The sequence below is a fragment of the Bradyrhizobium sp. i1.15.2 genome (assembly GCF_040548425.1).
Taxonomy (GTDB): Bacteria; Pseudomonadota; Alphaproteobacteria; order Rhizobiales; family Xanthobacteraceae; genus Bradyrhizobium; species Bradyrhizobium canariense.
Genome location: NZ_JBEPRQ010000024.1, coordinates 1 through 55,975, shown reverse-complemented (window position 1 = coordinate 55,975; position 55,975 = coordinate 1). Strand labels below are relative to the sequence as shown.

Genomic DNA, 55,975 nt, shown 5'->3' with positions numbered 1-55,975 from the left:
GCGCATGATCAAAATACCGGAAAGAGGAGCTCGTCGAACTGTCACAGCTTTCTGCCCAAAAGCAAGCCCCCGAAGCTGTTCGACGAGGGCTCTTGCAAGGTTGGCGATCAAAGCGGCTTTCGCGGCGATCGGATTTGACGGGGAAATGCCTAGCGAAATAGCCTGTTCCGGGTTACTTGATCGGCCTTGATGACCGACCCCAGCGACACCGCCGCCGGCGCGCCAAATACGCACGCGATCAAGGCCGGGTTTGTGCGTCTCCTGTCCGGGCGGATTCGCGACATATCCGGCGACCCACGGCAGGTCCGGGAAATCGTATATGAGCTGGCTCGCATCAAGCTTCTGGAACAATTCACCCATGGCGACGCACGGGAATCCCGCGAGCTCCAGCAACTGCTCGAACGCGCCATTCGGGACGTTGAGCTATCATTTGAACGCAGCGAGCGCGACGCGCTGTCCACAGCGCCGGACTCGGCCCTAGACGTCGCTTCGCATCGGTCGCCACTCGATCCCCCGGCTCCTCAGCCCGTTCCGCCTTCGCCGCCCGTCCCGACGGCGGCGGAAACCAGGCGCGGTTCTGTCGCGCGGCCCAGACCGCTCGACCAATCTCAGCGAAGCGGCATCCTCAACTCCCTCATCCGATTAGCCGCCATCCTGGTCGTCATTGCCGGCGCCAGCGCGGCGGTTACTTATTGGCCGCGGTTGAGGACGCAATCCCTCGCATTGTGGCAGTCCGCGACGCTGTCCAGGCGCACCTCGACAAGCCCCGAGCCTCAGCCCACCGCGGCTGTGACTCCAGCGAGCGGTGAGAGCGTCGAACCGACACCGAAGGAGCCGACGCCGGCTGCTCAACCCTCGATGCCGTTGCCAACAGCGTTTGGCGTCTATGCCCTGAGCGAGGGCCAGCTCCAGGAGCTCAAGCCGGTCCCCGGGAAGATTCCAGACCGTCGTGTCGCGATCTCAGCGGCAATCACCACGCCCAGCGCGACGACCCTGACAAGCGGAGATGTCAGCTTCATTGTGTTCAGGCCCGACGGTGGCGTCGATGCAACCGGGACCGAGGTTCGGGTGGTCGCAAAAGTCTCCCGAGCGATGGGCGTCGATGCAACCGGCAAAGCGGCCATGGTCACTGCCGGCGACACCTGGGTCATCCGCAGCATGTCCTACCCTTACAAAGTCGGTCCGGTCGAGGATCAGCCGAGAATGCTATCGCTGCAGCCGGAGCAGGACGGCTTTACGCTTTCGCCGGGTCGCTACGTCGTGGTCGTCAAAGGTATGGGCTATGACTTCACGGTGGCCGGGACGCCGACTGATCCCAACCAATGCGTCGAACGCATCAATGCAACGAACGGCGCGTTCTACTCCCCCTGCCCGCCGCGACGCTAAAGTGGCGCGACGCGTTTCGTTTATTTTTTGGCCTTGGCATCTTTAGGCGCATCCGCCGGCGCATCGTCGACCTTGCCGTTGTTCGCGACGCATTTGCTCAAATAATCGCGCCGCTCCTTGACAGTCCCGGCGCTGCCCGCAGCGGGATTGCCCATTTGCTTTGGCGGAAAGGCCTTGGCCAAAGCTGCGTCGCATGCACGCGCGACTTCTACCGTGACGGCCGAAGCCGTGACTGGTGCGCCAATAGCCAAAACAAATGCCAATCCCATCGACCTTTGCAAATTTCTGGAGATCACGTGGCTCGCTCCTTCAATCCGTCCGAGAACAGGACGGGACCATATCAAAAAGGACAGAAGAGCCAAACGGCAAAGCGGCGCCGAAATGTCTGGTGGCAGAAGCTGCTCTGCGAGAGATGATGCTTCTCGGGCCGAGATATCCATCGCGCCCGGACCTGCTGCTTTTCACCAGACGGCAGATGCCGAGCCAAAGCCTCGATCCTAGCTATTGAGCTGCGGCGGCTTCAGGTTCGGAAAGCGCGTGAGCATCGCGGTCCTGATAAACCTCAAGTGAGTGATGGTGTTTGCCAATTCCTTGAGCCGCCGCTGGCCGTTGGAGATATCGGCGGCAAAGAGATCTTGATGATGGCTGTCGATCGGCTCCCGTTCGAGATATTCATCGGTGCCGTTGCCGAAGGTGACGGATGCACGCGCAAGCGCGTCATCAACGCGTCGTCCGAGGCCGACCTGCTCCCTCTCTGCATCGCGCAATGCCGCATCGATCGCGACCATGACGGCATCGATTCGAACGCGGTCCGTCTCCGCATCGCGCTCGACGGTACGGGCCTTGAAGCCCTTGTCCTCACGGCGGGAGCTGAGAAAATTGTGTGCGCGCGCTCTCAGGAACAGCTGAAACATTTGGGCCATCCCACGTTCGAGATTTGGACCGCTAACATCGGTCAGACATAGTTAACAAAGCTTGAATCTTGTGGCTGCTCCGCCTGGCTTTGTGCGATCCACGCCCGCCAGGCTCCTTCGTGTTTGGAATAAAGGTCAAGCCATCGAGCTTCGTGCGCCGCGGCGGCCCCATCGCCCGGACCGATTTGAACCATCTCTCCCGATGTGATGTCCAGCGCTTCGAACTCCGCTGTTTCCTGCAGGGACAGCCCTATCAGCACCCGTTTCCCTTGCGCATCAACGAAATACCTGCGGGGCGCGTTGTGCCTTGAATCAGTCATTCGAACGACCCTCCTCCATGATCCAAGGACCTGGAAGATCTTTCAGGTGTCGATCATAGGCGCGAACGAAAACCATCAACACAAGGATACAAATTATCGCGCTCAGCAACGCAATCAGATACGCCATTTACGCCTACTCTAACGCGGGCCCCGGAAAAATCGGGGCGACTAAACTTCGCTGTCAATCGATATGTTCTAGGTGACGTTGGCCAAGCTCTCAAGAGTTGCGACAAGTTAACCTAACCGCACATGGTTATTTCGATCACGCCGCGCAGATCGTCCGGCAAACAGGCCACGCGCGAGATTCCACCATTACGACGGCGACCGACTTCGTCCCGCCCCTGTTGCCTCGGGAGTATAGGGCGCGTAGAGACGATACCTTGCAGATCGCTTGCGCGAGCGCCACGCCCTCGCACCATAGCCGCAAGCAAAACCGCCAGCGAAGATCGAACTCAAAACCACAATTGCCAACATTTGAACGTCCCATTTTTCCGGCGCGTTCCTCCCATTGCATTTCATCTTGTCGTTGTGACGACTTCAAGATTGGCGCCGCTGAAAGTTTTGTCAGGCGATGATGAAATTTGTGCAAGGAGTTGATTGAAGTTTGGTCGTTGCCCAATAGCCGCGGGCCGGGGAATGACAAAACGTCTCACTGATTGAAGTTAGATCAGACCGGATGTTAATCCGGGTTCACGTCGACGGCCCCAGTCCATGCAGCCTTCAGAATCTCCGGTCGATAAGTTCGGCTTCGAACCACTCAAAACGCGGCGACGGCCACTGCTGATCCGCATTGAAATCTCCGTGATAATACGGAGCCACGAAGTCCGGATGAGGCGCGTTAAGGTTGAGCGGTTAGCTTAATCCGCGTTGTCTGTTGCGAAGTCTCACCGATCACTTATCCCATCGTCTCACCGGGCTTCCCCAAGCTCGGCCCCACCCAAGCAAAGCCGTCGAGCGACATGGGTCCGCTTGGCGGCTTTGTCTTTGTCTCGACGAGAGGATGATTTCGGTTATGGCGCGCAAGCCCTGGTCGTTCAAGGAAGACCGCCGGCTGATGGAGTTGGCCAAGTCTTCGGCTTCATTGGAGGAGGCGGCGAAACAGCTCGGACGATCGCCCGATGCGATCAAGCGCATGGCCTTGCGCCTTGGTCTTTCGTTGAAAACGAAGGCGAGAAAAAAGGTCTAGCGTGCGGCGGTGTTCCGCCAACGAGGTCATGATGGCCGCGGGCGCGCGATCACCGGTTCTGACGAAGAACGAATTCGACGTGTTGCTGATCGGACTGGAGCCAGACTCAAGCCAAGGTGAGACCCCCGTCCGCTCGAAAGCCTCGAATCCGGCTGCAGGAGATAAAAGCGCAGTAGCCCTGTTCGCCAGGGAACCGAACCAGCGCGCTCGCGTTGATCCCAACTTCATCGTGAGGTCTGGCTGTGGCACATCTTGCCATTTCCGTCATCCTGGTCTGGTTGGCTATCAATATCGCCTTCGTGGTCTTGCGCCTGCGAGCCACCCGGTCACAGCATGGTGGCAGCACTCGGCAGGCTCCCATCGCGCCCTACAATCCCGCACCCGCTTCCCTCCGCCATCGACTGGGCCGTTAGAGCTTGAGAGCGGAGGGGTAAGGTCTCCGCCCCACTGCCCTTCCTTCGATCCAACGAGTTGGTCGAGTCACGCTGCTTGGCGCAGAGCGCTAAATTTCCGACCGACGCGGTGCTGGTGGCCTGACTGGATTCAACCGTTACCCGAGACCGGCGAAACGCTCCATATCCATCTGGCCCCCGCTCAATCAGCCTTAACGATACTCTCATCTTTCAACGCGGCCTGGCTCCCATCCGGCTATGGTCGTCCAATGCGCCGAAACCATCTTATCGCAGCCGCAGGCGTCTGCTTCGCGCTCATCGTCTATGCTACGCTTGCGAGACTGGCGGGGAGACCCGTGCTTATCGGTCATCACGAGGCTTATTGGGTCGTCGTGATCGAGCGCTTCAGCGCCTATGGGTTGCTGGGATTTCTGTTGTCCTTCCTGTTGCCTGGTCGGCTCACCCTCGCATGCTCGCTTGTCGTGGCCGTCGCAATGGGGCTCGAAATCCTGCAAGCAATGACACCCGATCGTGATCCGGGTTTCTTAGACGTGCTGCAAAAAGCAGCAGGCGGGACCGTCGGGGTCCTCCTCGCTCAAACAATCCTGGCCTTCTTACCGAGACCGCCCGCCTGAGCAGCACGTCCGCATCGGAAGTTGCCGTCGTTGTTTCATCATTTATCCGCGTAGTTCACCGCCCGGGTTCGCGGCCGTATGAATGTTCGCCTGCCATCTCCCGGCCAGCAGATCCGCAGGCTGCCTCGGCCTTGCCTGTTCCAGGCGAGTTGGTCGGAGCATGCGGGGGCTAAGCCGACCGGCGCCGGCCCTGGAACTGGTTCGGCGACAGGAGTTCTGCCATCTGCCGATGGGTGGCCTGGAGCGCCTCGATGGCGCCGTCCAGATCAAAACCGGCGTCCCGGACAGACGCGAAAAATTTAGCCGTCAGCGCCAGATCGAGCTTAACGCGGGTTGCGCCATCGCGGCTTTTGCGGCGGTCAAGTGACAAATGGATGGCCCGCATTCTGGCCTCGGCAGGTGTGCATCCACTAAGCCCGGCGAGTTCGTCATAAGTCATCCAGATCTGTGCCATGTTTCAGTCACTCCTTTACTCGGCATCAGCTTATTTTTCGTGCTTAAAGCTTCGGTTGCCGCGATGCGCGCGCCGACCGTTTCGCAATGATAGGGTCAATGCGAGCTAAACGAAGAAGGACAATCGTGGCGAGCCCCCGGTGGGTTGCATACGGTGAAGATCAATCTATGCTCACCAGATCGATCAACCGTTGAGCTGAGGCAATCGCATTGGGACAGGTCACTTCGGAAGCCCTCTCCTTGAGTGATGTCGTGTCCCGTGGCGCCACCCGGCATGTCCCCGCCTTTGGCACCGACTTGGGCACCACTTTGGGCCGGCTTCGCCGCAAACGTCCTGCATTGCTGACGCTTGCGGTGCTCGTGCTGTGTGCCGATTTGGTGCTGGCCACGGGCGCATCGATGATCGTTGATTTCACCTCGAGGTAAGCTGACATGACCGACCGACCGACTGTCCTCGTTACGGGAGGCGCGGGCTATATCGGCTCGCATGCCTGTCGCGCCCTGACCGCCGCCGGTTATCAGCCCGTCGTTTATGACAATCTGTCGACAGGTCATCGCGGCTTCGTCGCCGGGCCGCTGGTAACAGGCGATCTGCTCGACGGCGCCACGCTGGCGCGCGCCTTCGCCGAGCACAAAATCACGGCGGTCATGCATTTCGCGGCGGCGAGCCTCGTCGGCGAGTCCATGACCGACCCGCAAAAGTACTACATCAACAATGTGCAGGGCACGCTGTCGCTATTGCAGGCGATGCGCAATGCGGGCTGCCATCGTATCGTGTTCTCCTCGACCGGCGCCGTCTACGGCAATGCCGATTCCAAGGAACTGCCGGAAGACTTCCCCTGCGCGCCGATCAACCCCTATGGCGCATCGAAGTGGATGATCGAGCGCATGCTCGCCGATTACCGCGCCGCTTACGGCTTCGGCGCGTTCTGCCTGCGCTATTTCAATGCCAGCGGCGCCGATCCTGCCGGCGGCATCGGCGAATTGCGTGACAATGAAACCCATCTCATTCCGCGCGCCATGATGGCGTTACAGGGCCATGTCGATTTTGCCGTGTTCGGTGAGGACTACGACACGCCCGATGGCACCGCGATCCGCGACTACATCCATGTCACCGATCTCGCCGCAGCGCATGTCGCGGCGCTGAAGCTGCTGGAACAAGGGCATGCCGGCGGGAGCTTCAATCTGGGCACCGGCTCCGGCTTTTCGGTGCGGGAAATTCTGACTGCCATCAGGCAGGAGACCGGGCGCGAGGTGCCCCACACCGTCAAACCGCGCCGCGCCGGCGATCCCACCTATCTGGTCGCCGATCCCTCCGCAGCGCGAAAAGTGCTGAATTTCGTGCCGCGACATTCGGATCTGCCGACCGTGATCCGCACCGCCTGGGCCTGGCACCAGAGGGCTCATCCGCTTAAGCAGCCCTGACGACATCGTCGAAGTCGATCAGGCGGGATGAGACGTGGCCTTATGGTCTATTCCGTTCTGAGCCGAGCGATCCCGGCGCAAACGGATGGCGCGATCGCGAGCGGCCGTCGAGCCCCTTGGGCAGCTTGTCTGCGTTGAGCTTCACGACCGCACCTCTGGCCTCAACGGCGGGCACCTCGTCCTGGCTGTAGATCAGCGTCGCCTCGAAGGTCACATCGGGCGCCTGCTCGGCCGTTCCGGAACAAGTCGCCATCGCGCCGCTGCACACGCCCGAGAGCTTGACCTCGACTTCGTCGAGCCCGAACACGGTCGGCGGCCCCTCGGCATGTCGCCGCGTGGTCAGAACCGCCGTGAAGCGCTGCTCGTCGATTCGGTAAGAGCCGCCATACGTGAAGAAGCTGTCGCTGCCGGAGATTCGTCCCTCCGCCAGATGCACGACGCCCGTGCCCTGACCGCGCGGGGTCCTGAACCAGGCCGCATATTTGCCGTCTCTCAGCATGAAAACATCCACCGTAAAACTCAAACGTATTTGCAACCAACTCTGGGGCGCGACAATGACCCGCGCGGGGAGCATTCCGCCACGGTTAACGCCCTGCAAAGCGAGCCAGTCAAATTGCTGCCGACGCGCAGCGACGCGGGCGGGCGCACGCTCCCCCGTGCAGCGGGCAAGAAAGATGGAGCTCGTTGCATACCGCGCTAAAAACGATCGGCGTGCCGACCTCGTTTGGCAGCACGCATATAACCGCTATCAACTCCAGCCAGCTCGTGACAGCTAGCCTTCCTGTCGCGCTGGGAGGAAGTGGTCGAGATCGCCGACGGTCAGCAGGCGACGCCGTATCAGAAGACCGAGGCCACGCTCGCGCCCATTATTGATATAGAGAGTGCAGCGGAGGGCTACCCGGTCGAGGCCGTCCCAGCCGAATGAAATTATCCATCCGGTCGCCGGTTTGAACCTCTTCCTGATAGAGTGCACCAATAGCTGAGAGTGATTCCGGTCACACTTACCTGGGCGTTTCGCTGCTAAGCATCGGGCCTGGACGGGGACCGGGCAAGTATCGGTCGAATTGGATGAGAATTCCCATGAAAAGCCTGATCGGCGCTGTTGTCGGCGCGTGCTGTCTTGCTGCCCCCGCTTTGGCGGAGACCCCGGCCGCCATCGTCGAGGAGGTGCAAGGCAAGGTCGACGGTGTCGCGTTCATGGATTATGTGGCGCCGGGCAAGATCATCAAGCTGGGGCCCAAGGCAACCATTACGCTCAGCTATCTCAAATCGTGCCAGCGCGAGACCATCAGCGAAGGCGTCGTCATGGTCGGCACCGAGCAGAGCACCGTGCAACTCGGCGAGGTCAAGCGTGAAAAGGTGCCCTGCGATACCAACGCGGCAAAACTATCGGAGCGCGAGGCGAACCAGAGTGCCGCGACGACCTTCCGCACCATGCGGTCGGACGCCAAGGGCAACGCTCCGGCCAAGCTGCCGACGCTCTACGGCGTCGCGCCGTTGGTGCAGGCCAAGAGCGGCAGCACCCTGGTGATCGAACGTACCGATGGCAAGGAGCCCACGATCAGCGTTCCCCTCAAGAGCGAGACGATGGTCGGAGGCAAGTTCTATGACTTCGCCAAGGCCGGGAAGTCGCTGACGCCGGGCGGCAGCTATCTCGCCATCCTCGGCACCAAGCGTTACGCCTTCCAGGTCGATCCCAGCGCCACGTCGTCGCCAACGCCGATCGTCGGGCGCCTGCTGCGGCTCGAATAGGCAGCTAGCGGCGGGGCGATGCGGCGGATCGGCAGACGGGACATCGTTGCAGCGATCCTGATTGCGCTTCTTGCAGGCGCCGTCGTGACGTCTCCACCGTTGCAGACGCTGCAGGGCCTGTCGCTCGATATCCTCACGGCACTGCGCAGCAAGTTCGTCGGCGACCAACGCGATCCCGCGACATCCCCGGTCGTCGTCGTGGCCATCGACGGCGAGACCTACGACACTCCGCCGTTCAAGGGATCGCCAACGCAGACCTGGACGCGCGAGATCGGCCGGGTTCTCGGCAGCATCGACGACGGCGGCGCCCGGGCGATCGGCTTCGACGTCATCTTCCCGAGCTCGATCGAGCAGTCTGAGATTCCCTTCGGCGACGCGTCGCTGGGCACGCGACTCAAGGGATTCGATCGGGACTATCTCATCGCCCTGCGGAAGCTTTCCGACAGCGGCAAGCTGGTGCTCGGCGAGATCCTGAGCAACGACCATCAGGAAAGGCCCGACCGCGCGCAGCAATTGGTGGTGAGAAACAATATCCGCGCCCTCAACGTCCATACCGACACCGACGACGTGATCCGGCGGATGCCGCTGAGCTTCTCGATCGACGGCAAGCCGGTCCCCGCGATGGCGGTCGAGCTCGCCGCGCGCGCGCTCGCTGTAAAGCCCGAGATTGCACCGTCCGGAGCGACCGAATTGTCCGGTTATGCAATTCCGAGTGCGGTACCGAATACACTGGCGCTCAATTTTCGAGGACTGGGCCGCGACATTCCGACTTTCTCCTTCGCCGATCTGCGAGCCTGCGTCGAAAAAGGCGACCGCGATTTCTTCCGTCGCGCCTTCGGCGGCAAAGTCGTGCTGCTCGGCACCGCCCTGAATTTCGATGATCGCAAGCTCACCTCGATGCGACTGTCCGGCGGATATGACGGAACGCCGGGTCCACGATGCGCCCAGCCTGCCCCGGCGAGCACCGTACAAAAGGCCCGCAGCGACATCGCCGGTGTCTTCGTTCATGCCAACGCGGTGCGAAATCTGATCGAACGCGATGCGGTGACCGAGCTCGGCTTTCCACTGCGGAGCATTCTCACCATCGTGTTCGCAGCGATCGTGGCCTGCGCGGCCTGCGTGCTCGCACCGGGTGCCGCACTGATCGCCTGGTTTGGCCTCACCGCCGTATACGCCGCTGTGGCCGTCGGTGCATTCGTCCATGCCTTGGCGCTGCCGCTGACCGAGCCGGCACTCGCAAGCCTTGCCGCACTCGCGATGATGATCGGCTACCGTTTCGTGCTGGCCGATCGTGACGAGCGTTTCCTGCGCAAGAGCTTTGCGTTCTATCTCGCCCCCGAAGTGATCGAGACGATGGTGGCCTCCGGCAAGATGCCGGCGCTCGGCGGCGAAATGCGCAACGTCACGATGTTCTTCTCCGACCTGAGCGGCTTCTCCTCCATCGCCGAGACGATGACGCCGGGCGAACTGGTGACGCTGATGAACGAATATCTGTCGGCCATGACCGACATCATCGAGAGCCATGGCGGCTATGTCGACAAATATATCGGCGATTCCATCGTCGCCATGTTCGGTGCGCCCGCCGACGATCCCGCGCATGCGCGCCACGCCGTCCATGCCGCGCTGAAATGTCACGCAAAGCTGGCGGAGCTTAATGCCGCCAGCGCCGCTTTCGCCGGCCGCGGCCTGTCGCACCGCATCGGGCTCAACAGCGGCGAGGCCGTGGTCGGCAATATCGGCTCCCGCCGCCGCTTCAACTACACCGTGATGAGCGACACCGTGAACGTCGCCTCGCGGCTCGAAGGCGCCAACAAATATTATGGCACCTCCATCATGGCCTCAGAAACGACTGTCGCGCAGACAGGCAATACTTTCACTTGGCGCGAGCTCGACGCCATCAAAGTGATAGGACGCGGCGAGGCGATCAAAGTGTTCGAGCCCCTCGCGGAGAAGGGCACGGAGAGTGCCGGGCAGGCGAAGATTGCCGCCGCGTATGCGGAAGGGCTGGCGTGCTGGCGGGCAAGGGAGTTTGCGAAGGCGGCTGATGCGTTCGGGCGAACGGCGGAAATGGATCCGGCGTCAGCGCTTTTTGACAAGCGCGCGACTGCGCTCGCTACAAATCCACCGGGGTCGGATTGGACTCCGGTGAACATCCTAGAAGGAAAGTAGCGCAGCGTCGCACCGCTTTCGGGTTCACTCCACGCTAGAACGGCAACCCCACATAATTCTCCGCCAGCAGACGCTGCGCCGTCTCGGACGACAGCAGATACTCCAGCTCCGTCTGCTGAAGCCTGTTTTCATACTCGGAACGGTCGGGGAAGCGATGCAGCAGCATCGTCATCCACCACGAGAAGCGTTGCGCCTTCCAGATCCGCGCCAGTGCGTTGGCGGAATAGCCCTGAAGCCCGGAATCATCGTCGTTCTGATAGTGCGCGAGCATGGCGTGGTAGAGATAATAGATGTCGGAGGCAGCGCTGTTCAGCCCGCGCGCGCCCGTCGGCGGCACGATGTGGGCGGCATCGCCGGCGAGAAACAGGCGGCCGTAGCTCATCGGCTCGGCGACGAAGCTGCGCAACGGCGCGATGCTCTTTTCGATGGACGGTCCCGTGATCAGGCGGCCGCCGACCTCGTCCGGCAGACGACGCTTCAGCTCGGCCCAGAACGCATCGTCGCTCCAGTCCTCCACCTTGTCGGTGAGCGGCACCTGGACGTAGTAGCGGCTCAGCACTTGCGACCGCAAGGAACACAACGCGAAGCCGCGCTCATGCTTCACATAGATCAGCTCCGGCGACACCGGTTTCGTACGCGACAGCACGCCGAGCCAGCCGAACGGATAGATCTTCTCGTATTCCCGCAGCACGTCCTTCGGGATCGACTTGCGACTGACGCCGTGAAAGCCGTCGGCGCCGACGATATAATCGCAATCGACTCGGACGGTCTCGCCATTCGAACGATAGGTCACGTAAGGCCGGTCGGAGGTCAGGTCATGCGGCGTCACGTCCTCGGCATTGTGCACGACGTTGCCGCCGAGGCGGTCGCGCGCCTCGTAGAGGTCGCGCGTCAGCTCGGTCTGGCCGTAGACCAGCACCGAATTGCCGTCGGAATGCTTGTGGAGGTCGATCTGGGAGAGCACCCCATCATGGGCGATCTCGAATCCCTTGTGGATCTCACCCTCGCGGTCCATCCGCTCGCCGCACTGAGCCTCGCGCATCAGCCTGGCGAAGCCGTGTTCGAGCACGCCGGCACGGATCCGGGCAAGCACGTGGTCGCGGCTGGATTTTTCCAGCACGACCGTGTCGATACCCTTGAGGTGCAGGAGCTGGGACAACAGCAGCCCGGACGGCCCGCCGCCGATGATACAGACCTGAACTTTCATTTTTGCGTCCTCCTCGGCACTTTCTTGCAGATTCAGCGCCGCTGACCGATGGAGGCTTTCGTCTTTGTCTTGTACTATTCGAACATGAGACGCGCAGCCCCCGCCCCGGCGATCCGGGTCTACAATTTGTTCGGCGAGTCCGGCGATCTGCCCGATGTCGTGCATTGCGAGACGATTGCCTCGCGCTCGGTGCTGCACGACTGGACGCTGGCCGTGCACCGCCATGCCCGGCTGCACCAGGTGCTGCTGATCGAGCGCGGCGGCGGCGAAGCCACGCTCGACGGGCGCGTGGTGCAGCTGAAGCCGATGCAGATCGTCAACGTGCCTGTCGGCCACGTCCATGGCTTCCGTTTCGTGCCTGATACCCAGGGCTGGGTGCTGACCATCGCCGCGGAAATATTGGACGAAGCGCTGCTCGCCTCTGAAGGCCTGCGAAGTGCCTTGTCGCGCTCGGCCGTGATACGCGGCACGCCGCAGATCCGGACCACCATGAAGCAGATCTTTGCCGAACACGCCGCGCGCGATTTCGGCCGAGCGCATGTGCTGCGTGCACTGTCGGCGGCGATGATCGGGCTGGTGGCCCGCGCGCTCACTGGCGAGAGCGGTGGCAACGGCACGGCTGAAAGCGGACTATTCCGCCGCTTTGAGGCGCTGCTGGAACAGCATCATCTGGAACGCTGGAGCGTCGCGGACTATGCGGGCGCGCTGTCGATCACGCCGACCCATCTCAACCGGGTGACGCGGGCCGCAACTGGCGACACCGCCTCGCACCTGATCCTCAACCGGCTGATCCGCGAGGCGCGGCGCAACCTCGTCTATACCAATTTGCCGGTCTCGACGATCGCCTATGCGCTTGGCTTCGAGGACCCCGCCTATTTCAGCCGGGTCTATGCCGCCGCCACGGGCGTGTCGCCGCGCGCCTTTCGCGCGCAGCTCCACGGCGAGGAAGGCTGACACATCGGCCGATCGATCAGGCGCGCCTGTGGTCGAAGGCCACGCTGGGAACCGCAATGGCCTTTGTTGCCAGCGCTGCCACTTAACCTTCGTATATGGGGCCCTATCCTTTGGATAGGCGCCCTTTACCTCAGTACAATTGAGTAGGGAATGCGCGCGCCTTAGCCTGGCTGCATTCGGCGCCCTGGCGCCGGTGGGCATTGTATCCTCCCTAACCTGGGCGCAAGACGGCCGCCCCTGTCCGGTCGTCTGCGCTGCTTTTTCGGCAAGCCATCGGTGGCTTCAATGTTTTTCCGGCCGACACACCGCCCCCGGCGGTTGGACCGGCCACCTTTCGCGTACAACCGGAGATTTGTGCATAATGTCTTCGATTGAGAAGATCGCACTCTTTATCGATGGCTCCAATCTCCATGCCACCTCCAAGGCGCTCGGCTTCGACATCGACTACAGGCGACTGCTCGGCGAATTCCAAAGCCGAGGTGCGCTGTTGCGGGCCTTCTACTACACGACCGTCGTCGAGGATCAGGAGTATTCGTCAATCCGTCCGTTGATCGATTGGCTCGACTATAACGGATACACCGTCGTCACGAAACTCACGAAGGAATTCGTCGACGCCATCACCGGCCGCCGCAAGGTGAAGGGCAGCATGGATGTCGACCTCGCCGTAAATGCGATGGAACTCGCCGAGCACGTCGATCAGATCGTGTTGTTCTCGGGCGATGGGAATTTTCGTTCGCTGGTGGAAGCCCTGCAACGCCTCGGTGTCCGCGTGACGGTCGTCTCCACACTCTCCACTCAGCCAGCCATGGTCGCCGACGAGCTGCGCCGACGGGCGGACATATTCATCGATTTGGCAGAACTGCAACCAAAAGTGGGGCGCGATCCGGCCAATCGGCCGGGATCGCGCGAGATGCGTCAGTCACCGCAATTCCGCGCGCGCGTAGCGATCGATCGCGGCGACCAGGTGGAGTGAACCTTCGGGCGGCGGCTCTCACACGTCGAAGAACACCGTCTCTTCCGGCCCCTGCAAATTGATCGTGAAGGCATACACGATCTTGCCGCCACGCTCGCTGCGCTTTGCGATCAGCGTCGAACGTCGCATCGGCTGTTCGATCAGGCTGAGCACGGGGTCGGCGGCGTTGGCGGCCTCTTCGTCCGAAAAATAGAGGCGCGTGTTGAGACCGATGTTGATACCGCGCGCGACGGTCCAGACATTGATGTGCGGCGCGCCTTTGCGGCCGGTCTTGTCGATGATCGCGCCCGGCTTGATGGTCTCGAAGGTGACGAGACCGCTCTCGAAGTCGGAGCCGGCGCGACCCCAGCCGCGAAATTCCTCGTCAAGCGGGCCGGTCGACCGATCGGCCGGATGGTTGTAGCGGCCGGCCGCGTTCGCCTGCCAGATCTCCAGCAGCACGTCACGCAGCGGCGTGCCGCTGCCGTCGATCACCTTGCCCTCCAGCGTGATGCGTTCGCCTTGCGTGTTCGGCGTCACCAGCACATTGGAGAAGTTCTTCTCGAAAATGTCGAATCCGGCCATGGCCGGGATCAACCCGATATGCACGTAGGGCCCGGCCGTCTGCGAGGCGGTTTCCTTGAGGTAGTTGAGCGGCTGCGGCATGGACCTAGTTCCCTGCGGTGCGATTTTCAAAGTAAGTGGAGCGCCGGCCGCGCAAGACGATGTCGAAGCGGTAGGCGAGCGAGTCGAACGGGGTCGATGCATTGAGGTCGAGCGGCGCGACCAGGCGCTCCAGCGCATCCTTGTCCGGGATCGTCGTCAGGATCGGGCAGGCCGGGATCAGGGGATCGCCCTCAAAGTACATCTGGGTGATCAGACGCTGTGCGAAGCCCGAGCCGAACACCGAGAAGTGGATGTGAGCGGGACGCCAGCTGTTGACGTAGTTGCGCCACGGATAGGGCCCCGGCTTCACCGTGCGGAAATAATAATAGCCGGTGTCGTCGGTCAGCGCGCGACCGCAACCGCCGAAATTCGGATCGATCGGCGCCAGATACGTGTCCTTCTTGTGCCGGTAGCGGCCGCCGGCATTGGCCTGCCAGAACTCGACCAGCGTGTCCGGCACGCCGCGGCCCGTCTCGTCCAGCACGCGGCCGTGGACGATGATGCGCTCGCCGACGGGATCGCCGTCCTTGGCGTAGTTGCGGATCAAATCATTGTCGAGCGGGCCGAGGTCGTTGTGACCGAATACCGGCCCCGTGATCTCCGAGACCGAGGTCTCAAGCGACAGCAGCGCCTGGCGCGGCGAGCGCAGCACCGAGGATTTGTAGCCTGGCGCGTGCGCCGGCGGATGCATGGAACGGTCGCGCTGGAAGAAGCCACCGTCACCGAGCGGAGGCGTGAACGGCTCGGGGCGGTTGAGGCGGGGATCCCGCAAGGCTGGCGCCTGGGCATGCATCGGCGTTGTCTCTCCCTCTGGCGCCCGTTGGGGCGCACGATTTATCGGGAGATGATGGCGCGAGCTATTCTCAAGATAAATAGATCGATTATAATGAATTCCATGAAAAAAATCGATCATTTGGCGCTCGATGGCCACGCGCTGGAGCTGTTCCTGGCGGTGCTGGAAGAGGGCTCGGTGACGGCGGCCGCAACGCGGCTCGGCCTGACGCAATCCGCGGTCAGCCACGCCCTCAACAAGCTGCGGCGGATCGTCGGCGATCCGCTGTTTGCCAAATCCGGCCGCGGCATTGTGGCCACGGCGCACGCCCAGGCGCTCGCGGCAAAGGCGCGAGCACTGATCGACGAGATGCGGAGCTTTGCCGGCGGCGTCACGTTCGAGCCGGCGAGCGCGCAGCTTTCGCTGACAATCGCCGCGAACGACTTCCAGCGCGACCTGCTGCTGCCGCGGTTCTTCGATCATGTCGCCGCGCAAGTGAGGAGCCTGAACCTGCGCGTGATCCCCTCGCAGTCGCCGTCGCCAGCGATGCTTCGGGAAAACCGCTGCGACCTGCTGATCACGCCGCTGCCGCCGTCCGGCATCGACATCGTGCAGAAGCGCCTGCTGCAAGACCATTACGTTTGTTACTACGACCCCAAAGCGCGTGCCGCGCCGGCTACGCGCGGCGCCTATCTCGCGGCGCGTCACATCACGGTGGTCTACACTGACAATGAGCGCCTCGACTTCGATCGTCGGCTTGCAGCCAACGGCTTCCACCGCGACATCGCGATCTCCGTGCCGAGCTTCTCCGGCGTGCCGTCCTTCCTGCGTGGCTCGCAAATGCTGGCGAGCATGCCGAGCCTGCTGGCGCCCGGCGTGATGCACGGCTTCGCGCAGGTGCGGATACCGCTGGCCTCGCGCACGCGAACCCTGGCCGAGCTGCCGATGTTCATGGTCTGGCACCAGCGCTATCAGAAAGATCCGGCCCACCGCTGGCTCAGGAACCAGCTCGAGATCATCGCGGCGACGGCCGCGGGCCGCTGAACGCGCCGGCTGTGACGCATAAGCCACACCCAAGTCCTGTGTGATTCCGCAAGGAAAACGCCGCCTTGCGCGCGAACCAGCAGTTGCACGAAGAAAATACGGGCTGAAATCGTAAAATTGAAGCACAGTGCAACCTACGGGTCGTCCTGGCGAAAGCCAGGGCCATACCGCGTGACCTTTCGATAAGAATCCCCCCGCGGTGACAGACTGGATTGCTTCGCTGCGCGCTGCGCTCGCAATGACGGAGCAAGGGCGAGCATCGCCTTCTCCAACTCGCATTTCAAATCGCATCCTCGCGGCGCATCCGCCCGAGCTATGCTCTCTCCATCACCTCCTTCAAACAAAGAGGGTGCAGGGAAGGCCGGGTACCGGCTTGGACCATCCGGTCTACCTTGCGAGCTTTTCGATCTGCTCCGCCGAGCGCGTTTCAGCCCCGCGCAAGAAGATCGAAATGACTTCGCCGAGCCTGTCAGGAGGACAGGCCCCCGCGAACACATCGTCCTTCACGCGACAATGAAAAAACTTCCGATGATCGCTTGATTGAGGCTCGGCAACTTCTTCGAAAGTCCGGCCGGACAAATATGTATCCCTTAGCTCCACCTTGAAATTCCAGCCGGGATTATCCAACGTCTCGATCGTTATACCGTAGGTATGCTCCCAATCTCCATTGCATTGAGCCGCATACCAGCGCTCCAGTCGTTCAAGCACGTCGCCTACGTCTTGCAGCTTGTAGGGTGGGTCAGCGTCAGCGTAGCCCACCTCCTTTGTCTCCGCGTCGAGAGGCGTGGTGGGTTACGCTTCGCTAACCCACCCTACAAGGTCACGCCACCGCCGCATCCGGCACGCGCGCGGCTTCCATCGGCTGCTTGCCGCGGATGAGGTCTGAGGCGCGGTCGGCGATCATCATGGTGGAGGCATTGAGGTTGGCCGAGATCATGCGCGGCATCACGGAGGCGTCGATGACGCGGAGACCTTGCACCCCGTGAACGCGGAGCTGGTCGTCGACCACCGCCCAGGTCGAATCCGCCGGGCCCATGCGGCAGGTGCAGCCGGGGTGGAAGGTGGTGGTGCCGCGCTCGGTGGCTGCGGCCAGGAATTCGTCGTCAGTGTTGATGTTGGGACCCGGGAAATCCTCGTAGGCGTAATAGGGCGACAGCGGCGCGCTCTTCAAAAGCCTGCGCGCAAGCTTCATGCCGCCGACGATGACGCGGCGGTCGAGCTCGGCGTCGAGATAGTTGGTTTGGATGATCGGCGGCGCGAACGGATCAGACGAACGGATGCGGACATATCCGCGGCTCTCGGGGCGCTGCTGCCAGGAGGCCACCGTCATGCCGGGCTCGTCCTCGAGCTGGCCCTGCACGCCTTCCTTGTAGCTCGCCGGTGTGAAGGTGAGCTGGAGATCGGACGAATCCGCACTCTCGCCGGAGTGCCAGAAGCAATAGACCATGGTCGGCGACAGCGACAGCAGGCCGCCGCGCGTGGTAGCCCATTTCAGCGCTTCGACCCAGAGCGACAGACCACGGCGGAGCTCGTTGATAGTCCTGATGTCTTTGACGCGCGCGACCGTGCGCGGCGCGTAGTGATCTTGCAGGCCCTCGCCGACCGGAAGCGCGTGACGCACGGCGATGCCGTGGGCCTGCAACAGATCCGGTGAGCCGATGCCGGACAACTGCAACAGCTGCGGTGAATTATAGGTGCCGCCGGACAGGATCACTTCCTTGTTGGCGCGGACCTCGACCGGCGTGCCGCCAGAGCCGCCCTTCATGTAGCGCACGCCGACGGCGCGCTTGCCTTCGAAGATGATCTCGGTCGCGTGCGCGTGGGTGTGGACGTGCACGTTCGGCCGCTTCATCGCGGGCTTGAGGAAGGCGGTGGCGCCGGAGACGCGCAAGCCCTTATCGATGGTGCGCTGGCAATAAGAGACGCCTTCCTGCTTCGCGCCGTTGTAGTCGGGGTTGCGTGGAATGCCGAGGCTCACCGCGCCTTCCATGAAGGCTTCGCAAAGCGGATCGCGCCAGTTCATGGTGGTAACGGTGAGATTGCCGTCGCGGCCGCGGTAAACGTCCTCGCCCTCGCCGACGCGCTTCTCCAGCCGCCGGAAGTAGGGCAGCACGTCGGCATAGCCCCAGCCGCGATTGCCCATCTGCGCCCAGGTGTCGAAATCCATGCGCTGGCCGCGATTGTAGATATGGCCGTTGATCGAGGACGAACCGCCGAGCGTCTTGCCGCGCGGCGCGTAGATGCTGCGCCCGCCGGTCCAGGGCCCGACCTCCTGCTGGTAGGCCCAGTTGATGCTCTTCATATGGAAGGTCTTGATGAAGCCTGCCGGCAGATGGATGTAGGGATGCCAGTCGCTCGGGCCCGCCTCGAGCACGCAGACGCTGGTGTTGGGGTCTTCGCTCAGCCGGCTGGTGAGCACGCAACCGGCGGAGCCCGCGCCGATAATCACATAATCAAATCTGTCCATGGTGCCTCGGCCGCTCTAGCGCGGCTTGTCGTTGAGTTGATAATTCAAATGCATTCGCACGGTCGGCCATTCGGCCGCGGTGATGCTGTAGACCACGGTGTCGCGCAGCGTGCCGTTGGGCGCGACCTGGTGGCTGCGCAGGATGCCGTCCTGCTTGGCGCCCAGGCGCTCGATGGCGCGGCGGCTCTGGTGATTGAAGAAGTGGGTGCGGAATTCCACCGCAATGCAGTCCAGGGTTTCGAAGGCGTGGGTGAGCAGCAGCAGCTTGCACTGCGTGTTGAGCGGGCCGCGCTGCGCGCTCTTGCCATACCAGGTCGAACCGATCTCAACGCGGCGGTTGGCGGCATCGATGTTCATGTAGGTCGTCATGCCCACGATCTTGCCGCTGCCATCTAACACGGTGAAGGGGAGCATCGAGCCCGCGGCCTGAAGACCGAGCCGGCGGTCGATTTCCTTGCCCATGTTGTCCGGCGTCGGAATCGCGGTGTACCAGATGGTGGAGAGCTCACCATCCTTCACGGCCTCGATCAGCCCCTCGCGGTGCTGATGCGACAGCGGCTCCAGACCGGCATGCTGTCCGCGCAGGGTGATGGGATCAGGCCAGGGCATTGCAGGTCTCTCTCTGTTGTCATTGCGAGCGAAGCGAACCAATCCAGGCTGTCAGCTCCTCATCCTGAGGAGCGCGGCACGCGCGTCTCGAAGGATGAAGGCCCTGCTGGTGGCCTCGCCCTTCGAGACGCGCGCGAAGGGCGCGCTCCTCAGGGTGAGGGTCTGCCGGATTGCTTCGCTCCTCGCAATGACGGCTTGGCTCACTTGTTCAGGAAATTCAACGGCAAACCGCCGCGCGGCCAGTCCATGGCGATCAGCTCGCCCTTGCCTGAGAGCGTGATGTAGGCGGTCTTCAGCTCGGGGCCGCCGAAGGCGATGTTGGTGGTGACGCGGTCGCCGGTCGGGACCTGCTCGACCAGGGTGCCATCGGGCGCGATCACCGAGATGCAGCCGGAGACGAGGGTGGCGACGCAGACATTGCCGTTCGCTTCGACCGCCAGCGAGTCGAACATCTGGTAGCCGCCGAGGCCGCAGATCGGTTTGCCCCGCTCGCCGCGATAGATCACGTCGCGTGGCTTCAGCGTGCCGGGCGCGGAGAGCTCGTAGGCCCAGAGCCGGCCCGTCGGCGTCTCCGCGATGTAGACGGTGGCCTCGTCCGGCGACAGGCCGATGCCGTTTGCCGGCAACACGCCGTGGACGATTTCGACAATCTCTTTCATGCCGGGCTTGAGATAGTACATGCCGCCGACGTCCATCTCGCGCGCGCGGCGCTTGCCGAGATCGGAGAACCAGAGGCCGCCCTGCTTGTCGAACACCAGATCGTTCGGCCCGCGCAGATCGTGCTCGCCGCAACGCGTCACGACGGTTTCGATCTGGCCCGATTGCAGATCGACACGCTGGATCGAGCCGCCGAGATAATCGTCGGGCTGCGGACCCGGCATGATCATGTTGCGGGTCGGGATCCAGGAAAAACCGCCATTGTTGCAGATGTAGATCTTGCCGTCGGGGCCTAGGGCTGCACCGTTCGGGCCGCCCGGAATCTTCGCGACGATCTCCTTGCGCCCGTCGGGATGGATGCGGGTCAGGCGCTGGCCGCGGATTTCCACCAGCACGACCGAGCCGTCCGGCATCACGACCGGCCCTTCGGGAAATTCGAGGTCGGTGGCGAGAACGCGGACGTTGGACATGTGGGACCCTCCCGGCTGCTTGTTATGACTTGCACGGGATGTCCGGCACGGGTCCCACACGCAAGATTGCCTGCGGTTATGACAAAGTCGCCGAGGCTTGCCAAGCAAGCGGGATGGTATGCCAGCGTTGCGCGCTAATCTCGCACGGGTATCCAAATCTCCAGGCCGCCATTGCCGGTGGCGGGATCGAAGTTCTCGTCGTAGCGCTCGAAATTCGGTGCATCGGCAGCCTTCAGGCCGGAGGCCGGCAGCCACTGATTCCAGATCGCGTTGACGGTACGCCTGATCGAGGCGACGTGGTCGGCGTGGGTGAACACCGCGTAGCGCTGCTCGGGGATACGGATACGGCCGAAGCGGCGCGGCAGCTCGGAGAAATCGGCGACCTCGACGCCGGCGATGTAGTCGAAATTGCCGGCATCGTCGCCGTTGCAGCAGACGCCATAGGCGACGGGTCCAACGCGCGCGGGAATGTCGGCGACCTCCTGGTGGAAGCGCTGCCACAGTCCAGGAATGGCCGCGCCGTTGTCGCAGGAGATGCGCTCGTTGATGCCTGCGACGAGGAAGGCCCTTGTGGTTTCGAAGCGCGGGGTGGCGAGTTTGTCTGCGATGGTTGAGTCCATGAGGATCGGCTCCTGAAGCTTGAGATGGCCGGTGCATTGCGCGGCCCGCACCGCTTCGGGCGTGGTGCCGAACTGGTCGCGGAACGCGCGGGTGAATGCTTCGTGCGAGCCGTAATCCGCCTCCAGCGCCAGCGACAGGATGTCCGGCGCGCCGTTCGCAAGACTGCGCGCCGCTTCGCTCAGCCGCCGCGCGCGCACGTACCGCATCACCGGCAGGCCGGTGGCTGCGGCAAACGCGCGCACGATGTGGAACCGCGACACGCCCGATATCGCAGCGATCTCGTCGAGCGTCATCGGCTCGGCCAGATGGCTCTCGACATACCAGAGCGCGCGCTGGGCTGGGTTCATGGCGTTTCTCTCGTTCGAAGCGCGACCATGATGCATGGAAGTCCGCGGGTTTCGCTTGATCGGCGTTGCGGTCCCGCAAGAGGATAACGCCGGACCAGCCTCTGGCAACGTCCGGGCGTTCATGGCTACACTCGGGTTGTTCTTGAAACCGCTCATAAGAAAGCAGGAGGAACCGTGTCATGAAGATCACCGATGTGCGGCCGCACCATATCCGCATCCCCTATGACGCCGGTGTCGCGAGCTTCCGTCAGGGCGCTTCCGCCATCACCGCCCTCGACATGGTGATCGTCGAGGTCACCACCGACGCCGGGCTGACAGGCTGGGGCGATGCCTTTGCTTATGTCTGCCCCCGCACCACGCGCAGTGCCGTCGAGGAAATGATCGCACCGCAGGCCCGCGGGCTGGAGGTTCCCGATGCCGCCGGCATTCCCGCGGTCATGGAGCAGATCCAGCGTAACCTGCATCTGTTCGGGCGTTACGGCATCACCATGTTCGCGATCTCCGGGCTCGACATCGCGCTGTGGGACCTCGCCGCCAAGATCAAGGACGTGCCGCTGCACCGCCTGCTCGGCGGCACCAGGCGCCCGGCCATTCCGGCCTATGCGAGCCTGTTGCGGATCGGCTCGCCCGACAATATCGCCGCCGAATGCAAGAAGGCGCTCGCGCTCGGCTACGGCGCCATCAAGCTGCACGAGACCACGGCGCCGGCGGTGTTTGCCGCCCGCGCGGCGATCGGGCCCGGCATTCCGCTGATGGTGGACATGAACTGCCCGCTATCAGGCGAAGAGGCGATCGCGTTCGCCAGCACATGCCGGGACGCGCAGCCGATGTTCCTGGAGGAGCCGGTCTGGCCGCCGGAGGATTTTGCGGCGCTCGCCGAAGTCCGCAGCAAGGGCGGGCTCGGTGTCGCCGCCGGCGAGAACGCCTGCACCGAATATCAATTTCGCCAGATGATGGATGCGGGCGCGGTCAGCCACGCCCAGCCGTCCGTGATCAAGGTCGGCGGCATCACGGAATTTCTCAAGGTTGCAGCGCTCGCAGATCGGGTCGGCGTCAAGGTCGTTCCGCACTCCCCGTATTTCGGCCCCGGCCTGCTGGCGACCTTGCATCTCCTGGCGGGGCGCGACGACGGGTTCGTCGAGATGTTTTACCTGAAGCGCGAGGCCTGCCTCTGGGGCGGCCGCGCCGATGTCGATGCCACCGGCCATGTCGCGGTGCCGACCGGACCTGGGCTCGGCCATGAGCCCGATCGCAGCGTGATGGAGCGATATCGCGTCGCCTGAGCGCGGCGGCTATTTCGCCGCATCCTTTGGCGGCGGCGCATCCTGTTTCTTCTTCACATCCTCGGCGGTCTTCGCCTGCGCGGCCTGGAGATCGCCGAGCGTCTTCTGCAAACCGGCCACGGTCGTCTTCAACGCATCGATCTGGCGAGCCGCGGCGTCCAGCTTCTGCTGGTGATCGAGGTTCAGCTTGGTGATCGTCTTCTGGAGGAAGTCGACATTGCTCTGGAGGCAGCTGGTGCGGCGCTCCATGGTCTTCTCGACGGTGCAGATCTCGATGCCGGGCACGTCCTGCGCGCGGACCGACACAATCGCCAGCGTGGCGAGTACCATCGCGAAACAAGCGCCGGTGCTTCGAAGCAGCATGCAGGTTCCTCGTCAAATCAATCACGGCAATGTGCGCTTTTTGCACGCAGCCTGTCGAGGCTACCACACTCGCACCGCATTCTCGCGTTGAGCTTGCGGCTGTTCCCTCGGACGGGGAGCGATGATCTGCACGCGGAGGAAATGGGCGCTCCTTTCGCGGCTTTGTTTAGGGGAGTTTTTGATGGCAACGCGCGACAGACGACTGGCGGAATTCGACGGCGCCGGAGAACCGCCGCCTGGCCTTGCAGTCGAAGTGCTGTGCGAGGACCACAGCGGGACTTATCAGCTGCCGTTCGCCTGCCGCTATGTCGAGGGACGCTGGCAGAACCACACGGCTGGTGTCGCAGTCGAAGCTACCGTTATCGGCTGGCGCGTCCCGCGCATGAAGCATTCGGGCGTGGCCTGAGCACTGATTTCTGTCTCAAAATGCAACGGGGCCGCGTCCCGTCTTAACCTTCGGAACGCGGCCCGAACGAATCACGTCCGAATCAGCCGCAGGGCCCCGTACGCGCCTGTTCACGGCTAGATGTCGCAACTGGCCACCAGGCGCACACAATATCTGCGCAGCGCCTGAGCAGGGCCAGCCGGCCACCGGCGTCAAAAGTTAACGGCTTCAATGACATGACGGCTGGGTGCGGCGGTTGGATGCTCGCTCCCAAAACAGGCAGATGGCAGCCGGCCTGCCTAATATTCGACCTCGAGCTCCTCGATCTCGGCCGGCTCATCCCTTGCCGCCGCGATCCATTCCTTCATCTCCGGCATGGCCATGATGGTATCGGCATAGGCCTGCAGTTGCGGCTCGAGCTTGACGTTATAGGTCACGAAGCGCGTCACTACCGGTGCGTACATCGCGTCAGCCATGGTGCGGGTCTCGCCAAACAAGAAGGGCCCGCCCGATTTGTCCAGGCAGTCGCGCCAGATCGCCCAGACGCGATCGATGTCGGCCTGCGCGCGCGACCAGATCTTGAAGCCGGGGAAGTGCCCCTTCAAATTGACCGGCAGCGAGGCGCGCAAGGTGGTGAAGCCGGAATGGATTTCGCCGCAGATCGAGCGGCAATGCGCGCGCTGGACGCGATCCGCGGGCAACAGCCCTGCATTCGGCATCGCCTCGTTGAGATATTCGCCGATCGCCAGCGTATCCCAGACGACCGCGCCGTCGTGCCGCAGGCACGGCACCAGGATCGACGACGACAACAGCAGGATTTCGGCGCGCGCCGACGCGTCGTCCGGCGCGGTGACGATCTCCTCGAAATCGAGCCCGGAAAATTTCGTCAGCAGCCAGCCACGCAGCGACCAGGACGAATAGTTCTTGCTGCTGATGGTCAGTGTCGCCTTCGCCATGTGGCCTTCCCTCACGCCTGTGACTCACGCCTAAGACATGCACCCCGCCCGGACTGCGGGAGTGCGCAGTGCCTGTGCTTCCCGCAAAAAGAGCAGCAAGCGACGTGCCAATCTTGAGGGCGGCCCATCCCGGGTTTGGCTCCGATATTGCATAGCAGCACGGGACAGGTGGGCGTTTCAGTATGATGTCGATGTATTATCAGGCCTTTCAGAACCAAATGGACCTGACGGCGCCGTGGCGGTCGGGCGCTTCGTCCGCGCTCAAATTCCTCAATCTGGTGCCGCAGGGCTTGTCGGATCAGGTCGTCGGCCGGCTGTCGGCCGCGCTGGAGCTGATCTCCCGCTCCACCCTCACCTATCACCGCCCCGCCTACGGCATCGACAGCGTCATGGTCGGCAATCGCGAGGTCGCCGTGACCGAGGAGATCGCTTACGCGACCCCGTTCGGCTCGCTGCTGCGTTTCAAGAAGGAGGGCGTGGGCGAGCAGCCACGCATGCTGCTGGTGGCGCCGATGTCCGGCCATTTCGCGACGCTGCTGCGCGGCACCGTGAAGACGCTGCTCCAGGACCACGACGTCTACATCACCGACTGGCACAATCCGCGCGACATTCCCCGCAGCGAGGGCCGTTTCGGGCTCGACGACTATACCGAGCATCTCATCGACTTCCTCGGCCAATTGGGCCCGCGCCCGCATATGGTCGCGATCTGCCAGCCCTCGGTCTCGGCGCTCGCGGCCGCAGCGATCATGTGCGAGGGCAACCATCCTTCGCGGCCGGCGACGTTGACGCTGATGGCCGGCCCGATCGACACGCGCATCCAGCCGACCAGGGTCAACGAATTCGCCAAGAGCAGGCCAATCGACTGGTTCGAGCAGAACCTGATCAACTACGTGCCGATGCAGTGCCGCGGTGCCTTGCGGAAAGTCTATCCCGGCTTCGTGCAGCTCACCGCCTTCGTCTCGATGAATCTCGAGCGCCACATCAAGCAGCACATCGATCTCGCCGATCACATCGCCAAGGGCGAGAAGGAGAAGGCGGCCAGCATCAAGACCTTCTACGACGAATATTTCGCCGTGATGGACCTGCCTGCCGAGTTCTACATCGAGACCGTGCGCGACGTGTTCCAGGAGCATCTTCTGCCCCAGGGCAAGCTGATGCATCGGGGACGTCCGGTGGACACCAAGGCCGTCAGCCGCATGGGGCTGATGACGGTCGAGGGCGAGAAGGACGACATCTGCTCGATCGGCCAGACGCTGGCCGCGCAAGACCTCTGCACCGGCGTGCGCGCCTACCGCCGCGTCCACCACATGCAGGCTGGCGTCGGCCATTACGGCGTGTTCTCGGGCAAGCGCTGGAACAACGAGATCTACCCGCTGCTGCGGGATTTCGTGCACGTGAATTCGTAACCCGTCAGCCCCTGGCCCGTACGTCACGAGCGAACTTCAACGCGCATTGCAGTGAGGCGACCGGAGACAGGATCTCGACGCCTTTCCTGACCAAACGGCCAGCTAGAGAAACCGCACGTGCCTAATGCACTTGCTTGAGCAGCTCTCTGGCTTCAACGACTTCGGGAAGATTGCGCTCCGCATCGAATTCAGCGAGCACGGGAGCGAGCACCTCGGATACCGCGCCCGCTCGGCCATTTGTCTTGTGCAGGCGTGCAAGTCCAAGGGCGCTGCGCAGCTCGAAAGTCTTCACCTGTTGGTGCCGTGCGATTTCCAGCGCTCGGTTTAGCGCATTTTCGGCACTGGCTAGGTCCGAAGGATCATGACGCAACAAAAGCTCCCCGTAGACGCGATGCAGCTCGGCATCAAGCCAATGCTGACCGGATTGCCCCGCCCATGCGATCAATCCGCTCAAGATTTCCAGCCCGTTTTCGAGTCGGCCCGACTCTGCATCCGCCATCGCGACATGCATCCCCCAAAACGGCTCACAGAGGTAGCAGTCATTCTCGTGCAGCAAGGTCCAGCCGCGACGCATTTCCGTTAGCCCGGCCATTCCGTCGCCGGCACGCCACTTGGCCAGGCCATTCAGGTAGGTGCCGGCGGCCACATACAGCGGCATCGTGTGGTCGCGAGCGAGACCGAGCGCCAGGATCGTCTCTGTTTGCTGCAACATGCCCCCGCATAGTCCGTCGAACACAGCTCGATGAACAAGCGCATTGGCCTGAGAAAGCGCCCGTTTTTCTCCGGAAGCACTTATCGCTTCCACGGCGAGGCGACGTGCGCGAGCGATCCTGCCAAGCGGCCAAAGCACCAGGGCAAGAAACCTCATGATCACGAATGGGAGATCCAGTGCCGAGCCCCTAAACGTCGCGGGATCCGGCTCGTCACCATAGATCTCTAGTGCCTTCTCAAGATGTACTCTCGCGTTCAAGTAGTCGCCCCCGAACCAGCAGGTAACCCCGCCCGTCCAATGTGCAACGACGGCGGCCACCGGTGAGTCCGGTCGCCGTTCAGCGGCGTTCACGATAGCATCCACCAGCGCCCGCATCGGCGCGAGTTCGCCGTGTGTCAGGCAGGCATTGAAGAGACCCGAATGGACTGGCGCAAGTTCAACCGGATCATTGATGTCGGCTGCGAACTGTCGGGCGCGCGTCCATGCGGCTACCGTTTCGGGAGCGCTGTGCCCGAGGCTGCCCCGTAATGCACGGCCATATGCGATTTGAAGATGTAGCCTACTCATCATCCGGTCAAGCTCATCGGGCAGCTCATCGGCGACGGCAATCGCCTTGCCGAGATGTGCAATCGCCTCGGAATAGGCGGAGCGTTTCAGCGCCTGCAGGCCCGCCTTGCGCCACCATTCGAGGGCGACCTCGTTCAGCCCCGCCTCAGTGAAGTGGTGTGCCAGAACTTCCGGCTCAGTCTCGGCGACGACTGGAAACTTCTCGCGCAGGACATCGCCGATGCGCTTGTGAAGCACCTGCCGTTTGCTCTTGAGCAGGCTCTCGTAGGCCGCTTCCTGAACGAGAGCGTGCTTGAAACTATAGTTTGCTTCGGGCGGAGCCCCGCGACGCACCAGCAGTTCGGCCTCTTCGAGTTGCGCTAGCGCAGCGCTCAGCGTCAGATCATCGCGTCCCGCCACATATCTCAGCAGCGCGTATGAGAAGTCGCGACCGATGGCGGCGCCTATCTGCGCCAACTCCTTGACCGGGGCCAGCCGGTCAAGCCGCGCCATCAGCGAATCCTGCAGCGTCGCGGGAATAGCGAGCGGCGGGAGCGGATTATCGAGGCGATAGCGCCCGGCATCTTCGACGAGTAGCCCGGACTCCAGCACCATCTTGGTCAATTCCTCGACGAATAGTGGGATGCCATCCGTCCTATCGATGATCTGCTTCATCATCTCGCGTGGCAGCTGACGACCAACGGCTACCTGTTCGACCAGCGCGCGCGAGTCCTGCCGATCGAGTCGGTCGAGCCGCAACAGACTAACGTTGGCAAGGCCCGACCAGGAGGGCTCGAACTCTGGCCGGGATGTCATGAGCACGAGTATCGGCAGGCCTCTGATCCGATCGACCGCGAGATCGAACAGTTCAAGTGTCGTGGCATCGGCCCAATGCATATCCTCGCAGATAATCAGCAGGGGTTGCTCTCGCGCCAACCCCTCAAGCTGATCCAGAAGGGCGGCAAATGTCTGTCGCCGCTGCTGCGCCGGGCTCAAACTCAGCGGCGGACAATGGTCGTCGGTGGGAATCGAAAGGAGAGCCGCAATGAGCGGTGTCGCTTGGGCGACCTGCTGTGTTCCAAGCGCCAGCATTGCCTCGAGCTTGTCGAGCTTTTGCCCAGGCGTGTCGTGCGACCTGATGCCGGCGGCGCGCTCGAGCTGCGCGACAAAGGGATGGAGCGCACTGTTGATATGGTAGGGCGAACACTGATATCGCACCCGGCGGTGAGCCCCCAACGAGGGGCTTTCGGACAGCGTTGCGACAATGCGCGACTTGCCGATGCCCGCTTCGCCAGAAATCAATACCATCTGCCCCTGCCCCTGCCATGCCAGCCGCTGGCGCGAGAGAGTGAACTCGATCTCGTCCCTGCGGCCGACAAAACCGATCGAGCGTACCGCGCGGACCGCCTCGAAGCGACTCTCGGATGCGATCGCTCCCTCCACCGCCCAGACTGCGATGGGTTCGGCTATGCCCTTGACCTCACGGCGGCCGAGATTGCGAAACGTGAAGAGATCACCAAGCAGCCGGCGCGTCGACGAAGCAACGACGACCGCGCCCGGTTCCGCCAGGCTCTGGAGCCGAGCGGCAAGGTTTGGTGTGTCGCCGACGGTTGCCTGTTCCTCTGACGCATCTCCGCTGATGAGGTCACCGACCACCACAAGCCCTGTCGCAATTGCGATGCGCAGTTCAACCCGTTCGTCGGCGCCTGTTTTGAGCTGCCCAATTGCGGAGATAGTGTCGAGACCCGCTCGCACTGCGCGCTCCGCATCATCCTCGTGGGCGCGAGGATAGCCGAAATAGACGAGTATTCCGTCGCCGACGAACCTGGCTATCCTGCCGTCATAAGCCGCAACGACGCTCGCGCAGGCGGCGCGGTAGGCCCGGATCACTTCCCACATATCCTCGGGATCGAGACGCGCCGAGAGCGCGGTCGAGCCGACCAGATCGCAAAACATAACGGTGAGGTGGCGCCGCTCGGCGTCCTGAGGAGGCGTCGGCGATGCGATCAACGCGGCTGGATCGAGGTCGGCAATAGCACGCAGCATTTTGCGGCGATGGCCTAGCAGGACTCCGAGCTTATCAAAGTCCTCGTCCATCAGTTCGGGGAGGATGCCCACGTCGATTGCATTCTGGGCAAAACGCTCTGCGTATTGCCCAAGCCCCAGTTTGTCGAGCCACTCCGCAATCTGCATTGGCTCCACCGATCGTGTGGTTGGCGGTTAGCAGGATTTTGGACCACGGCGCGGGGACGATATCCCAACATCGCCATGATGGCACGTCTTGTTTGTTGTGCGATAATTTAGGTTACTCAGTACCGACACGGCTTCCAAGCCGGGTCGCCGCCCGGTGCGAAAGACTGCGCTACCCAACATCGTCTTCACGCAGCGTTGCACGACAGAGGTTGCGATGAGTGATCACGACTCACTCGGGACCTGAAGCCGAATCCAGCGCTGCGGCTTGTGCTCTCGTCATGACGCCAAGCAGACGTTATTGGGTGAGCACAATTCCTTCATTGCTTGTCCATGCGTGCTTCGTAGTTGCGAGCCATCGTGCCCGCCGCGACTTGGAGCGAAGAACCAACCACCCAACAGCCGGCAACAAAGGCTATCAGCCCATTGGCTGGGTTATGATCAAGGACAAGGATGCTGACGGACAGAGTTGCGGCAATCGCGGCGCCGAACGTTCCGGCCGCACTCATAATCTCAGCCGGCTCGGAACCATTCCACTCTTCCGAGGTGCTCGAAATCGACTTCCGCGCGACACTGCGAGACAAATCAATTCCGACGTAATAGCTAAGAGCTCCGTAGAGCATCGTTATCAGCACGATCCAGCCGCTTTCAAACAGTCCGCCTTTCTCACGCAACAGGGCCGCACCCACATAGAGGCCGCAAGAGGCCCCAACGGCTGCGAGCCCTATTCTTTCAAGAAGATGGGCCGACCTGATCAGACCGGAACGAGCGATCCGAAGATTGCCGGAGCCCCTCGTTAGGGAAAATGCGCTGGAAATTGCATCACTAATTTTCATTGGGGGTCTCCTTCTTAGGTAAGTAGCGACCTACCGGCCGACCCCGAATAGAGGCAGCCTCGTGGACGCGTTTTGCGATTGCCTTGATTCCAACTTCTGAAAAATCTGTGCTGAGTGATGGGGCTGGCTTGCTCGTGAGCAAGACGAGAGCCAATCCAAAGCTGCGAGCACGCGGCTACGCAGGCATTGCATCTCACCCGTGCCTGTCAGTTAAGTCCGGGTGCGGCAATTTCTTGCGGGAGTGATAGCTCGAAAAGAGAGTGGTGAAATATGAGACGGTTCACATAACGCGGTTCCCCGTTGCTCTATCCGATCACAATTTCCGGAGGACAAGTCTGCATCGTCGCGAGACCCGGGAGCGCGGGAGCTGAAAGAGCCATCAGTAAACAAGTTGTCCCGCGTCTCGCCGACATCAGATCTATCCACTCATACCATGTTTTGCCCACGTGAATTCCCGAAGCGCGAGCAAGCAATCAGCAGGATCGGACAAGGCAGCGCGGCTTTGGGAAAGACGCCGGCGCTGCACCAGACCTAAAACCTGGCCATGCCGCTCGCGCCGGAGGCCAAGCCATGTCCGAACTTCCCACCCCCGCTGCAACACCCGCCGCGGTCGTCGATGCATTGAAGGCGGTCGCAGGCAATCCGCCGAAGGTGCGCGCGAGCTTCGCCAAGGGTCGATGTGTGCGCGGGACCTATGCCCCGTCCGATCGCGCGGCAGAGATCACGCGATCGCTGAGCTTCACCAAGCCGTCGCGGGTGCTCGCGCGCTTCTCCGTTGGCGGCGGCAATCCCGGGGTGACCGACACCAACAATCTCGTCCTGCGCGGCTTCAGCTTCAGGCTTGGCGACGACGCGCATCGCTCGGACATCCTGACGGAAACCGCTCCGGTGCATTTTGCACGGACGCTCGACCAGATGCTCGCCTTCCTCGAGGCGCGCATCCCAGGCGCGGACGGCAAGCCTGACATCGAGAAGGTCCGGGCCTTTTCCGCGGCCAATCCTGAAACACTGAACCAGGCGAATTACGTCGCGGCACGCCGGCTGCCCGGCAGCTTTGCCGCCACGACTTATTGGGGCGTGCACGCCTTTCCCGCGACGAACGCCAAGGGTGAAACCCGCTTCATCAAGTTCAAGGTCGCGCCTGTGGGCGGTGACGTCACCTTGAGCGAGGACGAAGCGAGGGCGAAGTCGGCTGATTTCCTGCATGACGATCTCGCGCGGAGGATCGCAGCCGGCGATGTCCGCTTCAACGTGATGGCCTTGCTCGACCGTCCCGGCGATCCCACCATGGACGTGACCCTGCGATGGCCGGACGAGGACAACCGTGAGCAGGTGCGGCTAGGGACGATCGTCATCACCAGCCTCGAGACCAACGAGGCCTGCGACGGATCCATCTTCAATCCCGTCAATCTTGCCGACGGCATCGGCCATCCGCCGGACGAGATCTTTGCGGCGCGCCGCACGGCCTACACGATCTCGCTGGCGAAGCGCCGGTAAATTCAAGTCTTGTCCCGTCCGCCATCCGTTTCGCGGCGCCATGCGCCCGGACTGACGCCGACGATGGACGAGAACACCCGCGTGAAATGGCTCTGATTGGCAAATCCGGCCGATATGGCAATCTCGGACAACGGCAGGTCGCGAACTGTCATAAGTTGCTTGGCCGCCTTGACGCGCTGCTGAAGCAGCCATTGATGCGGCGGCAGTCCGGTGGAGATCCGGAACGCGCGTGAGAAGTGGCTGACTGACAGACCAAGCTCGGTCGCGATCAGCTGCAGCGCGATCTTGCCCGAGAGATCGGAATCGAGCCGGTCACACGCACGTTTCACCTGCCATGGCGCGAGACCGCCGCGGCTCGGTTCTGCGGCTGGCTTCAGCCCACCATAGGTCTGGGCGACATGGGCGGTGAGCGCAAGCATCATGTGATCGACGAAAAGCTGGTTGGTCTCGTCGGGCCGGCACAGTCCTTGCCGCAAGGAGGCACCGACATGTCGAACGACCTCGTCGTCATGACCGACACCTGGCTCGTAGCTGAGCTCGCCAACGCGCGGCCCGCCCGGTTGCCTGGCAATGCCGTTGAGCGCCGAGCGCGGCAAATAGAAGAAGAGCGAGTGAAACGGCTTGTCGATCACATAGCGCGGGTCGCGCTTGAGGTCGTACAGATAGGTCGCACCTGCGCGAACATCCGCCTTGGTGACACAGCGGCCCTCCTCCCAGCATTCGCAATCCGGATAGTCGCGGAGTTTCAGGCTGAGGAGATAGGCATCTTCCGCAGCCAGGGAACCGGAAATATCCGGCGTCGGATCGTCGTTGCGAACCTCGGTGACCGCGAGCTCGGCGCTGTGCAGCGAACGCGTGATCAGGACCGGTGCTTGCTCGGAGCGAAGGCCCTGCCCGAGCCTCTGCCCGTAGACGCCTGCTTGTGTCATTCTAGTAAATCCATCCGTAAAGGCACGCCTTCGCCGGCCTTCCCGAGATCCGCGCATTATCGGAGATCGACGGCCAACGGTCCAGCTGCAGCGCATAGCACGAAGCTGGCGCGGCCGGCCGTCGCACCGGGTCGCGACGCGATGATTTCATTGTGATTTCAGCGTGATGTAACAGGCCCGGCAGGGCGAAGGACACAACCGTTGACCTGCCCGGCAGATCGCTGCGCGACCTCATCGTGCATTTTGGAAAGGATTTGCGGCCTGCGCACGTCAGTTGGACCATTCCTCGCCCCAGACCTGGACGACGTGGCCCGGCGACACCTCGCGATATTGGCGCACGGGCGGCTGGTAATCGGGCGAGCGCACCGGGCTTCTGATCTCGTCGTTCGCTACCTGGCGCCTGGTGCCGCGGCGCGCTGGATCGGGCACCGGCACGGCCGCCATCAGCTTCTTCGTATAGGGATGCTGCGGATTGCCGAACAGGGCCGCGCGCGGGCCGGTCTCGACGATCTCGCCGAGATACATCACCGCGACGCGATGGCTCATGCGCTCGACCACAGCGATATCATGGGAAATGAAGAGATAGGCAAGTCCCATGCTGGCCTGAAGATCGAGCATCAGATTGACGACCTGCGCCTTGACCGAAACATCGAGTGCCGAAACCGCTTCGTCCGCGACGATCAGCTTCGGTCCGAGCGCGAGCGCGCGGGCAATGCAGATGCGCTGGCGCTGGCCACCGGAGAATTCGTGCGGAAAGCGTGGGGCCATGTCGGCGGTGAGACCAACGCGAACGAGCAGGTCGGCGACCTTCTCCCGCGCCTGCGACGCCGTGGCGAGCCCGTTGGCGAGCAATGGGGCCGCAATCGCCGTTCCCACCGACATGCGCGGGTTGAGACTCGCGAACGGATCCTGGAACACGATCTGCATCTGCTTGCGAAAGTCACGCAAGGTGCGGGCATTCATCGCCAGCACATCCTGCCCGTCGACCAGAACGGTGCCGCTGTCGGGCTCCGTCAGCTTGAGAATGGAGCGGCCCGTCGTCGACTTGCCGCAGCCGGATTCGCCGACCAGCGCCAGCGTCTCCCCGGCGCGCAAGGAGAAGGAGATGTTCTCGACCGCATGGACGCGGCCCGAGACCTTGCCGAACAGGCCCGAGCGGATTGGAAAGCGCGTCGTGAGGTTGGAGACCTCGAGCAGCGGTCGCTCGGCAATCGAGACCGTATCGGGCGTCTCCGCCGGCTCGTCCGAGGTTCCCGCTTGCTTGTCCACGATCGGAAAACGCATCGGCCGCGTCCGCCCATCCATCGAGCCGAGGCGCGGCACGGACGCGAGCAGTGACCTCGTATAGGGATGCGAAGGGGCTGCGAAGATGCGCGAGGTATGGTCGGTTTCCACCGCCTGGCCGCCATACATCACCACGGTGCGGTCCGCGATCTCGGCAACCACGCCCATGTCGTGGGTGATGAAGAGGATCGACATCTCCTCTTCCTGCTGAAGCTCCTTCAGAAGCTCCAGGATCTGGGCCTGGATCGTGACGTCGAGCGCCGTGGTCGGCTCATCCGCGATCAGCAGCCTCGGCTTGCAGGCCAGCGCCATCGCGATCATCACGCGCTGGCGCATGCCGCCGGAGAAGCGATGCGGATGCTCGTGGAAGCGCGATTTCGCCGCGGGGATGCGAACACGATCGAGCAGGCGGATGGTCTCGACCTCCGCCGCCGCACGCGACAGACCGCGGTGCTGGATCAGCGCTTCCGCAATCTGGAAGCCGATGGTCAGCACCGGATTGAGGCTCGTCATCGGCTCCTGGAAGATCATGGCGACTTCGTTGCCGCGAACGTCCTTCATGCTCGCTTCGGCCAGCGTCAGCAGGTCGCGGCCGGCAAGCCGGACGCTGCCTTCGACGCGGCCGTTCTCCTTCGGAATGAGCCGCATGATCGAGAGCGCGGTGACGCTCTTGCCCGAACCGGACTCGCCGACGATCGCCACGGTTTCCCGCGAGGCAATATCGAACGACACGTCGCGGACGACGGGACTCCATTGCCGTTCGCGCATGAAGGACGTCGTCAGGCCGGAGACCGACAGCACCGGCGACGTCGCGTTGGCAGCGACGTGGTCAGGTATCCTTGCGCCGCTGCTCATGCCAGTGTCCTAATAGCCGCGACTACGATCGACACGCCCCGGCAATTCTTCACCGCGGCGGTGGCGCGCGATCACATCCAGCACGAAATCGACCGCCGTATCCGGCGTGGTCATGCTGGCATTGTGCGGCGTGACCAGGATGCGCGGATGGCTCCAGAAAGGGTGACCCGCAGGCAGCGGCTCCGGCTCGGCGACATCGAGGACGGCACCCGACAACGCGCCGCTGTCGAGCGCCGCGAGAAAGTCGGCTTCGACCAGATGCGGGCCACGCCCGACGTTGACGAGCGACGCGCCGCGCGGCAGGCGCGCGAACAGATCCGCGTTCAGGATGCCGCGGGTCTCATCGGTCAAAGGCAACAGGCAGACGAGAATGTCGGTCTGCACAAGGAAATCCGGCAACGTCTCCATGCCTGCGCAACAGGCGACGCCCTCGATCTCGCGCGGCGAGCGATTCCAGCCGAGAAGTGGAAAATCGAAAGCTCTGAGCCGTTCGAGCACGGCCTGGCCGAGTTGGCCGAGGCCCATCACGCCGACGCGCCGACGTTTGGCCGGCGTGATCCGGATCTCGCGCCAGACCTGTTCCTTCTGCTGGGCAATGAAGGGCAGGAGGTCGCGATGCAGCGCGAGCACCGCCATGGTGACGTATTCGACCATCGTCTCGGCAATGCCCGGCTCCAGCATGCGCACCAGCGGAATGTGCGGCGGAACTTTTGACGCGTCGAACTGGTCGACGCCCGCACCGACCGAGAAGACGAGCTCGAGATTTGGGAAAGTCGTCGCGATGTCGTCCGGCGGCACCCACGCCACGAGATAGCGGACGTTGGCGGGATCGCCGATGTCGGGCCAGAGCCGGAACGGCACATCGGGCGCGCGCTCGGCGAAGAAGCCCGCCCATTCAGCGCCGCGAACCATGTTGGCCTTGTAGAGAACCGTCATGCCGCAAGGCCCTCAGAACGGGCTGACCGGCGCGAGCCGGCGGCCGTCGATCAGGCGCTTGTGGCTGTAGGCCGCGGGATCGACCAGCGGCGTCGCGCCCGTCACGATGTCGGCGGCGAGCTTGCCGGCCGCAGGACCGATGCCAAAGCCGTGGCCGGAGAAGCCGGTAGCGAGGAAGAAGCCGGGCATGGCGTCGACCGGCGAGATGACCGGGATGGTATCCGGCGTGCAGTCGATCGTGCCGCCCCAGGCTTCCGCGATCTCGATGTCCTTCAATTCAGGATTCGACTTGATCAGCGAAGCCAGCGCGGCATTGACCAGCGACATGTCAGGCGCGGGATCGCGCACGCGCTCGGTCTCGAACGGCGACGGCTTGTCCAAGCTCCAACTGGTGCCCCGCGTGAGCTGGTCGAAGAAGGATTTGCCGAATGACAGTTTCAACCCGTTCTTGCGATGCAGATAGGTCGGCCAGAAGGTTCGCGCGTAGCGGAACAGATCGGGCGACAGTTCGACCGTGCCGCGGTTGCGCAGCGCCAGCGTAAAGCCGCCGTCGAGGCGGCGGCGGATGCAATAGAAATCGGTGCCGAGCGCACCGGAGGTAATCTCCGGCCCGGGCGTGGTCCGGCACGCGGTCGCATTGACAAGGCCGATCGGCAGCTCGATGCCATGGCGGCGGCAGAACAGCGACGACCACGCTCCGCCGGACAGCAGCACTGATTGCGTGCGAATGGAGCCCTTCTCGGTGACCACGGCGCTCACCCGGCCGCCTTGCGTCTCCAACCCACGCGCGGCGCAGCCCTGATGAATGGTGACGCCGTGTTTTCGTGCGGCGGTCGCAAGCGCAGGCACGGCCATCGAGGGCTCCGCGCGCCCGTCGCTCGGCGTGTGCAGGCCGCCAACCCATGTCTCGGAATTGCCGGGCAGACGCTCGGCGACTTCCGCCGGCGTCAGGACGGTCGAGTGAACCTGCATCTCGCGCGCCGTTGCCGCCCATCGTTCCCAGCTGGCGAGCTCGTCCTTGCTCTTTGTCAGGAACAGCACGCCCGTGCGGCGGAAGCCGGCATCGACGCCGGCATCGTTCTGCATGTCTTCCCACAGGCGCAGCGCCTCGCGGGCCAGCGGGATCTCCTCACGCGCGCGACCCTGCTGGCGGCACCAGCCCCAATTGCGGCTCGATTGCTCGCCGCCGACATGGCCCTTCTCGACCAGGGCGACGGTGAGCCCCTTCTTGGCGAGATGATAGGCCGCAGAGACGCCGATCACGCCGCCGCCGATGACGACGACGTCCACCTGCGCCGGCAGGCGTTCATCGCTGTTTATACGGGTGAGCGGCGGGGACATGGGGCACTCCAGATATTCAGTTCGATCGGAGCAAGCTTGCTTATCGCTAGTTTGCAGATCATGGGATGTTCATTCGCGGATCGAGCGCATCGCGCAGGCCGTCGCCGAGGAAGTTGAAGCTCGTCACCGCCAGCGTGATGGCGAGGCCGGGCGCAATCGCGAGCCAGGGCGCGCTGGTGAGATAGATCTGTGCGTTGTTGAGCATGTTGCCCAAGCTCGCCGCCGGCGGCTGGATGCCGTAACCGAGATAGCTGAGATAGGACTCCAGCAGGATCGCCTTGGCGACGTTCAGCGTCGCCGCCACCACGATCGGCGCGACCGCGTTGGGCACCAGCTCGCGGAACATGATCCGCAGGTTCGACGAGCCGAACGCGAGTGCAGCAACCGCAAACTCGCGTTCCCGCAGGGAGCGCACCTGGGCCTCGACGACGCGGGCCACCCACATCCAGGCAGTTGCCGCGATCAGCACGGTGGTGGTGACGAAGCCGGGCTCGATGAGCGCCGCGAGCGCAAGCAGCAGGAAGATGGTCGGAAAGCAGAGCATGGCATCGACCAGCCGCATCAGCACCGCGCCGACCACGCCGCCAAAGAAGCCGGCGAAAGCGCCGACGACGATGCCCACCGCCATCGCCACCACCATCGCGACGAAGCCGATCGACAGCGAGACGCGCGCGCCCATCATCAGCCGCGCCAGCACGTCGCGACCGAGCTCGTCGGTGCCGAGGATGTGCGCGCCGGAGAACGGCGGCGCGAACCGCTTCATGATATCGATATAGGTGTCATCGAACGGCAGCAGATAGGGACCAAAGGCCGAGCCGAGGACGAGCACCAGAATGATCACGGCGCCCGCGAGCGCGAGCCGGTGCCGGCGGAAGCGCCGCCAGGCGGCATGGCCCGGCGCGAGCTGAACGGTCGAGAGGGCTGCGCTCGTCATCGCCTAGCCCACCCGTATCCTGGGATCGACGACGGCATAGAGGATGTCGGCGAGCAGCGACCCGATCAGCACCATGATCGCCGAGAACATCAAAATGCCCATCACCACGGGGTAGTCGCGATAGCCGATGGAATCGAGAAACAGGCGCCCCATGCCCGGCCAGGTGAACACGGTTTCGGCGACCAGCGCGCCGCCGAGCAGCGTCGGGAACTGAAGGCCGGCAACGGTGATCATCGGCAGCAGGGCGTTGCGCAGCGCGTGCACGGTGAGAATGCGCCATTCCGGCATGCCCTTGGCGCGCGCGGTGCGAATGTAGTCCTGGTTGATGACCTCGAGCATCGAGGAACGCATGAAGCGGCCCCACATCGCGGTCTCGACCAGCGCCAGCACCAGCGCCGGCGCGATCAGATGATGCAGAAGGTCGAGGAAGGAGCCGTCGCCGACGGTCTCGCGGTTGCCGGCCGGCAACCAGCCGAGCTTCACGGAGAAGATGTAAATCGTGACGAGTCCGAACCAGAAGGTCGGGATCGACAATGCGATCATGGCGCCGACGGTCGCGAGCGAATCGAACAGCGAATAGCGGCGCAGCGCACCGAGCACACCGATCCAGCCGCCGAGCAGCACCGCGATGATGGTCGCCGTCGACATCAGCTCCAGCGTGGCGCCGAGGTGCGACGAGATCACCGACAGCACCGCCTCGCCGTCGCGATACGAGTGGCCCCAATCCCCCCTCAGCATCCGGCCGAACCAGTCGAGATACTGGATCGGCAGCGAACGATCGAGGCCAAGCTGCCTGGTGACGCGATCGAGATCCTCCTGCGTCATCTGCGCGGAGGCCGCGAATTGCGAGAGCGGACCGCCGGGCGCCAGATGCAGAATGGCGAAGCCGATCGCGGACACGATCACCAGCAACATGATCGCCTGCGCCAGGCGATTGGCGACGTAACGGGCCATCTCAGGCGATCTCGCGCACCTGAACCATCAGGCCCAATACCATTCGCGGATGTTCCAGCAGTTGATCGACATGTTGATGTTGGGGCGGAAACCTTGCAGCCCTTCCTTCACGCCTTCGGCGATGAAGCCCTGGAATAGCGGCAGGATCGCGAGGTCGTCGCGGATGAGCTTCTGCAGAGTGCCATAGGTCGTCTTGCGCTGCGCCAGATCGAACTGCTTGGCACCTTCTGCGAGAAGCCGATCCGCCTCCGGGTTGCGATACTGATAGGTGTTGTAGCCGCGGCCACCCTTGGCAGGAATGGCGCCGGAGCCGAAGCGGGGCGTCACGTCGGGGTCGCTGCCGAGCATGAAATTCACCCCCACGATCACCGAATTGAATTTCGATTGCTGCCAGAAGTCGCCCCAGATCACCGCGGCCGGCATGTTGTTCACGCGCATCGCGGCACCGATCGCGCGCCAGTCCTGGATCAGCAATTGCTGAGTCTGCTCGCGCACCGCATTGCCCGACGTCGTTGAATTGGTGAATTCGAGCTTGACGCCGCCCTTCTCGCGCACCCCGCCAGAGCCACGCACCCAGCCGGCCGCATCGAGCAGCGTGTTGGCCTTGGCCGGATCATATTTGTGCTGCGGCAGCCCCTGCTGGAATGACCAGGCCTGCTGCGGCACGAAGCTTTCAGTCTGCGTCGGCAAGCCGTAGTTCAGCGCGTCGATGATCGCTTGCTTATTAATCGCGAGATAAAGCGCCTCGCGCACGGTGCGGTCCGCCAACGCGCCGAACTCCAGATTGGGAGCGATGTGCTCCACCGACGACGTCGAGGAGACGAAGATCTTGCGCCCCTTCAGCGTCTTCGCCTCCTGCACGAAGTTCGGCAAAATGCCTTGCAGGCCGGTGTAGTCGACCTGCCCGGTGCGGAACTGGGTGTAGAGCACGGTCAGGTCGGGAATATACTTGAACACTACGCGCTCAACGTAAGGTCCCTTGCCGTGATAGCCGGTATGGGCATTCAGCTGAATGTGGTCGCCGGGCACGCGCTCGCCCCAGCGAAACGGTCCGGTACCGACGGGCGCATTGTGGAACGGCGAGGCGTTCGGATCTGTCACCTTCTCCAGGATGTGCTTGGGCACGATGAAGGTCAGCGATCCCAGGATCGACATGTAGGGCGAATAGGGAGCTTCCATGCGCCAGTGAACCTCGTCGGGCGCGACGACCTTGATGTCCTTCACGAGACTATGGCCGACGCGGCTGCGCGCGCGGAAATCGGGATTGTTGATCAGCTCGAGCGAGAACTTCACGTCCTCGGCCGTGAACGCCGTGCCGTCGTGCCATTTCACGTCGCTGCGGAGCTTGATCTTCCAGGTCAGGCCGTCGGCCGACAGGCCGCCATTCTCGATGGTCGGGACTTCGCGGGCGAGGTCGGGAACGAACTTGCCGTCGGGATCGATGAACCAGAGCGGCGAGAACACCTGCCACCAGATGCCCTGATCGACTTCGATGCCCGGCATCAGGGGATGAAAGACCGTCGGCTCCTGCGACAGCGCCGCGATCACCTGCCCGCGCGGCTTGTCCGGCGGATTGGTCGGGCGTTCGGTCTGCGCAAACGCGTGGCCCGAAAGCGTCCATCCCGCCGCGGCGCCCGCGCCGAGCTGAAAGATCTGACGGCGGTTCGGATTGCCGAGATGCAGTGCCCCAACGCCGAACTTCCCGGTGTCGTCCGCCATGACCACTCTCCGTTTTCGCACGCGGCACCGTCTCCCGCGCCCCCGAGATCCCCGGCAAAAGGACAGGAGTGGGCTTTAGTGCTTCTAAATTTTTCTATCAAAAGTTCATCACGACTAAATACAGCTGTCAATCGGATTGGTAGGATGCGCGACCTTTTCACTCCGACTGAAGCTCCAGACCGCCATTGTCTGGGGCTGAGATGATGTATGGGAGAGCGACATGGATGGTCGCGGCGAGATCAACGATCCGAAGGATGCACCGGCGATCGAGGCCGACGATGCGGTCGACCAGCGCCTCGGCGAGACCGTGCGGCTGCTGCGCCAGCGTGCGGGCCTGTCGATCCAGGACGTCGCCAACAAGACCGGCCTCTCCAACGGCATGATCAGCCAGCTCGAACGCGCGCGTGCCATGCCGTCGATCCGCACGTTGCGCCTGCTCAGCATCGCGCTCGACGTTCCGATCTCCTATTTCTTCGAGACAACCGATCCCGCCGACGTGCAGCGCTACATCGTGCGCAAGAACAGCCGGCGCCTGCTGCGGCTCACCGCCAGCGGCGTCGTCAAGGAAGCGTTGACGCCGGCAGACAAAGGCCAGCTCGAACTCTACGAGCTCACCCTCAATCCCGGCGCCTCGTCCGGCACCGACTTCCTGCAGCACACCGGCGAGAAGGCGGGCTATATCCTCTCGGGCAGCCTGCGGCTGTGGCTCGACAACCAGGCCCATCTGCTCGAGGCCGGCGACAGCTTTCGCTTTCCGAGCATCGTGCCGCACATGTTCGACAACCCGACCCAGCAGACGGCACGCGTGATCTGGGTGACGACGCTGCGCCAGACCGATTCGCCGGCAGGTTGAAGCGCCGGCCTACCCGGTACCACCGCAAATTGCCCCTCGACGCCGCCGCGCGGAATCTGTAGCTCACATCTGTAGCTCAGGTGGAGCCGGTCATTGACAGGGCGGACACGAGGGTCTGCGACTGACGCGTTGGTGTGAGACCATGAAACTCAGGGGGCTTCTGACACTCGCGATGGCAGCGCAGGTCATCGTGACCGCGGCGGCTCTCCTCGTCTCCTATGCCGCGATCGGCACCGGGTTCGGCATTGCCCAGATCGTCGCGCTGCTCGCAAGCGGCGCCATTGCGGCCCTGCTGGCTCGTCTGTGCACGCGCGCGATCGAAACGGCGCAGGACAAACGCGCCGCCGCGCAACTGACCGAGCAGGCGCGGGCCAGCGCACAGCTGACGCAAGCCGTCATCAAGACCGCGCTCGATGCCTTCGTCCAGACCGACCAGAACGGCATCGTGCTGGAATGGAGCATTCAGGCCGAGGCCCTGACCGGATGGACGCGCAAGGAGGCGCTCGGCACCGACGTCGTCAACCTCCTCATCGCCGAGCCGCTGCGCGACGGCTTCAGGCAACGCATGATGCGGCTGCTGCCGGAATTGTCGGATACGCCGATCGGCATCCGGTTCGAAGCGACCCTGCTGCACCGAAACGGCGATGACATCCTGATCGAGGCGTCCAGCACGGCGCTCCACCTCGGGGGACGCACCCTCATCAACAATTTCGTCAAGGACGTCACGCGGAAGCGCGCCGCCGAGGAGCAGCTGATCCAGGCCCAGAAGATGGAGGCTGTCGGCCAGCTCACCGGCGGCATCGCGCACGAATTCAACAACATGCTCACCGTGATCACGGGCACGATCGAGATCCTCGCCGACGCAGTGAAGGACAATCCGCCGCTCGCCACCATCACCAAGCTGATCAGCGACGCCGCCGACCGCGGCGCCGCGCTGACGTCGAGCCTGTTGTCCTTTGCCCGCAAGCAGGCGCTCAAGCCGGCCGAGAGCGACATCAACGAACTGCTCGAAGAGCTCGCAAAGCTGCTGCTGGCAACCTTCGACAAGAAGATCGAGATCGTGACCCGGCTCGACGGCAACGTCTGGCTCGCCCTGGTCGATCGCGGCCAATTGAGCTCGGCGCTTCTCAACCTCGCAATCAACGCCCGCGACGCGATGCTGGATGGCGGCAGACTGACGTTGACGACGCGCAACGTCGTGTTCGGCGTCCGCGAGGCGGTGGCGGTCGGGGCCGGCTATGCCGGCGACTATGTCGAGATCGAGATCGCCGACACCGGCACCGGCATTCCGCCGGCCATTCTGGAGCGAATCTTCGATCCCTTCTTCTCGACCAAGGACGTCGGCAAGGGCACGGGGCTCGGGCTCAGCATGGTGTTCGGATTCATCAAGCAGTCCGGCGGCGGCATCAAGGTCGCTTCCGAGGAAGGACGCGGCACGACTTTCACGATCTACCTGCCGAAGGCGGAGGCGAGCACGCTTCGCCCCACCGGCTATGACGAGCGCAAGGTCGTGGGTGGGACGGAAACCATTCTTTGTGTCGAGGACGACCGCGACGTCCGCCAGTACGTCACGGTCCAGCTCGAAAGCCTCGGCTACAAGGTCATCCCGGCCGCCAATGCGGCCGAGGCGCTCGCCATCGCCGCCGAAGGAACGCCCTTCGACCTGCTTTTCACCGACATCGTGATGGCCGGCAGCTTGAATGGACGAGAGCTCGCCGACGAGATGGTGGCTGCGCGCCCCTCGCTGCGGGTGCTATTCACGTCGGGCTACGCCTACGACGCCCCGCATGCGCAGGGACGCGCCACCAAGGGCGCGCCGCTTCTGACAAAGCCCTACCGCAAGGCCGAGCTCGCGCGCATGCTGCGCCGCTCTCTCGACACCGCCGTCGACGACGCGGGCGATCCGATCCCGACGCCCTATTCCGTGCAGGCCGATCTCGAAGGCTTTCTGCGCAGGCAGGCCGCTGAACGCGACAGGCGGTAGGGCGCGTCTTGCGCATGGACAGCGCATGGCTGCTGCGCAACACTCCGTCTCGGTTACAATCCCATTGGAGGCGAGCCATGACTGCACTCGAAAAGGGCATCACCGCGAACGGTACGGGCTATGGCGGCAAGACCTGGAACATCCTCGGCCAGGTCTACTTCCCGAAGGCCGTCACCGAGTCTACTTTCGCGTTCGAGACCAACAGCGATCCTGGCCAGTTCGTGCCGGTGCACATCCATCCGACCCAGGACGAATTCATCCTGGTGCAGGAAGGCACGCTCGACCTCAAGCTCGACGGCAAATGGGTCAAGGCCCATGCCGGCGATCTCGTGCGCCTGCCGCGCGGCATCCCGCACGGCTATTTCAACAAATCCGACAAACCGGCCCGCGCGTTGTTCTGGGTCTCGCCGATGCAGAAGCTGGAGGCGCTGTTCAACCAGCTCCATGACCTGACCGACCCGGCCGAGGTCGTGCGCATCTCGGCGCTGCACGAGGTCGACTTCCTGCCGCCCGAAGCCAACGACTAGGCTACGATCCCCCGACCGACGAATCGTTGGGGGAACCGGCCATGACTGCACGACGTCAACTCCTCGCCATCATCGCGGCGCTTGGACTGCTCCTTACGACGTTCGTTCCGAGCCAGGCGCAAACGCTCACGGCCAGGCAAGCGGAAACGGTTGCGACCTACGAGCGTGCGCTCGGCGATTTCAAGGCAATCCTGGCCGAGCGGCGGCGCCAGATCGAGGCGAAGCAGCCGCTGCCGAACCTGCCGGGCCAAGCGCTGTATCTGGCACGCGTCGCCGTGATCAGTGCTTACAAGGATCTCACCGACGCCATGCCGTCCCGGATCGGCAGGCCCAACAAATTCGAAATTCCTCCAGCTTATTTCGACGCCGATATCGAACCGTTGATCGACGAATACTCAATACTGTTCGACATCATGGAAGCGCCGCCGGCGGGCGCGCAGAACTCGGCGACGCCGTTCAAGGACGTGGTCGATCTCGCGGTCGCGATCGCACGCGCGAAGGGGCTGGCGCCTGACCACGCCGAGGCCGCGGGCCGGATCAGCCTCGGGCTGTTCTTCGCCGAAACCAACGGCAAGCAGAACGTCCGCAACGGACGCTCGAACACCTATATGGGCAGCTTCCAGACCGGCCCGTCCGAGGACCGCAACGGCCGCAGGAAGTGGGAAGCCATCAAGGGCGAGATCGCGGCGGCCGATCCCGGGTTGAGTGCGCGCGACGACAAGGAGGAGGCGCGGGCCAGCGGTACCGATCATCGCTTCAATCACTGGACCAACGTACGCGATGGCCTGATGAACGCGCATGCGGATGTTTTCCGGGAGATCCCAGGAATCGTGAAGACGCTGCCCGACCGGATCGAGCAGATGAAGCTGTTCGAGCTGATCCAGATCATTCCTACGCCGACACGGTCGGCGCTCAAGTCCGGCGATCTCCTGAACTACAGGGTGTCCAGTCCGACGATCATGAAGCACCTGCGCAACAACAGCATCTTCGCATTCGGACAGGCCGACCGGGCGCGCACCTCGGCAAGCTTCCGCGAGATCCTTGGCGCAATGTGGCTGTTCAAGCGGAAATTCGAGAAGGCGATGGCGAAGTATGCGGAGATCAAGCCGCGCTGAGGATTACACCCCTACTGGATGCGCACTAGTCCTCCGGCTTGTAGCCGTCCGTCAGCATCTTCAGGAAGGTGATGATGTCGGCTTCGTCCGTTGCACCTGATAGCGTGCCATCGCAACCATCGCCTCCGCGATCACGAGCCGCTGACTATCAGCGCAACCGCCCTGAAGGCGCGCATTTTGGCGGAGGGCTGTCAAAGCCGCTTGGTGAAATGATAGCGACGAATGCCACCACCCACGGTCTTGTTGCTGGCGGCATCGGCAATCTCTTCGCGCTCGCTTCGGTATCCAGAGTTTCGATACAGCGCCAGCGCGTCCTGCTGAAGCTCCGACGTACTGAGTTGCAGTTGCTGCCGATTTCGCCGACGGCATTCATCCTCCGCGAACGCCAGCATCTTTCGCGCAATTCCCTGGCGGCGCAGGCCGGGAGCGACGTACATGCGCCGCAGCTCCATCGCATGCTCGCCTGAGGCCTCCAGACCGAACATGCCGACGATCTCGTCGTCGGCAACGGCGACCCAGAAACCGCTGTTCCGGCTTGCATAGTAATCCGCGAGCCGATCGATCTCTTCGGCGAGAGAGTGGACGATATAGCGTTCAAACGCCTCCGCCATATGCGCTGGTGCCAATAGACGATTCACCCGGACGAACAGCTCGCGCACGGCAGCAGCATCAGGCGGTGCAAAGGCGCGAATCTCAATCTCTCTTGTCATGGAGGCGCTGCCGCCGCTACTCTGTCCTTATCGGCGTGTCCTTCAGGCCATTGCTGTCATACGCCTTGCGCAAGGTGCCGTTCGTCACCGCCTCGTTCATGAACTTGGCGGCGAAGGTCAGCGCTTGGGGATGGCCGAGCGGGACGGCGACCGCGGTGACGGTCTTCTTGAAGGTCTCGTCGAGCACTCGCGTGCCCGGAATCTTCTGCGCCATCTTGTTGAGCTGGTCGCGCGACAGCGCGAAGGCGTCGATCTCGCCGCTCTTCAGGAGGCCGAAGATTTCGTCATAGGTCTGGTAGCCCGTGACCTTCGCATTCTTCAGATGGGCAACCGCGCCGCGCATGGTGGTGGTGGCGTTGACGGCCGCGACCTTGATGCCCACCTGGTCGAGCGTGGCGAAATTGGTGACGTTCGAGCCTGATTTGACGATGTAGGTGGCATCCGCGACCTCGTAGATCGGACCGAACGTCATCCTGCTCTCGCGCTCGGGATCCTTGGGGAGCCAGGTGACGTCCCAAGCACCTTTTTCAAGAGTGCCTTTCGATGCGGCATCGGTGATCTGGCCGGAATTCTGGTGCACGACATATTCGACGGGCACGCGGAGCTGGGCGGCCATCTCCTTGCCGAGATCGACCGGAACGCCGGCATAGCCGGCTTCGGTTTTGGTGGACCAGAACGCGCCGCCCGCCGGGCTGATCGCGATCGCGACCCGCAGCCTGCTGGTCGGCGCGATCTCGTCCTTCAGGCCATCGGCTAGCGCGGGCATGGCAACCGCCGCGGCGAGAACGAGGCCGGCAAGGACCGATTTAAGCACCGACTGGAGAGGCGTGGGCATGTCATGATCTCCCGACCTTTTCTTCTTTTATTCTTCTCTTTTTTGTCCCGACCGCTTCGCGCGCCGTCGCTCAGCCTGTGACATAATTCTGGTCGATCGTGCGCGCGATGAAAAGCGGTTTGTGACGGCAAAGCTGCCAAAGGCCACAGCGCAGTCTGCGGTGCAAGGCCGACGACTGCCATGGCTATGGTGTTCCACGTCCGGGCATTTGTTGATAGCCTCCCGCCCCGACAGACAGCAACCGGGGGCCACCGAATGACCTGCGCGAATCCCGCATCTCCCGCACGAAGCAACGGAGCGTGGAGACATGTCGGGCGGGCACTGGCCGCCGCGATGGCCGTGGCCGCACTCACCGGCTGCGAGGACAAGAACAGTTTCGTCGCCCCGCCCCCGCCCAAGGTGGACGTGGCTACGCCCGTACAGCGCCCGGTGACGCGGTATGTCGAGGCCACCGGCAACACCGCGCCGGTCAAGAATGTCGATCTCGTCGCACGCGTGCAGGGATTCCTGCAATCGATCGACTACCAGGACGGCGCCTTCGTCAAGCAGGGAGCCCAGCTGTTCACGATCGAGCCCGAAACCTACAAGCTCAAGCTCGACCAGGCGCAGGCGGCCGAGGCCGGCGCGCAGGCCTCGCTCCGGCAGGCGGAAGCCGACTTCAAGCGGCAGAGCGATCTCGTGCAGCGGCAAGCGGTCTCGCAAGCGACTTTGGACAGCTCGACTTCGAACCGCGACAACGCACAGGCCAACCTCCAGCAGGCCCAGGCCAACACCCGCCTCGCCGAAGTCAACTACGGCTACACCAAGGTGAGCGCACCATTCGACGGCGTCGTCAGCGCGCATATGGTCTCGATCGGCGAGCTCGTCGGGGTCTCCTCCCCGACTCAACTCGCCTCCATCGTCGCGATGGACCCGATCTATGTGAATTTCACCGTCAACGAGCAGGACGTGCTGCGCATCCGTGCCGAGGCCTCCCGCCGGGGGCTCACCGCCGCCGACATGAAGCAATTTCCGATTCAAGTCGGCCTGCAGACCGAGGCCGGCTATCCGCATGAGGGCAAGCTCGACTATGTCGCCCCGACCCTCACCCAGTCGACGGGCACGCTCGCGGTGCGCGGTCTCGTCCCCAACGACAAGCGGGTGCTGCTGCCCGGCTATTTCGTCCGCGTCCGCGTGCCCTTCACCCAGGAGAAGGACGCCCTGCTCGTGCCCGACACCGCGCTCGGCAGCGACCAGGGCGGCCGCTATCTCCTCGTCGTCAACGGCGACAACGTCGTCGAGCAGCGCAAGGTGCAGATCGGTCCCGTCGACAACGGCCTGCGCGTGATCGAAAGCGGCTTGAAGCCGGAGGACCGCGTGGTGATCGCAGGGCTGCTGCGGGTGATTCCGGGCCAGAAGATCGATCCGCAGGTGACGAAGATCGAGCAGCCGCAGGCGTCTGCCAAGTAAGTAGGAGCGCCTGCCATGATCTCAAAATTCTTCATCGAGCGGCCGGTCCTCTCGAACGTCATCGCGCTGCTGATGATCCTGATCGGCGGCGTCGCGCTGTTCAACCTCGCGATCGCGCAATATCCCGACGTGGTGCCGCCGACGGTGCAGGTCACGACCCGCTATCCCGGCGCCAGCGCCAAGACCGTGATCGACACGGTTGCCTTGCCGATCGAACAGCAGGTCAACGGCGTCGAGGATATGCTCTACATGCAGTCCTACAGCGGCTCTGACGGCACCTATACGCTGACCGTGACCTTCAAGATCGGCACCGACCTCAACTTCGCGCAGGTGCTGGTGCAGAACCGCGTCTCCAGCGCACTGTCGCAACTGCCCCAGTCGGTGCAGAACCAGGGCGTCACCGTCCAGAAGCGGTCGACGTCGATCCTGCTATTCGTGACGCTGACCTCGCCCGACAAGACGTTCGACAGCCTGTATCTGAGCAACTACGCCACCATCAACCTCCGCGACGAACTCTCGCGCCTGCCCGGCGTCGGCAACGTCACCGTGTTCGGCGCCGGTCAGTATTCGATGCGGGTGTGGCTAGATCCGAACAAGCTGCAGGTCCGTGGCCTGGTGCCGCAGGACGTCATCCAGGCGATCCAGCAGCAGAGCCAGCAGGTCTCGGCCGGCCAAGTCGGCGCGCCGCCGACGCCGCCGGGCCAGGCGTTTCAGTACACCCTCAACGTCAACGGCCGGCTCGACGACACCACCGAGTTCGAGAACATCATCGTCAAATCGGGCACCAGCGGCGACGTCACGCGGGTGCGCGACGTCGGCTGGGTTGAGCTCGGCGCGCAGACCTACAGCCAGATCTTTTCGCTAAACAAGCAGCCGGCCACCGGCATCGGCGTGTTCCAGTCGCCCGGCGCCAATGCACTCCAGGTCGAGCAGGCCGTCGAGAAGAAGATGGCGGAGCTTGCGAAGGCGTTCCCGCAAGGCATGAAGTACGATACGCCGTTCGACACCACAAAGTTCGTGCAGGCCTCGGTGCACGAGGTCTACATGACGCTAATCGAGGCCGGCCTGCTGGTGCTGGTCGTGATCCTGGTGTTCCTGCAGGACTGGCGCGCGATGCTGGTGCCGGCCACCACGGTGCCGGTGACCATCATCGGCGCCTTCGCCGCCATGGCGGCGCTCGGCTTCACCATCAACATGTCGACGCTGTTCGCGATCGTCCTCGCGATCGGCATCGTCGTCGACGACGCCATCGTCGTGGTGGAAGGCGCGGCCCACAACATCGAGCAGGGCATGAACGGCCACGACGCCGCGATCAAAGCAATGGACCAGTTGTTCGCGCCGATCGTCGGCATCACGCTGGTGTTGATCTCGGTGTTTTTGCCGGCGTCGTTCCTCGCCGGGCTCACCGGCCGCATCTATTCGCAATTCGCGCTGGTGATCGCCGCGACCGCGCTTCTGTCCGCCATCAACGCGGCGACGCTGAAGCCGACGCAATGTGCGCTCTGGCTACGGCCGACAGTGCCGCCGGAGCAGCGCAACTTCTTTTATCGCGGCTTCAACGCGGTCTACAACCGCGTCGAGCGCGGCTACATCCGTCTGATCGGCGTGCTGTGCAGGAACAGCACGATCTCGGTCGCGATCGCACTGGTGCTGATCGTGATCGGCGGCTACGGGTTGTCGCGGGTGCCGACCGGCTTCCTGCCGATCGAGGACCAGGGCTATCTGATCGCCGCCGTGCAACTGCCCGACGGCGCAGCGCTGGAGCGGACCCAGAAGGTGCTCGACAGAGCGAGCGAGCTGATCAAGGACACGCCTGGAGTCCAGCAAGTCATCACCATCGCCGGCATCTCCGCGCTCGACAACAGCGCCAGCCTTGCCAATGCCGGCGTCGCCTACATCATCCTGAAGGACTGGGACGCGCGCAAAGGACCGGGCGAGGATCTGCGCTCACTGGTCTACGGCCTGAACGACAAGCTCGCGGCCATCATGGAAGCGCGCACGCTGGTGCTGCCGCCGCCGCCGATCCAGGGCATCGGCAACGCGGCCGGCTTCTCGATGCAGGTCGAGCTGCGCGACGGCAACAGCGATTTCGCCAAGCTCCAGGCCATCACGGGCGCGATGGTCAGCAATGGCCAGAGCCAGAGCGCGCTGCAGCGCGTCCAGTCCTCGTTCCGCTCTTCGGTGCCGCAATTCAACGTCGAAGTCGACCGCATCAAGACCCAGACGCTGCACGTCACGACGGACCAGGTGTTCGCGGCGCTGTCGACCTATCTCGGCTCGTCCTATGTCAACCAGTTCAACAAGTTCGGCCGCGTGTTCCAGGTCTACACGCAAGCCGATCCGGCCTTCCGCGTCACCGAGCGCGATATCGCCAACATGATGGTGCGCAACTCGAACGGCGACATGATCCCGATCGGCACCGTCGCCACGATCACGCCGGCCACCGGCCCCTCGCTGATCAGCCTCTACAATCTCTATCCGTCCTCGACCGTGATCGGCCTGCCGGCGCAGGGCTATTCCTCCGGCCAGTCGCTGAAGCTGATGGAGGAGATCGCGGACAAGACGCTGCCGCCGGGCACCGGCTACGAATGGACCGCGATGTCCTATCAGGAGAAGGCCGTCTCCAACCAGATCTACTGGGTGTTCGGTCTCGCCATGCTGCTGGTCTATCTCGTGCTCGCCGGCCAATACGAGAGCTGGTACGCGCCGATCTCGGTGATCCTGGCGGTGCCGCTGTCGTTGCTCGGCCCCATGCTGATCCTCAATGCCCTGAAGATCGACAACAACCTCTATTGCCAGATCGGCCTGATCCTGCTGATCGCGCTGTCGGCCAAGAACGCCATCCTGATCGTCGAGGTCGGGCTCGAGCTGCACGGCCGCGATGGCAAGCCGGTGCTGGAATCCGCGATCGAAGCTGCGCGCGCCCGCTTCCGCCCGATCTTGATGACGTCGTTCGCCTTCATCCTCGGGGTGGTGCCGCTGGTGATCGCGACCGGCGCCGGCGCCAGCGCGCGGAAGTCGATCGGCATCACGGTGTTCTCGGGCATGCTGGCCTCGACCTGCCTTGCGGTGTTGTTCGTGCCGGCGTTCTTCGTGGTGGTGCAGCGGTTCGAGAATTGGCGTGCGTCGAAGAAGACGCCGAAGGCGGTGGCCGAGGTGAAGTCCTAGGCTTGCTCCGCAGCCACCTGCCGCGCCTCGCCGCTTGAGACCAGGAGCACCGAGACTTTTGCCTGCCTGAGCACGGCGTCGGCGACGCCACCGAAGGAGAGGTGATCGGCCTGGATGCGATCGACGCCCATCACCACGAGATCGACGTCAGTGGTCTCGATCTCGCGCAGGATCGCCGCTTCCGGCGCCCGGTTCGCGCGCAAGGTCGTGGTGATGTCGACCTCGTAGCGGGCGGCAAGATCGCTGGCGTCCTTCAGGATGCCGGCCTCGTGACTCAGACCCCGAGAGGCCCCGCGTTGCGCGCCCTTGTCGCGCGTCGTCGCGACATAGATCACCCGGAGCGAGCCTGATCCCGCCTGCGCCAGCGCGACCGCGACCTCCGCGCCGCGCTTGGAGACGCCGCTGCCGGAGACCGGAACGAGGATGTTGAGCGCCTCGGGCATCGGCTGCTTCAGGTGCTTGCCCTTGGCCGCCACGATCGCGAGCGGTCCTTCGAACTTCGCTGCGATGTCCTCGATCTTCCTATCGAAGCGATCCTTGGCGGCAGCAACCTTGTCGACGCCGATGACCAGGAGGTCGAAGCCCTTGCGCGCTTCGTCGGCGATGGACGCGCCGAGCTCCGCACGCCTTGCCCGGGTGACGACATCGACGCTGCCGGAATCGCCATCGCCATGGGCCGAGACGGTCTCGGCGGCCTTCTTCACCACGGCTTCGGGGCTCTCCTCCTCGTCGCGTCCCTTCTCCTGATCCTTGGCGCGCTTGCCGATGTGCAGCACCGTGATCGGCAGACCGCGCATGCCGGCGATCAGGCCGGCAATGTGGGCGGCGAAGGTGGCGTTGACACTTTCGTCTACTGCCAGCAAGGGACGTTCGAGATTGGCGACGAAGCCGCGCTTCTCGAACTCTTCGCGCTCCAGGCGCTCTTGCTCCTCCTCGTTCATCGGCAGCTTCGCCAGCGCCGCACGCAGCATCGGCGGCATCGCCATCGTGGTCACGATCGCCATGGTCACGATCATCGTGAACAGGTTCTGGCTGAGCACGCCGATCGAAAGACCGATGGTGGCGATGATCACCTCGGTCGAGCCGCGCGCGTTCATCCCGCTTGCGAGGGCCAGCGACTCCCGTGTGTTCAGCCCGCCCACGGTTCCGCCGACGAAGGCGCCGCCGAACTTGCCGACACTGGCGATCACGACCAGCAGGCCGGTGAGCATCAGCAGATGGGGATCGCGCAGCACCGTGAGGTCGGCGCTCAAGCCGGCCAGACCGAAGAACACCGGCATGAAGAAGCTGGATATCAACCCGCGCAGGCGCTCGTCGATCTGCCGCGTCAGGATCGGGGACTCGCCGACCAGAATGCCGGCGACAAAGGCGCCGAGCACGGTGTGAACGCCGATCAGATGCGTGATCAGCGCCATGGCGCACATCATCAGCAGGATCACCGTGATGACCGGCGCGGTGCTGACGAGATTGTCGTTGGCCCAGCGGATGAGCTGGAACGCGAGGCGGCGGCCGATGGTGAAGCTGATGGCGAGGAAGGCGAGCGTGCCCAGCACGGCTTTCGCCACCGAGGCGATATCCAGCGTGCCGTGCGACGCCAGGCTGAAGATGACGGCGATGATGATCCAGCCGATGGTGTCGTCGATGACGGCGGTGGCGACGATGATCTGGCCGACATTGCGGCGCATGAAGTTCATCTCGCGGACGACCACTGCGACGATCTTCACCGAGGAAATCGACAGCGCCGTGCCCATGAACAGCGACGCAACCAGGCGGGCTTGCGGATTCGGCAACAGCGTGTCCGGCAGGAACTCGCCGAGCGCGAAGCCGCAGGCGAAGGGCACGAGGATGCCGGCGATCGAGATCGCGATCGCGGCCTTGCCGACCTTCCTGACCAGCTTGAGGTCGGTTTCCATGCCGGTCAGCAGCAGCAGAAGCAGGATGCCGAACTGCGCGATGCCGTCGATCATCGCTTTCTGCTCGGGCGTCTTGGGGAAGATCGCGTGCTGCGCCTCGGGCCAGATCCAACCGAACAGCGAGGGCCCGAGCAGGATGCCGGCGAGCAGTTCGCCGATCACCGAGGGCTGGCCGAGGCGCTGCATGATCTCGCCGAGACCGCGGCCGACCGCGATCAACAGCACGATCTGGGCCACCAGCAGGAATTCGGACGGACCGGCCGATTTGCCGCCCTCGGCACTGGCCGCAATTGTGGTGAGGACAAGCGCCGCGGGGACAAGGCCGACCGGTCGGAGCAGGCTCCACTGCATGCAGGAATTTTCCCCCTTCATCTGCCCCGGCGAGGTGCCGGGATGACGGGGATAGAACCCGCGGCAGGCAACCGGAGTTCCTTGAGTTCGCGGCCGGGTAAGGGGACAACACCAAAAAACGCGAAAACAACCCCATGCGCAGTAGGGATGAGGTTGAAAAGACTGAAGAAAAATTTTGTCTCTGCGAAACTCAAATTTCGTCTTTGCCGAAAATCACTTGCTCCGTCGGGCAAAACACTGGCATGATGGCATCATGAGTGGTCTGCGCAGGGTGCCTCCTCATCCCCCGTCATTGCGAGCGCAGCGAAGCAATCCAGACTGCCGCCGCGGAAAGATTCTGGATTGCTTCGCTACGCTCGCAATGACGACGTGGAGAGAGCCGCGCGCCTCACGCCGATCCCTCACACCGCCTGCGGTGTCCTGATCTCGCGCGGGAGAATGATCGCGGCTGCGATCGCGAGCAGGCAGAGTGCGGCGAAGGCATGCAGCATGGTGACGAAGCCGCCCTGCTCGTAGAGCCAGGCGACCAGGCCGACCGAGGCGCCGGCCGCGGTGAAGCCGATGAAGTAGCGCACGGCATAGGCGCGCGAGCGCCATTCCTCGCTGGTGTATTTGCCGACCATGGCGTCGTTGACCGTGACCTGCCCGAACGCGCCCATGACGATGCCGATCGAGACCAGGATCAGCGGCAAATTGGACAGGCTCGCGGCCAGATACAGGAACGGCGCCAGCATGAAGGACAGCGGCAGCGCCACCGTCTTCAGCGAATAGCGGTCGAGCAGCCGGCCGATCGTGTATTGCGTCATCGCGCCGAACACGTAGACGCAGGCGGCAATAACACCAAGCAGCGCCGGGCTTTTGGTGAGATCGGCAAGCCGCTCCGCGAACAGCTTTGGCAGCGCCACGGTGACGGCGTTGAACGTGGTGGAAATCGCGATCACGACGATCAGCAGCGACAGGATCACGCGCCACATGTCCTGCTTGGCGACCCGCGCCTGCGCTGCCGCCTGCTTCGAGCCCTTGCGGTCCTCGTGCACGACCATCATCGCAAAGGCGATGCCGATCAGGATGGTGACGATGCCGGGTACGATGAAGGCGAAGCGCCAGCCGAGATATTGGCCGATCACGCCTGTGACCAGCGCCGATGATGCGACGCCGAGATTGCCCCAGACGCCGTTGATGCCCATCTCGCGGCCGAGCCTGTCGGCGTAGGAGACGATCATGGCAGTGCCGACGGGATGATAGATCGAGGCAAAAATGCCGATCGCGAACAGCGCCGCGCCGAGTTGCGCCTGCGTCTGCACGAACCCGACCGAGATCATGGAGGCGCCGATGCCGACGAAGAAGATCAGCATCATGTGGCGGCGGCTCCAGCGGTCCCCGAGCCAGCCGGTGAGCAGCGAGCCCGCGCCAAAGGCGACGAAGCCCGGCGTCGCATAAGGCAAGAGTTCCGAATAGGCCATGCCGAGCGCCGGTCCCATGATGATCACCGCGGCGGCGAAAATCAGCATCGCGTAATGGTCGATGAAATGCCCCGCGTTGACGAAACTGATCACCCGGCCGGGGCTGTTCATTCCGAATCCTCTCCTGCTCCGAAATGAGTTATATGTCGGGCGAGTGACGGGATGCCGCCAATGACTGTCGTCGAGACGCCAATCCTCCGGGCGGTCCGGAGCAATCATCGCTCGCCCGCGGGCGTGCATCTGGTCGCGCGCGACTACCCCAAGGGCATGCGGATCGATCCGCATATGCACCGCGAGGCACAGCTGATCTATGCCGCCAGGGGCACCATGCAGGTGACGACGCCCGGGGGGCGCTGGCTGGTGCCGCCGGACCGCGCGGTCTGGGTCCCCGCCGGGCTCCAGCACGCCATCGATCTGCTCGCCGACATCGAGATGCGGACGCTCTATTTCGACCTCGCCTGGCTGAAGCGCGAGCAGCGCCATGAGGGACTGACCAGGGAATTCGTGGTGCGGGTGTCGCCGCTGCTGAACCAGGCGATCCTCGCGCTGTTCGACGCCCACAATACCGAGGAGCGGACCGATCTGCTGGTTCGCCTGGTGATGCTGGAGCTGGTCCAGGCTGAGGATTCCGCGACCTTCGTGCCGCTGCCACACGAGCCGCGCTGCCGGCGCGCGGCCATGATCGTACTCGACGATCCCACCGGCCTGCACGACATCGACGCGCTGGCGCGCGAGGTCGGAACCTCCGCGCGCACGCTGTCGCGGCTGTTTTCGACAGAGACGCAGCTGAGCTTCAAGAGCTGGTGCCAGCGCGCAAGGATCGCGGCGGCGATCCAGCGGCTGTCGACCGATGCCAATGTGTCAGTGAAGCAGCTCGCGACCCAGCTCGGCTATGCCAGCGTGCCGGCGTTTTCCGCCGCGTTCCGTCAGGTGACGGGACGGACGCCGACGGAGTTTGCCACACACTCCGTGTCATCGCCCGGCTTGATGTTTAGACCGGAGACATAGCTGACGCTTGTTCGGACACATCACTGACAGGTTGGCCATTGGTCAAGTCGATTGATGCGACCTGCCAACTGGCGA

52 protein-coding genes (1 of these 52 cut by a window edge) are annotated in these 55,975 nt (G+C 63.4%); 22 read left to right on the top strand and 30 right to left on the bottom strand.

Going from position 1 to position 55,975, the window contains the following annotated elements:
* A protein-coding gene (locus tag ABIB80_RS30580; protein ID WP_245285922.1) for a hypothetical protein crosses the window boundary here: on the bottom strand, positions 1–360 show its 5' portion. Its footprint begins 246 nt before the window's first position; the window shows 360 of its 606 coding nt (coding positions 1–360); the start codon lies at positions 358–360; its stop codon lies off the left edge, out of view.
* 498 nt (positions 361–858) lie between these two features.
* On the opposite strand from ABIB80_RS30580, the gene ABIB80_RS30575 reads away from it, so the two are divergent.
* Positions 859–1,386, top strand: coding sequence for a hypothetical protein (locus ABIB80_RS30575; protein ID WP_245285923.1), 528 nt, complete (start codon positions 859–861; stop codon positions 1,384–1,386).
* Positions 1,387–1,406: 20 nt separating this feature from the next.
* Here the strand turns inward: ABIB80_RS30575 and ABIB80_RS30570 are convergent, their stop codons facing one another.
* From ABIB80_RS30570 to ABIB80_RS30560, 3 genes are all read right to left on the bottom strand, one after another.
* The gene (locus tag ABIB80_RS30570; protein WP_354128916.1) at positions 1,407–1,682 is read right to left on the bottom strand and encodes a hypothetical protein; all 276 of its coding nucleotides are present in this window, start codon (positions 1,680–1,682) and stop codon (positions 1,407–1,409) included.
* A 201-nt stretch (positions 1,683–1,883) separates the two neighbouring features.
* Positions 1,884–2,300, bottom strand: coding sequence for a hypothetical protein (locus ABIB80_RS30565; protein ID WP_007595535.1), 417 nt, complete (start codon positions 2,298–2,300; stop codon positions 1,884–1,886).
* 41 nt (positions 2,301–2,341) lie between these two features.
* The gene (locus ABIB80_RS30560) at positions 2,342–2,620 is read right to left on the bottom strand and encodes a hypothetical protein (protein ID WP_007595537.1); all 279 of its coding nucleotides are present in this window, start codon (positions 2,618–2,620) and stop codon (positions 2,342–2,344) included.
* 1,012 nt (positions 2,621–3,632) lie between these two features.
* Between ABIB80_RS30560 and ABIB80_RS30555 the strand changes: the two genes are divergently transcribed.
* Positions 3,633–3,806: a hypothetical protein gene (locus tag ABIB80_RS30555; RefSeq protein WP_007595539.1), complete on the top strand. Its 174-nt coding sequence runs from the start codon at positions 3,633–3,635 to the stop codon at positions 3,804–3,806.
* Positions 3,807–4,467: 661 nt separating this feature from the next.
* Positions 4,468–4,833, top strand: a complete 366-nt coding sequence (locus tag ABIB80_RS30550) for a VanZ family protein (RefSeq protein WP_035993419.1) — start codon at positions 4,468–4,470, stop codon at positions 4,831–4,833.
* A gap of 42 nt (positions 4,834–4,875) precedes the next feature.
* Here ABIB80_RS30550 and ABIB80_RS30545 read toward each other — a convergent pair whose 3' ends face one another.
* Together ABIB80_RS30545 and ABIB80_RS30540 are read right to left on the bottom strand one after the other, a co-directional pair.
* The gene (locus ABIB80_RS30545) at positions 4,876–4,995 is read right to left on the bottom strand and encodes a CHRD domain-containing protein (RefSeq protein WP_157158597.1); all 120 of its coding nucleotides are present in this window, start codon (positions 4,993–4,995) and stop codon (positions 4,876–4,878) included.
* Positions 4,996–5,002: 7 nt separating this feature from the next.
* Complete coding sequence (locus ABIB80_RS30540; RefSeq protein WP_007595543.1) at positions 5,003–5,287, bottom strand: hypothetical protein; 285 nt, start codon at positions 5,285–5,287, stop codon at positions 5,003–5,005.
* Between the two features lie 239 nt (positions 5,288–5,526).
* Between ABIB80_RS30540 and ABIB80_RS30535 the strand changes: the two genes are divergently transcribed.
* Both ABIB80_RS30535 and galE read left to right on the top strand, forming a co-directional pair.
* Positions 5,527–5,712, top strand: coding sequence for a hypothetical protein (locus tag ABIB80_RS30535; RefSeq protein ID WP_245285925.1), 186 nt, complete (start codon positions 5,527–5,529; stop codon positions 5,710–5,712).
* Positions 5,713–5,718: 6 nt separating this feature from the next.
* Positions 5,719–6,711 (top strand): UDP-glucose 4-epimerase GalE, encoded by a 993-nt coding sequence (gene galE, locus ABIB80_RS30530; protein WP_007595546.1) that lies wholly within the window; start codon positions 5,719–5,721, stop codon positions 6,709–6,711.
* Between the two features lie 40 nt (positions 6,712–6,751).
* Here galE and ABIB80_RS30525 read toward each other — a convergent pair whose 3' ends face one another.
* On the bottom strand, positions 6,752–7,210 hold the full coding sequence (locus ABIB80_RS30525) for a hypothetical protein (protein WP_007595548.1): 459 nt from the start codon (positions 7,208–7,210) through the stop codon (positions 6,752–6,754).
* A gap of 300 nt (positions 7,211–7,510) precedes the next feature.
* Here ABIB80_RS30525 and ABIB80_RS30520 point away from each other — a divergent pair, with 300 nt between their 5' ends.
* The 3 genes from ABIB80_RS30520 to ABIB80_RS30510 all read left to right on the top strand — a co-directional run bounded on the left by ABIB80_RS30520 (position 7,511) and on the right by ABIB80_RS30510 (position 10,632).
* A complete protein-coding gene (locus ABIB80_RS30520) occupies positions 7,511–7,636 on the top strand; it encodes a hypothetical protein (RefSeq protein WP_256375805.1) in 126 nt (41 codons plus the stop codon).
* Between the two features lie 155 nt (positions 7,637–7,791).
* Positions 7,792–8,463: a hypothetical protein gene (locus tag ABIB80_RS30515; RefSeq protein WP_007595550.1), complete on the top strand. Its 672-nt coding sequence runs from the start codon at positions 7,792–7,794 to the stop codon at positions 8,461–8,463.
* A gap of 18 nt (positions 8,464–8,481) precedes the next feature.
* A complete protein-coding gene (locus tag ABIB80_RS30510) occupies positions 8,482–10,632 on the top strand; it encodes an adenylate/guanylate cyclase domain-containing protein (protein ID WP_007595552.1) in 2,151 nt (716 codons plus the stop codon).
* A gap of 34 nt (positions 10,633–10,666) precedes the next feature.
* On the opposite strand, the gene pobA is transcribed toward ABIB80_RS30510, so the two are convergent.
* Entirely contained in the window at positions 10,667–11,839 is a 1,173-nt protein-coding gene (pobA, locus tag ABIB80_RS30505; protein WP_007595554.1) for a 4-hydroxybenzoate 3-monooxygenase, read from the bottom strand.
* 48 nt (positions 11,840–11,887) lie between these two features.
* On the opposite strand from pobA, the gene ABIB80_RS30500 reads away from it, so the two are divergent.
* Positions 11,888–12,793: a helix-turn-helix domain-containing protein gene (locus ABIB80_RS30500; protein WP_007595556.1), complete on the top strand. Its 906-nt coding sequence runs from the start codon at positions 11,888–11,890 to the stop codon at positions 12,791–12,793.
* A gap of 361 nt (positions 12,794–13,154) precedes the next feature.
* Positions 13,155–13,766: a LabA-like NYN domain-containing protein gene (locus tag ABIB80_RS30495; protein WP_354128946.1), complete on the top strand. Its 612-nt coding sequence runs from the start codon at positions 13,155–13,157 to the stop codon at positions 13,764–13,766.
* Between the two features lie 18 nt (positions 13,767–13,784).
* Here the strand turns inward: ABIB80_RS30495 and pcaG are convergent, their stop codons facing one another.
* Together pcaG and pcaH are read right to left on the bottom strand one after the other, a co-directional pair.
* Positions 13,785–14,411 (bottom strand): protocatechuate 3,4-dioxygenase subunit alpha, encoded by a 627-nt coding sequence (gene pcaG, locus ABIB80_RS30490; protein ID WP_007595560.1) that lies wholly within the window; start codon positions 14,409–14,411, stop codon positions 13,785–13,787.
* Between the two features lie 4 nt (positions 14,412–14,415).
* A complete protein-coding gene (gene pcaH, locus ABIB80_RS30485) occupies positions 14,416–15,204 on the bottom strand; it encodes a protocatechuate 3,4-dioxygenase subunit beta (RefSeq protein WP_007595562.1) in 789 nt (262 codons plus the stop codon).
* 93 nt (positions 15,205–15,297) lie between these two features.
* Between pcaH and ABIB80_RS30480 the strand changes: the two genes are divergently transcribed.
* A complete protein-coding gene (locus ABIB80_RS30480) occupies positions 15,298–16,227 on the top strand; it encodes a LysR family transcriptional regulator (RefSeq protein WP_035993424.1) in 930 nt (309 codons plus the stop codon).
* 387 nt (positions 16,228–16,614) lie between these two features.
* On the opposite strand, the gene ABIB80_RS30475 is transcribed toward ABIB80_RS30480, so the two are convergent.
* From ABIB80_RS30475 to ABIB80_RS30455, 5 genes are all read right to left on the bottom strand, one after another.
* Complete coding sequence (locus ABIB80_RS30475) at positions 16,615–16,986, bottom strand: immunity 53 family protein (RefSeq protein ID WP_007595565.1); 372 nt, start codon at positions 16,984–16,986, stop codon at positions 16,615–16,617.
* Between the two features lie 61 nt (positions 16,987–17,047).
* Positions 17,048–18,694 (bottom strand): GMC family oxidoreductase, encoded by a 1,647-nt coding sequence (locus ABIB80_RS30470; RefSeq protein WP_007595566.1) that lies wholly within the window; start codon positions 18,692–18,694, stop codon positions 17,048–17,050.
* Between the two features lie 15 nt (positions 18,695–18,709).
* Positions 18,710–19,303, bottom strand: coding sequence for a GNAT family N-acetyltransferase (locus ABIB80_RS30465; protein WP_007595568.1), 594 nt, complete (start codon positions 19,301–19,303; stop codon positions 18,710–18,712).
* Positions 19,304–19,503: 200 nt separating this feature from the next.
* Positions 19,504–20,430 carry an SMP-30/gluconolactonase/LRE family protein gene (locus tag ABIB80_RS30460; RefSeq protein WP_007595571.1) on the bottom strand — a complete coding sequence of 309 codons (927 nt, stop codon included), beginning with the start codon at positions 20,428–20,430 and terminating at the stop codon, positions 19,504–19,506.
* A 134-nt stretch (positions 20,431–20,564) separates the two neighbouring features.
* Positions 20,565–21,398, bottom strand: coding sequence for an AraC family transcriptional regulator (locus ABIB80_RS30455; RefSeq protein ID WP_007595588.1), 834 nt, complete (start codon positions 21,396–21,398; stop codon positions 20,565–20,567).
* A gap of 179 nt (positions 21,399–21,577) precedes the next feature.
* Between ABIB80_RS30455 and ABIB80_RS30450 the strand changes: the two genes are divergently transcribed.
* Positions 21,578–22,681, top strand: coding sequence for a mandelate racemase/muconate lactonizing enzyme family protein (locus ABIB80_RS30450; protein WP_007595590.1), 1,104 nt, complete (start codon positions 21,578–21,580; stop codon positions 22,679–22,681).
* A gap of 9 nt (positions 22,682–22,690) precedes the next feature.
* Here ABIB80_RS30450 and ABIB80_RS30445 read toward each other — a convergent pair whose 3' ends face one another.
* The gene (locus ABIB80_RS30445) at positions 22,691–23,044 is read right to left on the bottom strand and encodes a hypothetical protein (protein WP_007595592.1); all 354 of its coding nucleotides are present in this window, start codon (positions 23,042–23,044) and stop codon (positions 22,691–22,693) included.
* Between the two features lie 181 nt (positions 23,045–23,225).
* On the opposite strand from ABIB80_RS30445, the gene ABIB80_RS30440 reads away from it, so the two are divergent.
* Positions 23,226–23,450, top strand: coding sequence for a hypothetical protein (locus tag ABIB80_RS30440; protein WP_007595594.1), 225 nt, complete (start codon positions 23,226–23,228; stop codon positions 23,448–23,450).
* Between the two features lie 278 nt (positions 23,451–23,728).
* Here the strand turns inward: ABIB80_RS30440 and ABIB80_RS30435 are convergent, their stop codons facing one another.
* Positions 23,729–24,385 (bottom strand): glutathione S-transferase family protein, encoded by a 657-nt coding sequence (locus ABIB80_RS30435; protein WP_007595595.1) that lies wholly within the window; start codon positions 24,383–24,385, stop codon positions 23,729–23,731.
* Between the two features lie 182 nt (positions 24,386–24,567).
* Here ABIB80_RS30435 and ABIB80_RS30430 point away from each other — a divergent pair, with 182 nt between their 5' ends.
* Positions 24,568–25,791, top strand: a complete 1,224-nt coding sequence (locus ABIB80_RS30430) for a polyhydroxyalkanoate depolymerase (protein WP_007595596.1) — start codon at positions 24,568–24,570, stop codon at positions 25,789–25,791.
* A 121-nt stretch (positions 25,792–25,912) separates the two neighbouring features.
* On the opposite strand, the gene ABIB80_RS30425 is transcribed toward ABIB80_RS30430, so the two are convergent.
* Both ABIB80_RS30425 and ABIB80_RS30420 read right to left on the bottom strand, forming a co-directional pair.
* Positions 25,913–29,242, bottom strand: coding sequence for an adenylate/guanylate cyclase domain-containing protein (locus ABIB80_RS30425; RefSeq protein WP_354128915.1), 3,330 nt, complete (start codon positions 29,240–29,242; stop codon positions 25,913–25,915).
* A gap of 317 nt (positions 29,243–29,559) precedes the next feature.
* Positions 29,560–30,075 (bottom strand): hypothetical protein, encoded by a 516-nt coding sequence (locus ABIB80_RS30420; protein ID WP_007595598.1) that lies wholly within the window; start codon positions 30,073–30,075, stop codon positions 29,560–29,562.
* A 570-nt stretch (positions 30,076–30,645) separates the two neighbouring features.
* On the opposite strand from ABIB80_RS30420, the gene ABIB80_RS30415 reads away from it, so the two are divergent.
* Complete coding sequence (locus ABIB80_RS30415) at positions 30,646–31,572, top strand: catalase family peroxidase (RefSeq protein ID WP_007595599.1); 927 nt, start codon at positions 30,646–30,648, stop codon at positions 31,570–31,572.
* 2 nt (positions 31,573–31,574) lie between these two features.
* On the opposite strand, the gene ABIB80_RS30410 is transcribed toward ABIB80_RS30415, so the two are convergent.
* From ABIB80_RS30410 to ABIB80_RS30380, 7 genes are all read right to left on the bottom strand, one after another.
* Complete coding sequence (locus tag ABIB80_RS30410) at positions 31,575–32,501, bottom strand: AraC family transcriptional regulator (protein WP_354128914.1); 927 nt, start codon at positions 32,499–32,501, stop codon at positions 31,575–31,577.
* 270 nt (positions 32,502–32,771) lie between these two features.
* Entirely contained in the window at positions 32,772–34,640 is a 1,869-nt protein-coding gene (locus tag ABIB80_RS30405; RefSeq protein ID WP_007595601.1) for an ABC transporter ATP-binding protein, read from the bottom strand.
* Between the two features lie 9 nt (positions 34,641–34,649).
* Positions 34,650–35,576: a 2-hydroxyacid dehydrogenase gene (locus tag ABIB80_RS30400; protein ID WP_007595602.1), complete on the bottom strand. Its 927-nt coding sequence runs from the start codon at positions 35,574–35,576 to the stop codon at positions 34,650–34,652.
* A gap of 12 nt (positions 35,577–35,588) precedes the next feature.
* A complete protein-coding gene (locus ABIB80_RS30395; protein WP_007595603.1) occupies positions 35,589–36,917 on the bottom strand; it encodes an NAD(P)/FAD-dependent oxidoreductase in 1,329 nt (442 codons plus the stop codon).
* Between the two features lie 58 nt (positions 36,918–36,975).
* Complete coding sequence (locus ABIB80_RS30390; RefSeq protein ID WP_354128913.1) at positions 36,976–37,851, bottom strand: ABC transporter permease; 876 nt, start codon at positions 37,849–37,851, stop codon at positions 36,976–36,978.
* Between the two features lie 3 nt (positions 37,852–37,854).
* Positions 37,855–38,805, bottom strand: coding sequence for an ABC transporter permease (locus tag ABIB80_RS30385; protein ID WP_007595605.1), 951 nt, complete (start codon positions 38,803–38,805; stop codon positions 37,855–37,857).
* 27 nt (positions 38,806–38,832) lie between these two features.
* On the bottom strand, positions 38,833–40,524 hold the full coding sequence (locus ABIB80_RS30380; RefSeq protein WP_007595606.1) for a peptide ABC transporter substrate-binding protein: 1,692 nt from the start codon (positions 40,522–40,524) through the stop codon (positions 38,833–38,835).
* Between the two features lie 220 nt (positions 40,525–40,744).
* On the opposite strand from ABIB80_RS30380, the gene ABIB80_RS30375 reads away from it, so the two are divergent.
* From ABIB80_RS30375 to ABIB80_RS30360, 4 genes are all read left to right on the top strand, one after another.
* On the top strand, positions 40,745–41,377 hold the full coding sequence (locus tag ABIB80_RS30375; protein ID WP_007595614.1) for a cupin domain-containing protein: 633 nt from the start codon (positions 40,745–40,747) through the stop codon (positions 41,375–41,377).
* A gap of 142 nt (positions 41,378–41,519) precedes the next feature.
* Positions 41,520–43,361 (top strand): ATP-binding protein, encoded by a 1,842-nt coding sequence (locus ABIB80_RS30370; protein ID WP_219684267.1) that lies wholly within the window; start codon positions 41,520–41,522, stop codon positions 43,359–43,361.
* 77 nt (positions 43,362–43,438) lie between these two features.
* A complete protein-coding gene (locus tag ABIB80_RS30365) occupies positions 43,439–43,888 on the top strand; it encodes a cupin domain-containing protein (protein WP_007595617.1) in 450 nt (149 codons plus the stop codon).
* A 41-nt stretch (positions 43,889–43,929) separates the two neighbouring features.
* Positions 43,930–45,003 (top strand): hypothetical protein, encoded by a 1,074-nt coding sequence (locus ABIB80_RS30360; RefSeq protein WP_354128912.1) that lies wholly within the window; start codon positions 43,930–43,932, stop codon positions 45,001–45,003.
* A gap of 191 nt (positions 45,004–45,194) precedes the next feature.
* On the opposite strand, the gene ABIB80_RS30355 is transcribed toward ABIB80_RS30360, so the two are convergent.
* Positions 45,195–45,713: a GNAT family N-acetyltransferase gene (locus ABIB80_RS30355; RefSeq protein ID WP_007595621.1), complete on the bottom strand. Its 519-nt coding sequence runs from the start codon at positions 45,711–45,713 to the stop codon at positions 45,195–45,197.
* 16 nt (positions 45,714–45,729) lie between these two features.
* Positions 45,730–46,548, bottom strand: a complete 819-nt coding sequence (locus ABIB80_RS30350; RefSeq protein WP_007595623.1) for a transporter substrate-binding domain-containing protein — start codon at positions 46,546–46,548, stop codon at positions 45,730–45,732.
* A gap of 255 nt (positions 46,549–46,803) precedes the next feature.
* On the opposite strand from ABIB80_RS30350, the gene ABIB80_RS30345 reads away from it, so the two are divergent.
* Both ABIB80_RS30345 and ABIB80_RS30340 read left to right on the top strand, forming a co-directional pair.
* Entirely contained in the window at positions 46,804–47,997 is a 1,194-nt protein-coding gene (locus ABIB80_RS30345) for an efflux RND transporter periplasmic adaptor subunit (RefSeq protein ID WP_007595625.1), read from the top strand.
* 15 nt (positions 47,998–48,012) lie between these two features.
* Positions 48,013–51,165: an efflux RND transporter permease subunit gene (locus ABIB80_RS30340; RefSeq protein ID WP_007595627.1), complete on the top strand. Its 3,153-nt coding sequence runs from the start codon at positions 48,013–48,015 to the stop codon at positions 51,163–51,165.
* Here ABIB80_RS30340 and ABIB80_RS30335 read toward each other — a convergent pair.
* Together ABIB80_RS30335 and ABIB80_RS30330 are read right to left on the bottom strand one after the other, a co-directional pair.
* Positions 51,162–53,429: a cation:proton antiporter domain-containing protein gene (locus tag ABIB80_RS30335; protein WP_007595636.1), complete on the bottom strand. Its 2,268-nt coding sequence runs from the start codon at positions 53,427–53,429 to the stop codon at positions 51,162–51,164. The two genes, ABIB80_RS30340 and ABIB80_RS30335, sit on opposite strands and share 4 nt — an antisense overlap.
* Before the next feature lie 401 nt (positions 53,430–53,830).
* Entirely contained in the window at positions 53,831–55,003 is a 1,173-nt protein-coding gene (locus ABIB80_RS30330) for an MFS transporter (RefSeq protein WP_354128911.1), read from the bottom strand.
* 60 nt (positions 55,004–55,063) lie between these two features.
* Here ABIB80_RS30330 and ABIB80_RS30325 point away from each other — a divergent pair, with 60 nt between their 5' ends.
* Complete coding sequence (locus ABIB80_RS30325) at positions 55,064–55,900, top strand: AraC family transcriptional regulator (protein ID WP_354128910.1); 837 nt, start codon at positions 55,064–55,066, stop codon at positions 55,898–55,900.
* Positions 55,901–55,975: the final 75 nt, after the last annotated feature.

Excerpts from the sequence above, each read along its gene's own strand:
- galE (WP_007595546.1), top strand. The coding sequence starts at position 5,719 with ATGACCGACCGACCGACTGTCCTCGTTACGGGAGGCGCGGGCTATATC.
- ABIB80_RS30435 (WP_007595595.1), bottom strand. The coding sequence starts at position 24,385 with ATGGCGAAGGCGACACTGACCATCAGCAGCAAGAACTATTCGTCCTGG.
- ABIB80_RS30460 (WP_007595571.1), bottom strand. The coding sequence starts at position 20,430 with ATGTCCAACGTCCGCGTTCTCGCCACCGACCTCGAATTTCCCGAAGGG.
- ABIB80_RS30560 (WP_007595537.1), bottom strand. The coding sequence starts at position 2,620 with ATGACTGATTCAAGGCACAACGCGCCCCGCAGGTATTTCGTTGATGCG.
- ABIB80_RS30450 (WP_007595590.1), top strand. The coding sequence starts at position 21,578 with ATGAAGATCACCGATGTGCGGCCGCACCATATCCGCATCCCCTATGAC.
- ABIB80_RS30470 (WP_007595566.1), bottom strand. The coding sequence starts at position 18,694 with ATGGACAGATTTGATTATGTGATTATCGGCGCGGGCTCCGCCGGTTGC.
- ABIB80_RS30395 (WP_007595603.1), bottom strand. The coding sequence starts at position 36,917 with ATGTCCCCGCCGCTCACCCGTATAAACAGCGATGAACGCCTGCCGGCG.
- ABIB80_RS30365 (WP_007595617.1), top strand. The coding sequence starts at position 43,439 with ATGACTGCACTCGAAAAGGGCATCACCGCGAACGGTACGGGCTATGGC.
- pcaG (WP_007595560.1), bottom strand. The coding sequence starts at position 14,411 with ATGCCGCAGCCGCTCAACTACCTCAAGGAAACCGCCTCGCAGACGGCC.
- ABIB80_RS30495 (WP_354128946.1), top strand. The coding sequence starts at position 13,155 with ATGTCTTCGATTGAGAAGATCGCACTCTTTATCGATGGCTCCAATCTC.
- ABIB80_RS30540 (WP_007595543.1), bottom strand. The coding sequence starts at position 5,287 with ATGGCACAGATCTGGATGACTTATGACGAACTCGCCGGGCTTAGTGGA.
- ABIB80_RS30345 (WP_007595625.1), top strand. The coding sequence starts at position 46,804 with ATGACCTGCGCGAATCCCGCATCTCCCGCACGAAGCAACGGAGCGTGG.
- ABIB80_RS30380 (WP_007595606.1), bottom strand. The coding sequence starts at position 40,524 with ATGGCGGACGACACCGGGAAGTTCGGCGTTGGGGCACTGCATCTCGGC.
- ABIB80_RS30375 (WP_007595614.1), top strand. The coding sequence starts at position 40,745 with ATGGATGGTCGCGGCGAGATCAACGATCCGAAGGATGCACCGGCGATC.
- ABIB80_RS30410 (WP_354128914.1), bottom strand. The coding sequence starts at position 32,501 with ATGACACAAGCAGGCGTCTACGGGCAGAGGCTCGGGCAGGGCCTTCGC.
- ABIB80_RS30400 (WP_007595602.1), bottom strand. The coding sequence starts at position 35,576 with ATGACGGTTCTCTACAAGGCCAACATGGTTCGCGGCGCTGAATGGGCG.
- ABIB80_RS30525 (WP_007595548.1), bottom strand. The coding sequence starts at position 7,210 with ATGCTGAGAGACGGCAAATATGCGGCCTGGTTCAGGACCCCGCGCGGT.
- ABIB80_RS30360 (WP_354128912.1), top strand. The coding sequence starts at position 43,930 with ATGACTGCACGACGTCAACTCCTCGCCATCATCGCGGCGCTTGGACTG.
- ABIB80_RS30405 (WP_007595601.1), bottom strand. The coding sequence starts at position 34,640 with ATGAGCAGCGGCGCAAGGATACCTGACCACGTCGCTGCCAACGCGACG.
- ABIB80_RS30425 (WP_354128915.1), bottom strand. The coding sequence starts at position 29,242 with ATGCAGATTGCGGAGTGGCTCGACAAACTGGGGCTTGGGCAATACGCA.
- ABIB80_RS30515 (WP_007595550.1), top strand. The coding sequence starts at position 7,792 with ATGAAAAGCCTGATCGGCGCTGTTGTCGGCGCGTGCTGTCTTGCTGCC.
- ABIB80_RS30325 (WP_354128910.1), top strand. The coding sequence starts at position 55,064 with ATGACTGTCGTCGAGACGCCAATCCTCCGGGCGGTCCGGAGCAATCAT.
- ABIB80_RS30555 (WP_007595539.1), top strand. The coding sequence starts at position 3,633 with ATGGCGCGCAAGCCCTGGTCGTTCAAGGAAGACCGCCGGCTGATGGAG.
- ABIB80_RS30545 (WP_157158597.1), bottom strand. The coding sequence starts at position 4,995 with ATGCTCCGACCAACTCGCCTGGAACAGGCAAGGCCGAGGCAGCCTGCG.
- ABIB80_RS30440 (WP_007595594.1), top strand. The coding sequence starts at position 23,226 with ATGGCAACGCGCGACAGACGACTGGCGGAATTCGACGGCGCCGGAGAA.
- ABIB80_RS30480 (WP_035993424.1), top strand. The coding sequence starts at position 15,298 with ATGAATTCCATGAAAAAAATCGATCATTTGGCGCTCGATGGCCACGCG.
- ABIB80_RS30465 (WP_007595568.1), bottom strand. The coding sequence starts at position 19,303 with ATGCCCTGGCCTGATCCCATCACCCTGCGCGGACAGCATGCCGGTCTG.
- ABIB80_RS30565 (WP_007595535.1), bottom strand. The coding sequence starts at position 2,300 with ATGTTTCAGCTGTTCCTGAGAGCGCGCGCACACAATTTTCTCAGCTCC.
- ABIB80_RS30355 (WP_007595621.1), bottom strand. The coding sequence starts at position 45,713 with ATGACAAGAGAGATTGAGATTCGCGCCTTTGCACCGCCTGATGCTGCT.
- ABIB80_RS30550 (WP_035993419.1), top strand. The coding sequence starts at position 4,468 with ATGCGCCGAAACCATCTTATCGCAGCCGCAGGCGTCTGCTTCGCGCTC.
- pobA (WP_007595554.1), bottom strand. The coding sequence starts at position 11,839 with ATGAAAGTTCAGGTCTGTATCATCGGCGGCGGGCCGTCCGGGCTGCTG.
- ABIB80_RS30370 (WP_219684267.1), top strand. The coding sequence starts at position 41,520 with ATGAAACTCAGGGGGCTTCTGACACTCGCGATGGCAGCGCAGGTCATC.
- ABIB80_RS30415 (WP_007595599.1), top strand. The coding sequence starts at position 30,646 with ATGTCCGAACTTCCCACCCCCGCTGCAACACCCGCCGCGGTCGTCGAT.
- pcaH (WP_007595562.1), bottom strand. The coding sequence starts at position 15,204 with ATGCATGCCCAGGCGCCAGCCTTGCGGGATCCCCGCCTCAACCGCCCC.
- ABIB80_RS30385 (WP_007595605.1), bottom strand. The coding sequence starts at position 38,805 with ATGGCCCGTTACGTCGCCAATCGCCTGGCGCAGGCGATCATGTTGCTG.
- ABIB80_RS30510 (WP_007595552.1), top strand. The coding sequence starts at position 8,482 with ATGCGGCGGATCGGCAGACGGGACATCGTTGCAGCGATCCTGATTGCG.
- ABIB80_RS30445 (WP_007595592.1), bottom strand. The coding sequence starts at position 23,044 with ATGCTGCTTCGAAGCACCGGCGCTTGTTTCGCGATGGTACTCGCCACG.
- ABIB80_RS30420 (WP_007595598.1), bottom strand. The coding sequence starts at position 30,075 with ATGAAAATTAGTGATGCAATTTCCAGCGCATTTTCCCTAACGAGGGGC.
- ABIB80_RS30350 (WP_007595623.1), bottom strand. The coding sequence starts at position 46,548 with ATGCCCACGCCTCTCCAGTCGGTGCTTAAATCGGTCCTTGCCGGCCTC.
- ABIB80_RS30500 (WP_007595556.1), top strand. The coding sequence starts at position 11,888 with ATGGAGGCTTTCGTCTTTGTCTTGTACTATTCGAACATGAGACGCGCA.
- ABIB80_RS30390 (WP_354128913.1), bottom strand. The coding sequence starts at position 37,851 with ATGACGAGCGCAGCCCTCTCGACCGTTCAGCTCGCGCCGGGCCATGCC.
- ABIB80_RS30340 (WP_007595627.1), top strand. The coding sequence starts at position 48,013 with ATGATCTCAAAATTCTTCATCGAGCGGCCGGTCCTCTCGAACGTCATC.
- ABIB80_RS30575 (WP_245285923.1), top strand. The coding sequence starts at position 859 with ATGCCGTTGCCAACAGCGTTTGGCGTCTATGCCCTGAGCGAGGGCCAG.
- ABIB80_RS30330 (WP_354128911.1), bottom strand. The coding sequence starts at position 55,003 with ATGAACAGCCCCGGCCGGGTGATCAGTTTCGTCAACGCGGGGCATTTC.
- ABIB80_RS30430 (WP_007595596.1), top strand. The coding sequence starts at position 24,568 with ATGATGTCGATGTATTATCAGGCCTTTCAGAACCAAATGGACCTGACG.
- ABIB80_RS30455 (WP_007595588.1), bottom strand. The coding sequence starts at position 21,398 with ATGAACCCAGCCCAGCGCGCGCTCTGGTATGTCGAGAGCCATCTGGCC.
- ABIB80_RS30335 (WP_007595636.1), bottom strand. The coding sequence starts at position 53,429 with ATGCAGTGGAGCCTGCTCCGACCGGTCGGCCTTGTCCCCGCGGCGCTT.